Origin of the sequence: Aliihoeflea sp. 40Bstr573 (genome assembly GCF_024105655.1) — a bacterium.
Taxonomy (GTDB): domain Bacteria; phylum Pseudomonadota; class Alphaproteobacteria; order Rhizobiales; family Rhizobiaceae; genus Aliihoeflea.
The window spans coordinates 1-55,803 of sequence record NZ_JAAAMH010000009.1; the positions used below are offsets into that span (position 1 = coordinate 1).

The window sequence follows — 55,803 nt, forward strand, 5'->3', positions numbered from 1 at the left end:
GAGGTCTTCATCCCAGCCTTCGCCGCGCGGACGGCCCTGCAAACCCAACCAGCGATGCCGCCCGCGCTGGCAACAAGACCGTCAATGCACTAACATTCCAGCCGGACCCGTCAGTGGGGGCTGATCATGCTCGTACTGTGCCTGTGGGACGGAACCAGTCTTCGAATTCCCGACCAGCGGAATGGCGAGGATGGGAATGATGAGCATCATCGCGCTCATGATCATCAACGTGTCCGACCAGCCATAGGCGTCGATCAGGCCTTGGCTGAGAGGCGCGAAAATGAACATGCCTGCCGACCCGGCCGCCGTGCCGATACCGAAGACGATCGACCGCTTTTCTGGCGGCGTGTTGCGCCCGAACGAGGCGAGCACGATCGAGAACGAGCTTGCCGCGACCCCGAGGCCGACAAGGACGCCGCCGGAGATATGCAGCATGGTCGGCGTGTCGGCGGTCGCCATCAGCGCGAGGCCGGCTGCGTAGAGGAGGCCGCCGAAGGAAAGAACGCGCCATGTGCCGTAGCGGTCGGCAATTGCGCCGAAGATCGGCTGGCCAAGGCCCCACAGAAGGTTCTGGATCGCCATGGCGAGACCGAACGTCGTACGGTCCCAGCCCTTTTCCGCCAGCATCGGCAACTGGAAGAAGCCCATGGCCGAGCGGGGCCCGAAAGCCATGCCGGCAATGATGCAGCCGCAGATGATCAAAAGCCACGGCACGGGGCGCGTGGCTGGGCGGGCGGCGGAAATGGTTGTCATGGTGCGGGTCTCGATTGGTGATCGAGACTAGCCGAGCGACTGTTCAAACGGAAACGAATTGAAACGATGGATCGTTCAATTTCGCTTATTCGTCATCTTTGCGGAAGCGGCCAGCCCGGCGTGCTCGGCTGCCCGGCAATCGGCACCTCGCCCGGCAGCGGCGGGCGCGTCGGATCGAAGTAGACCTGCCGCTCGCGACGAAATTCGCGCAGCGGAATGTTGGTCTGCGTCTGGATGCCCGGGCCGGTCTGCGCAATCGGCGGCGCGACCGTCACGCGTGGACGGTTGTAGGGGATCTGGCGCGAGCGCGCACCGGCGTCTGGCACCTCGATGTTCATGCCGGCCTGAAGCCTGTTTGGCCGCAGCCCCGGATTGGCCTGCATTAGCGTCTCGACATTGACGCCGCACGCTGCGGCAATCGCCGACAGCGTGTCGCCGCGCGATATCGTCACCTGACCGGGACAGGCGAGGGCCGACGAATTCGCAAGTACCGGCATTGAGACGATCGCGGCGAGGGCGAGCTTGGAAAGCGTCATGCTTGCAACTTAGGGCGCGCGTCCGCGATTTGCACCCGTCCTCCAGCTATTGTGATGGTGCCGCCCGCAGTAGACGCGGTGCGACTGGGATCGTCAGCCCCTTCGCCTCGAAAGCGGCCTTGGCCTTTTGCGTCATGTCGATCTTGGTTTCCCAGAAATCCGCAGTCGCAGTCCAGTAGTGCAGCGTGACGCCGACGGCCGCGTCGCCGAGCGTGGCGACGAAGGTTTCCGGCGCCGGCTCTTCGAGTATGCGCCCGTCTTCTGCGGCAAGATCGAGGAGCACCTGGCGCGCGGTCGCGACGTCGTCGCCATAGGCGATGGTCAGCGCCAGTTCCGTGCGTCGAAGCGGATTGCGCGTCGCATTGGTCACGGGCACGTTCCAAAGGAGACTGTTGGGCGCGAAGATATAGAGCCCGTCCGCGCCGCGCAGTTCGGTCGCGAAAAGTCCGATTTCCTCGATCGTGCCGGATATGGTCGGCGTGGTTATGAATTCGCCCACGCGGAAAGGCCGCAGCACGAGGAGCATGATGCCGGCGGCGATGTTCTGAAGCGTCCCCTGCAGGGCAAGGCCGACGGCGAGGCCGGCGGCGCCGAGCGCGGCGATGATGCTCGTGGTCTGGACGCCGAACTGCGCCAAAGCCGTCACCGCGACGAGGATCAGGATCGTGTAGCGCACGACCTTGGAGAGAAACCGGCGCAGGGTCTCGTCGACGCCCTTGATCCTCCCCAAGGCGGAATAAAGCCAGCGCTCGAAGATGCCCGCCGCGATATATCCGATGAAGAGGAGGACGATCGCGCCAACGAAAGACAGTGAATAGGCGCCGATCAGCGCGCCGGCCTCGCGCAGCGCCATTTCGCTCATGGTCACCGCGTCCGTCGCCCGAGTTTCCAGTTCGTTCATTGGTGATTCCATCCCGTCTGCCAGGGCATATTAAGCCCTTTGCTCGCGCGAAAACCAAGCCGTGCAAGCCGCTGGACAGACGTCCCAATTCGGCCATAATCGGAGCGCGAAAGCGAAAATTCGCCGACCTCGGAAAGGTGTCGGCGGGCCGGAATTGGGAGGAGCAATGCCGGCGCCGGACTTTCCCGAGGAAGTCAGCCGCAATGGCATCCGCACCCACCGCATCAGGCATCACGCTGCGCGCCGCCCGCATCGGCGACGAGGACGCACTGGCCGCCCTCGAGGCCCGTGTGTTCACCCATGACCGGATTTCGCGCCGCTCCTTCCACAAGCTGATCGAGCGTTCGACCGCCGAGACGACCGTCGCGATCAAGGACGGCGTGATCGTCGGTTATTGCATGGTGTTGTTCCGAAAGGGCAGCGGCGTCGCGCGGCTCTATTCCATCGCGGCCGACGAGCACATGCAGGGAACTGGCCTCGGGCGCACGCTGCTCGCTGCCGCGGAGCATGCCGCCTACGAGCACGGCCGCATGCTCCTGCGGCTTGAGGTGCGCGAGGACAATCCGCGCGCCATCGCGCTTTACGAGAAGAACCACTACCGCCGAATCGGCATCGAGGACGGCTATTACGAGGACGGTGTTGCGGCGATCCGCATGGAAAAGCTGCTTCATGGCGAGGTGCGCTCGACCAAGGTGCCGTTCTACGCGCAGACCTCTGATTTCACCTGCGGCCCCTGCTGCCTGATGATGGCGATGGCGCATTTCGACCCTGACTACGTACCCGAACCTGTCAAGGAAATCCGTCTTTGGCGCGAGGCGACGACGATCTTCATGATGTCGGGACCCGGCGGCTGCGAACCCTTTGGCCTTGCTGTTTCGGCGCATGAGCATGGCCTGCGCTCCGAGATCTTCGTCTCGCATGAAGGCCCACTCTTCCTTCAATCCGTGCGCGACAAGGAAAAGCGCCGCGTGATGCTGCTCGCGCAGATCGATTTTCGCGCACGCATCGCCGAATACGGCGTGACCGTCCACGATCGGGCGTTCGTGCTCGACGATATTCGCACCGCCTTGAAACAAGGGCGCCTCGTGATGGTTCTGATCTCGGGCTTCCTGATGTTCGGCAAGAAGGTGCCGCATTGGGTTCTGGCCATCGACGATGATGGCGACCACATATTCATCCACGATCCATGGGTCGAGGAAGAGCACGGCGAGACGGCCTCCGACGCGGCGAACGTGCCGGTGCCATATGAGATGTTCATGCGAATGGCGCAGTTCGGCCATCCCCCCTTGCGGGCCGCCGTCATGCTCGGAGACAGACGAAAAAAATGACCTGGGTCATCCTGACCGGCCGCAAGAGCGACCTCGACCAGTTCGAAACCCCTCACAAGATCATCACCAACCGAGACTACCTCACCCACCCCTCCCTGTTTCGCACGCAACGCCCGAAGATCATCAATCTGTCGGGCTCCTACGCCTATCAGAGCCGCGGCTACTATGCCTCGCTCCTGGCTGGATCGCGCGGTCACCGGATAATTCCGTCGGTCGAGACCATGATCGACCTGTCGGAAAAGAAGCTCTACGAGGCCTCGCTGCCCGAGCTCGAGCAGACGCTCAACCGCTGCCGCAAGGAACTCGGCGGAGCGTTTCCAAGTCGGATCGGCGTGTTCTTCGGCATAGGACCGTCGAAGGCCTGGGACCGCTTCGCGCGGCTTCTCTTCGACTGGTTCCGCGCGCCCGCATTGGAGGTGACGATCCGCGACAATGGCGAATGGGCCTCGATTGGCCGCATCGGCTTCCTGCCGCTGGCCCGCATGAAGGAAGACGAGAAGACGCGTTTTCTCGACGCGCTTGACACCTACACCGCGCGCGAGTGGCGCGACACCAAGCTGCGCACGCCCTCGCGCTATTCCTTCGCGACGCTGGTGGACCCCAAGGAGGAATTGCCGCCATCTTCCATTGCCTCGCTCAAATACTGGTCGCGCATCGCCGCCAAGATGGGCGTCGAGGTCGAGCCGATCAGCAAGCGCGACCTGCCGAAACTGGCCAATTACGACGCGCTGTTCATTCGAGAGACGACCACGATTTCAAACCACACCTACCGCTTCGCGCGCCGCGCACAGCAAGAGGGCATGCCTGTCATCGACGACCCGCTGTCGATGATCCGCTGCACCAACAAGGTCTACCTCAACGAGTTGATGGAGGCGCATGACGTGCCGGTGCCGCCGACGGTAACGATCGCAGGCACGGCTGATTTGCAACACGCAGCCGACATGCTCGGCTTTCCGCTGGTCTTGAAGATCCCCGACAGCGCGTTTTCACGCGGCGTGAAGAAGGCGAATGATTTTGAGGCGCTGAAATCCCTTGCCGCCAAATGGCTGGAAGATTCCGATCTCCTGGTCGCGCAGAAATATTCGCCGACGGATTATGACTGGCGCATCGGGGTCCTCGGCGGGCAGCCGCTCTTTGCCGTGCAGTATCTCATGGCCAACAAGCACTGGCAGATCGTCAATCACGACCGACGCGGCAAGCCCGATGAGGGCGGCTTTCGCGCCTTCACGCTGGCGCAGGCGCCGGCTCATGTGGTCGAGACGGCGGTCCGCGCCGCTCGCTGCGTCGGCGACGGGCTCTATGGCGTCGACCTCAAGGAGATGCCGAGCGGCGAGATCTATGTCATCGAGGTCAACGACAACCCCAATCTCGAACACGGCGTCGAAGATGCCGGCGAGAAGGACGAAGTCTGGGTGCGGCTGACGAAGTGGTTCTTGAACAGGCTTGAAATGCAGGGGCGCTAGTCGACAGCCGCCTCGATCTCTGCAAAGCGCGCCAGAAACGCGTTCTGCACCAGCAATGCGGCCTGCGGTTCCAGCGCGAGTTCGCCAGCTGTGACTCCGGTGGGCCGACCGAAGAATTTCACCGCCTCGGCCATGCCGAATCCGGCAAGCCGCGTCGCCTCGTGATAGGCGGCGATCTGGTCGGCGCGCTTGATGGCCTTCTTGATTGCCGCAGGAAGTGCTGGGGGGAGTCCGAACCGCAGATGGATTGCCACCTGCAGGCGATGCTCGACGACGCGATAGCTGTCGCCGATCTGCCGCTTGAAGGGCGAGATCATGTCGCCGATCACATATTCGGGCGCGTCGTGCAGCAGGGCCGCAAGATGCCAGCGTGGCTCGAACTCGGGTTCGATGGAGCGCAGGATCGTCTCGACGACCAGCGAGTGCTGCGCGACGGAGAAAGCGTGCGCTCCATGCGTCTGGCCATTCCAGCGCGCGACGCGCGCCAGCCCGTGCGCAATGTCGCTGATCTCGATGTCGAGCGGTGAAGGGTCGAGAAGGTCGAGCCTGCGCCCCGACAGCATACGCTGCCATGCGCGCGCGGGGGCGCCCGGACGGTCCGGCATCAGTCGGTCGCGCTCGTCTCGGGAAGCGTGTAGCGCGCCCAGCCCGGAATGCTCAGCGTTACCCGCGCATCGCCCGCGACAATATCCTGGCCGGCGTCGAGCGCATCCTTGACGCGGTCGATCCGCACGATGGCGATGCCGCTGCCGTCTGCGCCTGAGCCGAGCGTACCGATCGGGCGTCCACTGACCGTGATTTCCGTCCCGGGGTCAGGCAGCGCATCGTCGCTTCTGGCGATCATGACCCGCCGCCGCGCGGTCCCGCGGTGCTGCATACGCGAAACGACCTCCTGCCCGACGAAGCAGCCCTTTTTCAGCCCGACACCGCCGTTTTGGTCGTAGAGAATATCGTGGGGAAAGGCGTCCGAAAGCGCAAAGTCAGTTCCGCTTTCGGCGATGCCGCTGTCGACACGCAACCTGGTCCATGCCGCGTGGTCGGCGGTGGCCGCCGGCAAGGCTTCATAGTGCCGCCAGACCGGATCGGAAAAGCGCAGGTCGCGGACGCTTGAATCAGATTGCGAAGCACCAGATTCATCGCCCCATGAAACAGCGACAAGCTCTTGTTCCTGCTTGGCGATCGTGACCTTGGCTCGCAGCTTGTAGATGGTGAGCCGCTTGACGAGATCATCCGCGACATCCGCCCGGCATTCGAGGCGGAATCCCTCTCCCGAGCGGGAGATCAGGAAGTCGAACAGAATCTTGCCCTGCGGCGTCAACAGCGCGCCGGGTCGCGCATCGCCGCGCGCCAGCGAAGCGAGATCGGGCGTGATCAGGTTCTGCAAAAAGTGCTCGGCCTCCGGCCCGTCCACGGTGACGAAAGCGCGCGAGGTGAGATGAACGGTCGGCATGGTGCGACTCGGCGGTCTGTTGCGATGACGCCGCTTAGGTAGGCGCAAGCGCCGGCCGGGGCAAGCCGGCGACCTCACTCACCGCCGACGAAAAACTCCCACTCGCCGTCCGGCGAGATGCCGACACGAAAGAAGATATAGGTGCCGTAGGCTTTCATCTCCTCGTAGTCGCCGGCGGTGACGAGCTTGAAGAGCTCGACGCGCTGCGGCGGCGTCAAGTCGTCGATCGGGATCGCCAGGAAGTACGGCCAGGCATAGATCTCGTTGTCGGTTCCGATGTCCAGATGAACAAACCCGGCGGCGAGCACCTCATAGAGGATTGCAAGGATTTCGTGGCCTTGGTCGTCACCCGAAAGGCTTTTCAGGTGCTCGATCGGGTCACCTTCGACCGCGGACAGCGATAGCTGCGTCGCGTTCGCGCCGGTGGAAAGGAACGCGCGCAGCGCCTCGACGTCTCCCGCCTTGCAGGCCGCCATGATCAATTCGCGTATGCGCCGAACCGGTTCGGGCAGCAGCATGACGTCGTAGAGGACGCGGGGAGCCGCTTCAGGCGCGGACGCGCCCGGCATGGCGGGTCGTATCGGGTCGGGCAGGGGCACTTCAAGCGACGGCATCTCGGGCTGGGGCAGTTCCATCGCCGGCTCGTCTTCTGCCGGTGTCTCGACTTGCGCTTCCTGCAACTCACTGAAGGCATGCGCCGGCGTGGCCAGGAGCAGCGCGGCTAAGCACAGAGCGGGCAGGGTGGGCACGGTGATCATCATGGCCGGAACGCTATCACGCGCATGCAGGATTCGCCCGTGGCAAAATGGTCAGTGCAGCTTCTTGTCGCCGTCGAATGCGCCGGAGAGCGCCAGCTTGCGCATCTTTTCGAGCAGCAGTACGGCGGAATCCTCGCCAGCCGTCTTCACAAGTTCGCGCAGCGCCGTCGATAGCGCCGCCTCGGCGATGATTTCCGGCTCGATCCCCGCAGACAGGCCTTCGGCCCACGCCTCGCAATGGCTCTCGACGGCCGTCAGCCGCTTTTCCTCGCGGATGATCGCGTCGATATCGTTGAGGCTGTAGTTCATCGGCTAACCCCCGGCGCCGAGTTCATCGGCATTTGGTACTTGTCGTTGAGGACTGGTTAAGCCTTTCTACCACAGCAGAAATGTCACGCATCGAGACTTTGATTAAAAAGTTAATCAAATACTAATTGCCAAAGCGCGCGGCTGTGTCGCGAGTAAGCTTTTCGCCTTCTTCCATGTAGCGGGAAATGGCTTCGATCGCCGAAGGGGTGCAGCGCGTGTAGTTGGCTGCGAAGGCCTGGTAACCGGTATTGAAGCTGGCGATGAATTTGGCGCGGCGCGCCTCGTCCGGCTGCTCGGCCTCCAACAGCCGCTCCATATGGCCGAGCCATTCGTCGCTCGCCTCGTCGCACAGATTGCGCAGGAAATGCAGCGATCCCAACACTTCGGACAGCCGCACGAGATTGGCTTCGAAGGGCGAATCCGCCGCGCGCGCGCCAGCGCCCGGCGTCATTACGAGGCCAGCAATGAGCAGGATGCGGAAGAGAAGGGGCATGCGCAGGCGCGATCCGTCAGGTAAAGGTCTTCGTTTAGAACATCGCGCCGAAAAGTGGTATCCAGCGCGCGGTATATTCTGCAGCCGATCTATTCATCTGTCTTCGGGCCGGATTGTGACGTGGCGACTTCGCGCGCGAATTCCAGGGTGGACGCGGTGATGTCGAGCCGTTCCATCTCGCCGATCGTGTACCAGCCAAGGCTCTCTGCATCGTCGCCGGCGACCGCATCGCCAGCCGCTTCATGCGCGCGGAAGACGTCGAGCTCATAGACCATGTCTTCGCCCTCGATTTCGATGCGCCGCAGGAGCACGAGTTTGCCGGCCATGAGCCCCGTTTCTTCCATCAGTTCGCGCCGGGCCGCATCCTCCGCGCTCTCGCCCGCCTCGCAGCGCCCGCCTGGAAAGGCATACAGACCGCGCGCCGCGCCGCGGCCGCGCCTGACGAGCAGGAAGCGGCCGTCCTTGAACAACGCCACGGAGGCGGCAGCGATGCGCTTCATCGGATAGGCTCTCCCGTCCGTCCGTCCACTCCACTACATAGGGGCCATGTGTGGACGTTTCGTATTGACCCAGACGGCGGCGCAGATCGAGGCGCTGTTCGCGATCATGCCGCTCGAGGGCGGCCTGGCACCTCGCTACAACATCGCGCCAACGCAGCCGATCCTGATGATCGCCGCCGGCTATCGCCGCGAGCCGGGCTCGAACCTGCCCGACCGCCGCGCCGAACTGGTGCGTTGGGGTTTGCTGCCGTCCTGGGTTAAGGACGTCAAGGCGTTTCCGCTGCTGATCAATGCCCGTTCTGAAACGGCCCCCGAGAAGAACGCATTCCGTGCCGCGCTACGCCACCGGCGCTCGCTGGTGCCGGCATCGGGCTTTTACGAGTGGAGAAGAGACGGAAAGGGCCGGCCGCAGCCTTATTTCCTGAAGCCGCGCCATGGCGGTGCATTGGCCTTTGCCGGGCTGATGGAGACCTACATCGACCCGAACGGCAGCGAAATGGATACGGGTGCGATCCTGACGACCTCGGCAAACGAGACGCTGGCACCGATTCACGACCGGATGCCGGTCGTCATTCATGAGCAGGATTTTGCCGAATGGCTCGATTGCGTCGGCAACGAGCCACGTGACGTCGCGCATCTGATGCGCCCGGCCGAGCCGGATCTGTTCGAGGCGATCCCGGTGTCGGATCGCGTCAACAAGGTCGCCAATGACGACCCGGATCTCATCCACCCGGCGCTGGTCGCGCCGGAGCCTGTTGCCGCGAAAAAGCCGAAGCCGAAGACGGATCAGCTCAGCCTGTTCTGAGTTCGTCAGGCGGACTTCTTCATCGTCTGCTGCGACTTCGGCTCCGCCGTGCGCTTGCGCGGGGCGGCGAGGACGGCCGCCAGGATCGCCGCCGGCCCGATGTTGCGGTAGTGCTGGGTCAGCGACATGTATTCGGCGCGTTGACGTTCGGTCTTGGTGGCGAGGACGGGCATTTCCTGATCTCCTGTTTGCAATGTTCGGCGGGTACCGGTCCGAACTGGGGATCGAATAAGACCAAAGCTTGGCCGCAGGGATGGCCGATGCGGACAATTCAGTTCAATTTGCACCGGCATGCTTAACGCATTCTTTAAGCGGCATTTTCGCCACGCAAACGGCCATTTGGCGGCCCTATTTCCGCCCTTGACGCGCCTTGATGGCAGCGCGATAAAGCAGCCATGAAAACGCAGCTCGCCATTACCGGCATTTGCATTATCGGCTAGCAGCCTGCTGGTCCGGACGTTTTCGCCCTTCCGATCGTGAACGAGAAAACCTCCCGGCCAGCCGGTGGAGGGCTAGTTTCGTGGGAAGGTTGACGCATGACTGAAGCGCCGCAACTGCGCTTGACCAATACGCTGACGAAGACGAAGGAAGTCTTCCGGCCGATCGATCCGCAGAATGTGCGGATGTATGTCTGCGGCCCGACGGTCTACGACTTCGCTCATATCGGCAATGCGCGGCCGGTCATCGTGTTCGACGTGCTGTTTCGGCTGCTGCGCTATCTGTATGGGGGCGAGCACGTCACCTATGTCCGCAACATCACCGACGTCGACGACAAGATCAACGAGCGCGCGCTGCGCGACTTTCCCGACCTGCCGCTGAACGAGGCGATCCGCAAGGTCACCGAGACGACCGCCAACCAGTTCCATGAAGACGTCGCAGCGCTTGGCTGCCTGCAGCCGACGCACGAGCCGCGCGCGACCGAATTCGTGCTTCCGCGCGAGGACGGCAAGGCCGACATGGTCAGCTTGATTCAATCTCTCATCGACCGCGGCCATGCCTATGCGGCGCAAGGGGAAATCCTCTTCGACACGGTCTCGATGGCGGATTATGGCAAGCTCGCCGGCCGCAACCTCGAAGACCAGCGGGCCGGCGCGCGCGTCGCCGTCGATGCGCACAAGAAGCACCCCGGCGATTTCGTGCTCTGGAAGGCGTCGAGCAACGCCGAGCCAGGCTGGGACGCGACCTTCACCATCAACGGCAAACCGCTCCCGATCCGTGGCCGTCCGGGCTGGCACATCGAATGCTCGGCCATGTCGGCCGCCTATCTCGGCGAGGTCTTCGACATTCACGGCGGCGGCCTCGACCTGATCTTCCCCCACCACGAAAACGAGATCGCCCAGTCCCGCTGCGCCCACGGCACGGATGTCATGGCGAACTACTGGCTTCACAACGGCTTCGTCCAGGTCGAGGGGCGCAAGATGTCGAAGTCCGAGGGCAACTTCGTCACGATCCATGACCTGCTGCACACGGAAAAATTCGGCGGCCGCAAATGGCCGGGCGAAGTGCTGAGGCTGGCGATGCTGATGACGCACTACCGCGAGCCGATCGATTTCAGCGTGCGCAGGCTGGAGGAGGCGGAAAGCACGCTGCGCAAGTGGCTGCGCGTTGTAGACCAGGCGGCCGGTGATGGCGACATCGCCCAGCCAGTGCTCGACGCCCTCGCTGACGACTTGGCGACGAGCGAAGCGTTTCATGCTCTGTCGCAACTGGCGGGTGCGGGCACTGATGAGGCTGCTGCGTCGCTGAAGGCGACGATCGCCTTTTTGGGCTTCGAGCCGGAGACAGTCGACGTGGATGAAGATGCCGTGAAGCGCTTCGTCGCAGACCGCCTCGCTTTCATCCGCGACAAGAACTGGAACGAAGCCGATCGCATCCGCGACGAGCTTCTGGCGCAGGGCATTCAGTTGAAAGACGGCAAGGACCCCGCCACCGGCGAACGCGTGACGACCTGGGAGGTGAAGAGGTGAGCCTTCCCAACAAGCCTGTCTATACCGGTGGTTGCCAGTGCGGCGCCGTGCGGTTTCGCGTCAATGGGGCGCTGACCTCGGTTTCGATCTGCCACTGCCGCATGTGCCAGAAGGCATTCGGAGCGTTCTACGCGCCGCTCGCTACAGCTCCGGAAGGTGGTCTCGAATGGACGCGCGGCGAGCCGAAGCGCTACCGCTCGTCGAGCCACGTGCTGCGCGGCTTTTGCGGCGAATGCGGCACGCCGTTGACCTATGAGGCGCCGGACGGCGTCGCGCTCGCCATCGGTGCATTCGACGATCCGGCTTCGGTCGCGCCGACAAGGCAATGGGGAATCGAGGCGAAGCTGCCTTATGTGGATGCGTTGCCGGCGCTGCCCGCCTCGCCGACGGAAGCGGATGGCGATGCGACTTTCCTCGCCGACCTCGTTTCCTGCCAGCATCCCGACCACGACACCGAATCCTGGCCGCCAAAGGAGCGGACATGACCCGCGAGCGCATCTACCTCTTCGACACCACGCTTCGAGACGGCCAGCAAACGCCGGGCGTCGATTTCTCGGTCGAGGACAAGATTGCGATTGCCAGCATGCTCGACTCGTTCGGCATCGACTATGTCGAAGGTGGCTACCCCGGCGCGAACCCGACCGACACGGCGCTTTTTCAAGAAAAGCGAACCTCGAAATCGACCTTCGTCGCCTTCGGCATGACCAAGCGGGCAGGGGTCTCGGCGTCGAACGATCCCGGCCTCGCCGAGCTTCTTCAGGCCAAGGCGGACGCGATCTGCTTCGTCGCCAAGAGTTGGGATTATCACGTCCGCGTCGCCCTCGGCTGCACCAACGAGGAAAATCTCGACGCGATCCGCGCGTCCGTCGAGGCCGCAAAGGCGGCGGGCCGCGAGCCGATGGTGGATTGCGAGCATTTCTTCGACGGCTACAAGGCCAATCCCGATTATGCGCTGGCCTGTGCGAAGGCCGCCTACGCATCCGGCGCGCGCTGGGTGGTGCTGTGCGACACGAATGGCGGCACGCAGCCGGGCGAGGTGCGCGAGATCGTCGCTGCCGTCATCGCATCCGGCATCCCCGGCGATCACCTTGGCATTCATGCCCATGACGACACCGGCCAGGCCGTCGCCAATTCGCTTGCCGCGGTCAAGGCGGGCGTGCGGCAGATACAGGGTACGCTGAACGGCATCGGCGAGCGCTGCGGCAACGCCAATCTTGTGACGATTATCCCGACGCTGGTGCTGAAGCCGGCTTTCGCTGATCGCTTCGAGACGGCGATCTCGCCCGAGCGGCTCGAGGGCCTTGCTCGGCTGTCGCGCGCGTTCGACGAACTCCTCAACCGCGCGCCGAACATGCAGGCCCCCTATGTCGGCGTCTCGGCCTTCGCCACCAAGGCCGGAATCCACGCTTCCGCGATCCTGAAAGAGCCGCAGACCTATGAGCACGTGCCGCCGGAAACGGTCGGCAACATTCGCAAGGTCATGGTGTCGGACCAGGGCGGCAAGTCGAACTTCATCGCCGAACTGAAGCGGCGCGGCATCGCAGTCGACAAGGCCGATCCGCGGCTCGACACGCTGATCTCGCTCGTCAAGGAGCGCGAGGCGGAAGGCTACGCCTATGAGGGCGCCGATGCGAGTTTCGAGCTTCTGGCGCGTCGTACGCTCGGCCGCGTGCCCGAATTCTTCAAGGTCGACAGCTTCCGCTGCATGGTCGAGCGCCGTTTCGACGCCAACGGCCAACTGAAGACCATTTCCGAGGCGATCGTGAAGCTGAGGGTCGAGGGCGAGGAGAAGATGTCGGTTGCCGAGGGGCACGGCCCGGTCAACGCGCTGGATCTGGCGCTGCGCAAGGACCTCGGCAAGTTCCAGGCCGAAATCGAGGATCTCGAGCTTGTCGATTACAAGGTGCGCATCCTCAATGGCGGCACCGAGGCGATCACGCGCGTCCTGATCGAATCCCACGATGCGACCGGCGCGCGCTGGTGGACGGTGGGCGTTTCCGACAACATCATCGACGCCTCGTTTCAGGCTCTGCTGGATTCCATCGTGTACAAGCTCGTCAAGGCTGGCGAGACGAAGGGCGAAGCCACGGCGGCGTGATTGCACCATCAATCGGATGCGATTGGTGCATCAATGATTTGCGATGGTCGCGCCGGTCGCACCGTGCGACACCGCCTGCCAACACCATCCCGGAAGATTGCCGCCTGCCATGAACGAGAGCCAGATCGAACGCCCCGAGCCCCTGCGCGGCTTCGCCTTTGCGGGGGCGGCCTATCTTTTCTGGGGCTTCATGCCGCTCTTGATGAAGGCACTCGACCACGTGCCGGCGGCAGAGATCGTCGCCCACCGCGTCATCTGGTCCTTGCCGGTCGCGGCGATCATCCTCGTCGCCATGGGCCGCACCGGGGATATCGCCCCGGCGTTGCGCTCGCCGCGCACCCTGGTCATGGCGACGCTGACGGCGGCGCTCATCTCGCTCAACTGGGGCATCTACATCTGGGCGATCGCGGTCGACCGTACGGTCGAGACCGCGCTCGGATACTACATCAATCCGCTGGTGACGGTGCTGATGGGCGCCGTGCTGCTCGGCGAGCGGCTGTCGCGCGCACAGGTCGTCGCCGTCGGCCTCGCGGCAATTGCGGTTGCGATCCTGACCTGGGATGCGGGCGGCTTGCCATGGGTCTCGCTGGTGCTGGCCTTCACCTTTGCGGGCTATGGTTTTCTGCGCAAGACACTGCCGATCGGTCCGAGCCAGGGCTTCTTCCTCGAAGTCCTGATCCTCACGCCACCTGCAATCTTGTGGCTCGGCTATCTTGCGGTGACCGGCCCCACCGCCTTCGGCTTCGACATGCCGCTCACCATGGCGCTTCTGATCTTGTGCGGGCCTGCGACGGCGATCCCGCTCATCCTTTATGCCTTCGGCGCGAAGCTTTTGAAAATCTCGTCGATCGGCATCATGCAGTACATCGCACCGACGATCATCGCGACCATTGCCGTTTTCGTCTTCGGCGAGCCCTTCGGCGCGGCCCGTCTCGTCGCCTTCGGCTTCATCTGGGCGGCGCTCGCCATCTATACATGGTCGATGTTCTCGCAGCGCAAGCTCGGCGCGGCCGAGGCGGTGGCGGCTACATCCGCTCGATGATCGCCTGATCGCCTTCCGCGTCCGCGGTCGCGCGCGCCGCGTCCAGGATCGACGGCACGATCTTCGACGGCTCGTCCACCACCAGCGGGCGCACCATGTGCTGCGAGTGGATGAAGCCCTCGGCCTTCATATGGTCGATCAGCGCCAGCATCGGGTTCCAGAAGCCGCCGACATTGCCGAACACCATCGGCTTCTGGTGCCGGCCGAGCTGCGCCCAGGTCATGATCTCGACGATTTCCTCGACAGTCCCGATGCCGCCCGGCAGCGCGACGAACGCGTCGGAGCGCTCGAACATCGCATGCTTGCGCTCGTGCATGTCCTCGGTCAGAATCACCTCGTCGAGATGGTCGAGCCCAGTCTCGTCGCCGGCTTCCTTGCGGATCAGGAAGCGCGGAATGATGCCTGTGACGTGGCCGCCGGCATCGACGGCACCATTGGCGACGGCGCCCATGATGCCTTTGAGCCCGCCGCCATAGACGAGCGTGAGCCCGGCCTCGGCGATGGCGTTCCCGAGCGCGCGCCCGGCTTCGAGATAAACCGGGCTGTTGCCCGGCGAGGAACCGCAATAGACGCAGATGGATCGAATCGTGCTCATGATGCGCAATGGGTAGGCGTGTGGTCGGCGAGGTCAAGGCTAACCGACGGCCTTTTTCTTGTAGCGCCGCCGGAAACCGGATAAACCGGGCTTTGCCGGCTTTGGGACCGGTTTCGGGAAGGCACGAATGGTCGCGAACTGGCTGAAAATCTTGTTGTTCGTCGCAGGCGGATCGACCGCTGCTGTGGCCACGGCCTACTACACCGGCATCTATGATCCTTGGGCGGCCGAGGATAGCGCGACGCCGATCGCCGCGTCCGAGCCGGCCAGGCCGGAATCCGTCGCGCCCGACGCCGAGACCGAATCGCGGGACGAACCGGAGACTGCCGGCGATGAAACGGCCGGCACAGACAATGCATCGGCAACGGACGCAGCCGACGCGGGCGAATCCGCTTCAGAAATAGCCACGGTAACCGAACCCGAAACGGGCGAGGGGCGAGACGACGATCTTGTCGTGCCATCCTTCGACATCGTTCGCGTCGAGCCCGATGGCTCGATGGTGATCGCGGGCAGCGCCGAACCGAATTCGCAAATTGAGGTCGTTGCCGGCGCGGACGTGATCGCGCGCGCCGATGTGGGTGCGGCTGGCGATTTCGCCGCCGTGCTCGACGATGCGCTGCGTCCCGGAGACTACCAGATCGTGCTGCGCTCGACCGGGCCAGGCGAGGGGTTGGTGACGACGTCGCAGGAAACGGCCATTGTCTCCGTTCCCGAAGATCGCAACGGCGATGTCCTCGCCCTGGTCGAGGAGCCCGGCGCCCCGTCGCGGCTCATTACCGTTCCGGAGACGCAAGCCGAAGGTGCGGTCGAGCCCGAGGCAGATTCGGCCGAAGTTGCGGCCGTCGATGAGACGCAGGACGCGTCGACTGCCTCAGGCGAGCCATCGCAGGAAGAATCTGCAGAGGGCGCGGCGACTTCGGGCGGCGAAGACGAAGTGCCATCGCAGCCGTCGGACAGCGTGGCAGACGAAGAGCCTGCAGTGGGCGAGGCCGAGCTTGCTGCCCGTTCCCAGCTCGAAACCGCACCGACTCAGGACCGGCCGGCCAGCCCACGAAGCGCGCTTGCCGTCGAGGCGATGGAGATCGAAGGTGGCACGGTTTTTGTCGCCGGCCGCGGTGCCGCCGGTTCGACCGTGCGCGTCTATGCAAATGAAATTCTGCTCGGCGAGGCGCGTGTTTCGGACGGCGGGCGCTTCCTGATCGAGACGCAGACCGAACTGCCGGTCGGCGACTACATCGTCCGCGCCGATGTCATCGGTCCGGGTGGCGAAGTAACAGCGCGCGCGGCCGTGCCGTTCCAGCGCGAACCGGGCGAGGCGGTCGCCGCCGTCGCGCCCGCGGAGACGACACCGCCTTCGGAACCCGAGCCCGCTGCGCGGGAAGCCGCCGCCAGTGAAGACGTCGCCGCGGCAGCGTCGGGCTCGCAGTCCGAAGCAGCCTCGCAAGGGGCAGTCGTTTCCGGTGGGCCGGCAGCGACCGGCGAAGACCCGAACCTGGAGACGCCGTCCATGGCAGGCACCCCGGCAGCTTCTCCCGCCCTGGCGGCCTCCGAAGCGGATACTGACGTTGCTGCCGCCACGCCCGCGATCGAGGAAACGATGGCTGCGCCCCTCGAGGCGGCAGACGGAGCGGTCATCATCCGGCGCGGCGATACGCTCTGGCGCATTTCCCGGCGCGTCTATGGGCGCGGCGTGCGCTACTCCACCATCTATCTCGCCAACCAGGAGCAGATCCGCGATCCGGACATGATCTGGCCAGGACAGGTATTCTCGGTCCCGGATGAGACAGAGCAGGGCGAGAAGGCGGATATGAGTACGGTTTCCGACCAGGTCGTTCCCCCAAAGGCCACGCAGTAAACTACAAGGCCGCCATTGAGGCGGCCTTGTCTTTTCCAAGTTCATCGTATATCGACGATGAACGATGATTATCGATCAAACCTGCGATGCCGACGAGATGGCGATGCGCCTTGCCGCACTCGCTCATCCGGCGCGCTTGCACATACTCAAGCACCTGTCTTCCCGGCCGGCTTGCTGTTGCAAGGAGGTGGTCGACAGTCTCCACCTCGCGCAGTCCACCGTTTCCCAGCACCTGAAGATTCTGGTAGAGGCGGGGCTCGTCACGTATCGGCCAGAGCGCCCCCGCTCGCGCTACGAAGTGGATCGCGAGGCGCTGGCAGGTCTGTCGCGCGGCGTGGCTGGCCTGATCGACCTTTGCTGCGCGAACCATGCCGCAGCCACACATTCTTCGCAGGACAATCGAATTGGCATCTAAGACCGTATCGGCCGACAGTGGCTCCGTCTTTGCGACGTTGGTCAATTTGTGGCCCTATATGTGGCCCGACGACCGGCCGGACCTGAAGATGCGCGTCGTCTGGGCAACCGTCTTTCTCGTCGTCGCCAAGCTGATCCTCGTCCTCGTCCCCTACTTCTTCAAGTGGGCGACCGATGCATTGAATGGCCAGTTTTCCGCTCCGGACATGATTCCCGCCATTCTCGTCGCGCCGGTCATGCTGGTGCTCGCCTATAATGCCGTGCGCATCGTGCAACTCGGTTTCAACCAGTTGCGCGACGCCCTTTTCGCAAAAGTCGGCCAGCACGCGGTGCGGCAGCTTGCCTACAAGACATTCGTGCACATGCACGAACTCTCGCTGCGCTTCCATCTGGAGCGTCGCACGGGCGGCCTGTCGCGGATCATCGAGCGTGGAACCAAGGGCATCGAATCGATCGTCCGCTTCACCATCCTCAACACAGTGCCGACAGTTCTCGAATTCGCTTTGACGGCGATCATCTTCGCCTTCGCCTATGGCTGGATTTACGTTGCCATCATCGCCGTCACGGTGTGGCTCTACACCTGGTTCACCGTGAAGGCGTCGGACTGGCGCATCCAGATCCGCCGCGAGATGAACGACAGCGATACCGACGCCAACACCAAGGCAATCGACTCGCTCCTGAACTTCGAGACCGTCAAATATTTCGGCAACGAGAAGATGGAGGCGAGCCGGTTCGACAGGTCGATGGCGCGCTATGAGGATGCGGCGACAAAGACGTGGACGTCGCTCGGCTGGCTGAACTTCGGCCAGGGCGTCATCTTCGGCGTCGGTATGGCACTGGTCATGGGGCTCTCGGCCTGGGAAGTCGCGCGTGGCACGCAGACGATCGGCGACTTCGTCTTCATTAACGCAATGCTGATGCAGCTTTCCGTGCCACTGAACTTCATCGGCTTCATCTACCGCGAGATACGCCAGGGCCTGACCGACATCGAGAACATGTTCGACCTGCTCGACGTGCCGCAGGAGGTCACCGACAAGCCCGGCGCCGAGGCGCTCGTCATCAGCGATGCGGCCGTGCGCTTCGAAGACGTGCATTTCGCCTATGATCCGGCCCGGCCGATCCTGAAGGGCGTCTCGTTCGAGGTGCCGGCGGGCAAGACGGTGGCGATCGTCGGCCCGTCGGGCGCGGGCAAGTCCACCGTCTCGCGGCTCCTGTACCGCTTCTACGACATCGGCTCGGGCGCAATCACCATCGACGGGCAGGACGTGCGCGACGTCACGCAGGAGAGCTTGCGCGCCGCCATCGGCATGGTCCCGCAGGACACGGTGCTCTTCAACGACACCATCGCCTACAATATCCGCTACGGCCGCGTCTCCGCTGGGGAGGATGAAGTCCGCCGCGCCGCCGAACTCGCCCAGATCGGCCCATTCATCGAGCGCCTGCCGGACGGCTACAAGGCGATGGTCGGCGAGCGCGGGCTGAAGCTTTCCGGTGGCGAAAAGCAGCGCGTGGCGATCGCGCGCACCATCCTCAAGGCCCCCCCGATCCTGATCCTCGACGAAGCGACGTCGGCGCTCGACACGCAGACCGAGCAGGAAATCCAGGCCGCTCTGGATCTGGTATCAAAAGGCCGCACCACCATTGTCATCGCGCACCGCCTGTCGACCGTAATCGGCGCCGACGAGATCATCGTCCTGAAGGACGGCATGATCGCCGAGCGCGGACGTCACGCCGACCTCCTTCGCGCTGACGGGCTCTATTCGGCGATGTGGGCGCGTCAGCGCGAAGCGACCGAGGCGGAGGAGAAATTGCGCAAGGCGCGTGAGGAGGACGAGTTTGGCGTCGTCGTCCGCCGACGCACGCCCGAGATTGCCGAGGAACAGCCGGCGGGGTGATGCGTTGCGGGTTGGGGGATGTTCGTCTAATCAGGACGCACTTCCCATACGGACCAGAGCAGCGATTTCATGAGCCTCGTCGACACGATCAAGAACACCTTCGTCCCGATCAATCGGGAAGGCTATCCGTTTATCGCGATCTTCGCGGGTATCACGCTCCTGCTGGGTATCTTTTCGACGACGCTGTTCTGGCTCGGGCTGATCCTCACCGCCTGGTGCACCTACTTCTTCCGCGATCCCGAGCGTGTCACCCCTGTCGACGACAAGCTGGTCGTCAGTCCGGCCGATGGCATGGTTTCGGCTGTGGGGCCGGCTGTTCCGCCGCGTGAACTCGGCCTCGGTGTCGAGGAGATGACGCGCATCTCTGTCTTCATGAATGTCTTCAACTGCCACGTGAACCGCGCGCCGGTGCGTGGGCGCATATCGAAGATCGAGTATCGAGCCGGCAAGTTCGTTAATGCCGAACTCGACAAGGCAAGCAGCGAGAACGAACGCAACGGGCTCGTCATCGAAAGCCCGAACGGGCAGGTGGGCGTTGTGCAGGTCGCCGGCCTCGTCGCGCGCCGCATCGTCTGCTGGGCCGAAGCGGACAGCGACATCGGCATCGGCGAGCGCATCGGCATCATCCGCTTCGGATCGCGCCTCGACGTCTACCTGCCGCGCAAGGCCGTGACGCGCGTCCATGTCGGCCAGACGGCGGTCGCGGGTGAAACCATCATTGCCGAATTCGATGCCTCGTTCACCCCGCCCCTGGTGCGCGTCTCGTGAAGGGCCCCTTCGCGCCCTATGATCCGAACGGACGCCGCCGCAGCCCGCGCCTGCGAGAGATCCCGCTTCGCCTGATCCTGCCGAACCTCGTCACTGTCCTGGCAATCTGCGCCGGCTTGTCCGGAATCAGGCTTGCCTTCGAGGGCCGGTTCGAGATCGCTGTGGCGATGGTCCTGATCGCCGCCTTTCTCGACGCGCTCGACGGCCGACTGGCGCGCATGCTCAAGGCGAGTTCGTCCTTCGGTGCGCAGATGGACTCGCTGGCCGACATCATGAATTTCGGCGTGGCGCCTGCGCTGGTACTGTATGCCTTTGCGCTCGATGGCGCCGGCGCGGTCGGATGGACGGCCGCGCTCGTCTTTGCCATTGCCTGCTGTCTCAGGCTCGCGCGCTTCAACGTCATGCTCGATGATCCTGATCGCCCTGCCTGGCAGAACGATTATTTCGTCGGCGTGCCGGCGCCCGCTGGCGCGCTTCTCGTGCTGATGCCGGTCTATCTCGGCCTCATCGGCGTGCCGGTGAACCAGACCTTCAGCTTCGTGGCCGCGGCGTTTACGGTCGCGGTCGCGCTGCTTCTGGTCAGCCAATTGCCGGTCTACTCGGGCAAGTCGAGCGGCATGCGCGTGCGCCGCGATCTGGTTCTGCCGCTGATGCTGGCGATCGTCGGCTACGTCGCCCTTCTGTTCAGCTATACCTGGACCACTCTGGCGCTGACGGCGGCGGCCTACTTCGCGATGCTGCCCTTCAGCGTGCGCGCCTTTACCCGGCGTGCCGAACGGGCTGACCGCGAGGCGCAGGCCCAGACGAATGTAACCGACGATTCAGGCGGCGCTGTTTAATCCGAGCTCTGCTTCGCAGATTCCGATCAGCCGCGCATGGTCGATCCGGCCATTAGGACTCGTCGGCATGGAGCGGATCGGGATCACGGCCGCAGGCAGCGCAGCGGAATCGAAGCCGAGCCGCTTCCACTGCCGCGCAAGCACGGCACGGTCCGCATCGGCTTCGGTCGTAACGAGCACAATTCGATCGTCGCTGCCCGCAGTCTTCAAGGCGACGGCGGCGTGGACGCTTTCCGGCCAGATCGCTTCCGCAGCTTCCTCGACGAGCGCGAGCGGGACGGTTGTGCCGCCAACCGCGGCAAGACGGCCGGACCGGCCGAGGACGGTCATATAGCCCTCCCGATCGACCGAGACGACGTCGCCCGTATCGAACCACCCGTCACCGGCGATCGGCTCGTCGGCGCCGAGGTATCGAATCGCGATGTTCGGCCCCGAAATCTGCAGCCTGCCACCTTGCTCGAACCCCTCAATAGGATCGAGGCGCATCCGCATCCCTGGTAGCAGACGCCCAACGGTGCCAGCGCGGCCATGCGTGATGGAGTTTACGGCGACGACCGGGGAAGCTTCGGTCAACCCGTAGCCCTCCATGATCGTCTTCCCGAACCGATCTGACCAAAGTTGGCGCGTCGAAGCGCGCAGCCGCTCGCCCCCCGAGACGATCAGGCGCAGGCTCTCGAAGTCAGAGGTCTGCGCCGCCTTGCCATAGGCCGACAGAAGCGCATCGGTGGCGAAGAGGATGGTCGGCTGCCGGGTTGCTGCAATTTGCGGAATCTGGCGGATGTGGAGCGGCGACGGGTAGGCGAGGGCGCGCACACCCTTCATCAGCGGCAGGATCAGGCCGACCGTCAGGCCGAGCGCCGTATGGAGCGGCAGCACGGAGAGGATCGTGTCGCTGCGCGAGAGAACCAGCCGCGCCTCGATCTGAGCGGCGTTGGCGATCAGGTTGGCGTGGCTGAGAACGACGCCGCGCTGCCCGTCCGGCGTCTGCTTGAAGAGGACGACGGCGGCATCGTCAGCCTGCCGGGGCAAGCGCCGCGCGCGCCAGGTGAACCAGCTGGCCATTCGCTCGGTCGCAGTCAACGAGGCTTCAAGGTCCTCGACATAGATCACGCGCCCGCCGGCGGCGGCTATCACCTCGATCTCGCCAGCAAGCCGGGCTTTCTCGACATGGGCGCGCGAGGTGACGACGAAACGGATCGTTCCGTCACGCACGAGGTCGAGCGGGCCGACGCCGGTCCCCATCATGGCGACGACGCGCCCGGCGGACTGAAGGGCGAGAAACGCCGCCATGCTTCTTGCGGCATTGGGCAGGAGAAGGCCGACAATATCGCCGCTGGTGCCGATCTCGACGAACTTGCCCGAGAGCATCCGCGCCTTGGCGAAGAGCGCGCGATAGGTGAGCTTCTCGCCGGCAACGTTTTCGGCGATCACCCGACCGGGACCATAAAGGAGGGCAGCGCTCCGCACGGCGTGGAAGATCGTCTTCGGCCGACCCTGGCTGAAGAAGCGCGCTTCGGCGACGCGGTCGAACAGCGCATTTGACGTCGTCACGCCGACCGGTCCGGCGTCCTCCACCAATTGGCCGATGGTGCGCGCGGGCAGCGCCATGATCCTGAGCTTCGGCAGAAGTTGACGGGGCGTCTTGGCTGCAGGCTCATAGGCGCCGGGCAGGTGGCTCGAGCCGCGAATGTAGACGGGCACTACCTTGGCGTCGGCCGAAACCGCGATCTTGGCGACCGCGCGATAGAGCCGGAAGCTCTTCACGTCGGGTTCGGCGTCGAATGGAAAATAGACGGCCAGACGGCCATTCGCCTTAAGGCGTCGGGTCAGGCGGCGATTGACGAAGACGTGCTGCGCCTTGAAGGCGATGGTGCGCGCAAGCTCGCGCCACGGCTCCAGCCACATGGCGCGCGAAGATGGCTCGTCAAGAATGTGCAGCGTGTCGCTCGGCAGGACGGACAGCATGAGCGCCGGATCGAGGCGCGACTGGTGCGAGATCGCGTAGATGACGGGACCAGGCGCCTGCGCCGCGCGCAGCGACGAATCGTCAATGCGGAACGCGAGTTTCAACGGCGCATAGAGCAGCGCCTGATGCATGGAAATGCCATGACGCTGCGCCAGCCAGAGCGCGAAGGCTCCCCATAGCGCCAGAAAACCGGCGATGATCAAAACGGTCTGGAGCATTGCCGCACCTCCAACCTCTCGAGGCCAAGCGGCTCTTTTTGGCCGTTGGCGCGGAGGGTAGACGAATGACGCCGCAGGTCAATCCAGATGCCGATGCGATGGTCCCACTGGCGGGATGACGAACCGGCAGCTAGCATTGGCGCTCTCTGGGGAGATAATCATGGAATTGACGGAACTGAAGGCTCTGCAGGCACCACTCAAGGCCCGCTACAAGGACGATGCCAAGGCTGCGATCGTCACGCTCAAGGCAAAGGGCACGCTCGACGATCAGTCGATTTCGTGCAAGGTCGAAACGGGCAGGGCGCTTGCGATGGCCGGTCTTCATCCGGCGACAGGCGGCTCGGGCGCCGAACTGTGCTCCGGCGACATGCTGCTCGAGGCGTTGGTCGCCTGTGCCGGCGTCACCTTGAAGGCGGTCGCGACGGCGCTCGAATTCCGCCTCGGCAATGCGCGCGTCGAGGCGGAGGGCGATCTCGATTTTCGAGGGACGCTCGGCGTGACAAAGGATGCGCCCGTGGGCTTCCAGTCGATCCGGCTCAAATTCCATCTCGACACGGACGAACCTCAGGAGCGCATCGACACACTCCTGAAGCTGACTGAGCGCTATTGCGTCGTCTTCCAGACCATCAACACGAAACCCGCACTGACGGTCACTGCGGATTAGTCGAGAAAGCGGTTCTCGCGAACAGAGAAGAGCCGTCCCGTTTCGCTGATCGTCGGGGAAATAGTCGCCGCGATCCGCGCGGCGGTCTCGGATGGGTGCGGAATGGTCTTGGGATCTTCGCCGGGCATGGCAAGCGCGCGGTGCGCCGTGCGCGTCGGGCCGGGATCCACGAGATTGACGCGCAGCGCAGAATTCTGCGTCTCCAGCGCCCAGCTTCGCACCATTGCCTCGACGGCCGCCTTCGACGCCGCGAACGGGCCCCAATAGGCGCGCGGATGCGCGGCGACGTCGGACGTCATGACGATGGCACGTCCCGCATCCGACTTTCTCAGGAGCGGGTCGACCGAGCGGATCAATCGCCACGTCCCGGTGACGTTCGTCGCCATTACCTTGTCGAACACCTTTGCCTCGACATGGCCGATCGGCGCGATGATGCCGAGAATGCCGGCATTGGCGACGAGGATGTCGAGCTTGCCCCAGCGCTCGAAGATCGCGCCGCCGAGCCGGTCGATGCCGGGCATGTCGATCAGATCGAGGGGGACGAGCGTCGCCTGTCCGCCGGCCGCCTGTATCTCGTCGTCGAGTTCTTCCAGTCCACCCACCGTGCGGGCGACGGCTATCACGTGCGCGCCGGCCGCCGCCAGTTCCTTGGCGACATGGTAGCCGATGCCGCGCGAAGCGCCGGTCACAAGCGCGACGCGCCCTTGAAGGTCGAGCTTTTCCGTCATCTTATCCGTCTGTTATTGCCCGTTGTTCGCAAGCAGGGAAAGCGTGCGAACATTGTCGACGCCATCGAGATCGGTCAGGCGCGTCGGGTATTGCGTGGTAAAGCAGGCATCGCAGAATTGCGGCTGCTCGTTGTCGCGTGCGGGCTCGCCCACCGCGCGGTAAAGTCCGTCGATCGAGAGGAAACCGAGCGAATCGACGCGGATGAACTCCGCCATCTCCTCAACCGACATGCGGCTGGCGAGAAGCTTGGCCGTTTCGGGCGTGTCGACGCCGTAAAAGCACGACGCGCGCGTCGGCGGCGAGGCGATGCGCATATGCACTTCCCGCGCGCCCGCATCGCGTACCATCTGCACGATCTTCTGGCTGGTCGTGCCGCGCACGATCGAATCATCGACCAGCACCACGCGCTTGCCCTCGATCATGCGGCGATTGGCATTGTGCTTGAGCTTGACGCCCATGTGCCGGATCGAATCGGACGGCTGAATGAAGGTGCGGCCGACATAGTGGTTGCGGATGATGCCGAGTTCGAAGGGAAGTTTCGCCTCCTGCGCGAAGCCGATCGCCGCCGGCGTGCCCGAATCGGGCACCGGCACGACGATGTCGGCCTCGACGGGGCTTTCGCGCGCAAGTTCCACGCCGATCTGCTTGCGCACGTCATAGACGTTGCGCCCTTCGACCGACGAATCCGGCCGGGCGAAATAGACATACTCGAACACGCAAAAGCGCGGCTTCACCTGTTCGAAGGGAAAGAAGCTTTCCAGACCTTTGGTGGTCACGACGACCATTTCGCCGGGCTTCAAATCGCGCACGAAACGCGCGCCCATGATATCGAGGGCGCAGGTCTCCGAGGCGAAGATGTAGGCACCGTCGAGATCGCCGAGCACGAGCGGACGGATGCCGAGCGGGTCGCGGCAGCCGATCATCTTCTTCGACGTCAGCGCAACGAGAGAGAATGCGCCCTCGAGTTGGCGCACGGCATCGATGAAGCGCGAATTCGTGTCGCGTTCCTTCGACGTCGCGATCAGATGCAGGATCGTCTCGGTGTCGGAGGTCGACGAGAAGATCGAGCCTTCCTTCTGCAGCCGGCGCTGCACCGTCATCGCGTTGGTGATGTTGCCGTTATGCGCGACAGCGAGACCGCCGTCGGCCAGTTCCGCGAAAAACGGCTGAACGTTGCGCAGGCCCGAGCCGCCGGTGGTGGCGTAGCGCGTATGGCCGATGGCGCGCGAGCCCTGCAATCGGTCCATGACCGACTTGTCGGTGAAACTGTCGCCGATCAGGCCGATATGACGTTCGACGTGGAACTGCGAGCCGTCATAGGAAACGATGCCGGCCGCCTCCTGCCCGCGGTGCTGGAGCGCGTGCAGTCCGAGCGTGACGATCGCTGCGGCATCCTGCCGGCCGAAAATACCGAAGACGCCGCATTCGTCATGAAAGCGGTCGTCACCCCCGGAGGAGAACGGGGTATCGTCTGCGTCTGCCATGGCATCTTGCCTTTCAGAACGAAGGGAAGCGGCGCCCGAGGGCGCCGCGTGATCATCTAGTTGCCGGCCGGCGGCGGTGTCTCGTCCTCGCTCGTGCCGAGCCGGTCGATGAGCGAGTTCTCGGGATCGTCCGGCAGGACGCCCTCGAGCCAGGTGCCGATGCCTTCGAGCAGCGGCCGCGACTTTGCCTCCGCGACCCATCCCGGCTGGTTGGAACCGACCAGCCACGAGAAGAACAGGAAGGCGACGGCGACGACCAGGATACCCCGCGCCGCGCCATAGACGAAGCCGAGTGTGCGATCGAGCGCGCCCACCCGGGAATCAATGATGAAATCCGCAAGCTTCATGGTGATCACGGTGACGATGATGAGCGCGATGAAGAAGACGATGGCCGCCGCCGCGAAAAGCGCAAGCTGCGCGCTGTCGATATAGGGCGTGACGTAAGGGACGAGGATCGGGTGGAAATAGAACGCCGCCGCTGCCGCCGCGACCCAGGACGCGATCGACAGGACTTCGCGCGAGAAGCCGCGAACCATGGCGAGCATCGCCGAAACGAGGGTGAAGCCGACGAGAATTCCGTCCAGCAGCGTAATCGGCATTGAAGCTCCGTTCACCTGCCGGCGGCTCTGCCAGCCGGCTCGTTCCAGTTCCTAGTCGTCGTCCTCCCGCGCCCTGCGGCCGGACGGGCCGGCGATGCGCACGACGAGATCGGCAAGCTCGGATAGCTGCGTCGACCGCGCGCCCGTACCCTTGCCTGGCTCCTCGCTCGTTTGCGGCATGACGGCCTGAGCAAAGCCCAGCTTTTCGGCTTCCTTGAGGCGCTGCTGCGCATGCGCGACAGGCCGGATTGCGCCCGAAAGGCTGATTTCGCCGAAATAGACGCAATCGGCAGGCAGGGCAAGTCCAGTGAGGGAGGAAACCAGTGCCGCCGCGACTGCCAGGTCGGCCGCTGGCTCCGAGATGCGATAGCCGCCGGCGACGTTGAGATAGACGTCATGCGTCGCGAACTTGACGCCGCAATGCGCTTCGAGCACGGCGAGGATCATCGACAGGCGCGAATTGTCCCACCCCACTACGGCTCTGCGCGGCGTGCCGAGCGGCGAGGGCGCCACCAGCGCCTGGATTTCCACCAGCACCGGCCGTGTGCCCTCGATGCCGGCGAAGACGGCGGCGCCCGGCGCCTTGGTCGAGCGCTCGCCAAGGAAGAGCTCGGAGGGGTTGGAGACTTCCCGCAGCCCTTTGTCGGACATCTCGAAGACGCCGATCTCGTCGGTCGGGCCAAAGCGGTTCTTCACGGTGCGCAGGATGCGGTAGTGGTGCCCGCCTTCGCCTTCGAAATAGAGAACGCCGTCGACCATGTGTTCGACGACGCGCGGTCCCGCTATCTGACCGTCCTTGGTGACATGGCCGACGAGGACGATCGCGCAGCCGGTCGACTTGGCATAGCGGATCATCGCCTGTGCCGATGCGCGCACCTGCGTCACCGTGCCGGGCGCCGAATCGGCGAGGTCGGTCCACAGCGTCTGTATCGAATCGAGAATGACGAGGTCCGGCCGCTTTCCTTCGGAAATAGTCGCGAGAATGTCCTCGACATTGGTTTCGGCCGCGAGTTCCACGCTGGTGTCGGCAGCGTACAACCGCTGCGCGCGCAGCCGGATCTGTGCCACCGCCTCCTCGCCTGAAACGTAGACGACCCGATGTCCGCGACGTGCCAGTGCAGCGGCTGCCTGCGTCAAGAGCGTGGACTTACCAATGCCCGGATCACCGCCGACGAGCAGCGCCGAGCCGCGCACGAACCCGCCGCCGGTCGCGCGATCGAGCTCGGCGATGCCCGTCGAGATGCGCGGCGCCTCCTCGATCTCGCCCGAAAGCGTCGTGAGAGCAACGATCCGGCCCTTGCGCGAAGAGCGCAGCGATCCCGGACCCGCGCCGATGCCGGAATTTGAGCCTTCCTCGACAAGCGTGTTCCACTCTCCGCACGCATCGCACTTGCCGGCCCATCGCGTGTGAACAGTGCCGCAATTCTGGCAGATGAACTGGGTGCGGGATTTAGCCATGTGCACGCATCCCGTGAACGGTCCGCCGCAAATACCGCCCCCCAAGCGAAGTCAGCAGCTCATAAGCAATCGTTCCTGAAGTCTCGGCCGCCTCATCGATGGAAATGTTCGGCCCGAAAAGCTCTATCCAGTCACCATGGCCGACAGCTCCGGGACCAAGATCGGTAACGTCGAACAGCGTCAGATCCATTGTCACCCGTCCGAGAATCGGCACGCGGCGACCGGCGACGAAGCCCTGCCCGCCTTGAGGCCGCGCTTCGCGCAGCGGTACGCCCGAGCCGGAGATTGCGCGATGCAGCCCGTCCGCATAGCCGATAGAGGCAATCGCGATGGTCGTGTCCCGCTTCAGCGTCACCGTGCCGCCATAACTGACGGTTTCGCCCGCCTTTGCCTCGCGCACCTGCACAATCCGCGCCTCGACGGTGGCGACGGGCCGCATCGGGTTCGCGAGGCCTGCCTGGGGCGCGCCCCCATAGAGCGCGATGCCCGGCCGAACGATATCGAATGCATAGTCGTTCGGCAGGAACGTGCCTGCGGAGTTCGCCAGGCTTGAGGCGACGCCTTTGAAAAGCCGTTCAATCGACTGAAATGATTCGAGCTGTCGCCGGTTCGCCGGCGAGGCGGCATCGTCGGCGCAGGCGAGATGGCTCATGACGAGGCGTGGCGTCAGCGCGCGCGTCAGCTTGTTCTCGTGGAAGAACCGCGTGACCTCGTTGCCGGTAAGCCCAAGCCTGTTCATGCCGGTGTCGACATGGAGTGCGCAGGGCCGCGGCCCATCCGATGCGTCCCAGCCATAGGCCTCCCAGAGCGAAATGTCGGCCTCGTCATTGAGAACCGGCATTAGGCGCGCCTCGCGGTAGGCCTGCGCCGCGTGCGGCTCGAACAGCCCTGCGAGCACATAGATGTCTGCTTCCGGCAGGAGCTTGCGCAGAGCCATGCCTTCCTGAGGCAGCGCGACGAAGAAAACGCGGCAACCCTCGGCCCAGAGCACCGGCGCGACAACGTCGATGCCGAGCCCGTAGGCGTTGGCCTTGACGACGCCCGCAACACGCGCAGGCCGCGCCTTGGCTGCCAGAAGCCTGTAATTCGCCGCCAGCGCCTCGACGTCGATCGACAGGCGCCCGCCGCAGATGCGCGGATCGATTTCCGCCGGGTTAGCTGAAAGAAACGCCAATTACTCGAACCGCTCGGGCAGATGATGCTCCTCGGCCAGATCGGCAAAGCGCGTGAATTCGCCCACGAAGGAAAGCGAGACGGTGCCGGTCGGCCCGTGACGCTGCTTGGCGATGATCACTTCGGCCTTGCCGCGCACCTCGTTCAGTTTCGTCTCCCACTCCTGATGCTCGAGCGTGTTTCGCTCGGGCTCCTTGTTCTTCAGGTAGTATTCGTCGCGATAGACGAACAGCACCACGTCCGCATCCTGCTCGATCGAGCCCGATTCGCGAAGGTCGGAAAGCTGCGGCCGCTTGTCGTCGCGGCTTTCGACCTGACGCGAAAGCTGGGAGAGCGCGATGATCGGGACGTTGAGTTCCTTGGCGAGCGATTTCAGGCCGGTCGTGATCTCGGTGATTTCCTGCACGCGGTTTTGCGCCGAGGCCTTCGAAGAGCCCTGCATGAGCTGGACGTAGTCGATGACGAGCACGTCGAGCCCCCGCTGGCGCTTGAGCCGCCGGGCGCGGGCGGAAAGCTGCGCGATCGAGATGCCGCCGGTCGCGTCGATGAAGAGCGGGATTTTCTGCAGCGTTTGCGTGCAGCCGACCAGTTTCTCGAAATCGGCCTCGGTCAGGTCGCCGCGCCGGATTTTGGAGGAAGGTACCTCGGCCTGCTCGGAGATGATACGGGTTGCAAGCTGCTCGGCCGACATTTCGAGCGAGAAGAAACCGATCACGCCGCCGTTCTTCGCCTTGAACGAGCCGTCCGCCTGCGGCTCGGGCTCATAGGCATGCGCGATGTTGAAGGCGATGTTGGTGGCAAGCGATGTCTTGCCCATGCCGGGACGGCCGGCAAGGATGATCAGGTCGGAAGGCTGCAGGCCGCCCATCTTGGCATCGAGGTCGCGCAGGCCCGACGAGACGCCGGAAAGGTGGCCGTCGCGCTGGTAGGCGGCGGCGGCCATGTCGATCGCGGTCTTCACCGCGTCCGAGAAGCTTTCGAACCCGCCATCGTAGCGGCCGGTCTCGGCCAGCTCAAAGAGGCGGCGCTCCGCATCCTCGATCTGCGCAGCCGGCGACATGTCGACCGGCGCGTCATAAGCAATGTTGACCATGTCCTCGCCGACGGTGATCAGCGCTCGGCGTGTGGCAAGATCATAGATCGCGCGGCCATAGTCGGCGGCGTTGATGACGTTGACGGCCTCGGCGGCCAGACGCGCGAGATAGTGCGAGACGGTCATCTCGCCCACCTTCTCCTCGGCCGGCAGGAAGGTCTTGAGGGTCACCGGATTGGCCATCTTGCCCATCCGGATCAGTTCGCCCGCGACCTCGAAGATCTTGCGGTGCAGCGGCTCGTGGAAATGCTGCGCCTTCAGGAAGTCCGAGACGCGGTAGAACGCGTCATTGTTGACGAGAATCGCGCCGAGCAGCGCCTGTTCGGCCTCGATGTTGTTCGGGGCCTCGCGATAGAGCGGAGTCTCGACGGGAGCGAGTTTGCGGGCGGCTTCGGCCATTCCATGTCCATCTGTCGGATGCGCCGGACGGGACGAGAAACGTGAATCGCGGCTGGATGATGAGTGTCTAGCGCGACTGCTCGAACGGACCAACGGCGAATCGCAAGATCAACATTACTTCACAGGCGTAACGGGAAAAAACGCGATCGCCGGTTGACATGTGCAAGCCGGCAACAGGCCGTTCAACGTTTAGGCTTTGCGGCGCTTGCGCTGCCTGGGAGGGGCTGGCTCATGAGCGAGATTCCGCTCGGTCTCGACCATGTAGTCGCGGGTCAGCGGCAGGATGTCGTTGCGCTTTGCGATCTGGATCTGGAACACCATCAGATCCTGCCAGCGAAACGCGCCCTCGGAGGCGGCGAGGTAGAATTCCCACATCCGGCAGAAGCGCTCGTCGTAGAGCGCTCTGGCGCGTTCCCGATTGGCGGCGAACCGCTCGCGCCAGTGCCGGATGGTCTCGGCATAGTGGAGCCGTAGGATTTCGACGTCGGTCACCATCAGCCCAGAGCGCTCGATCGAGGGCAGTACCTCCGAAAGGGCGGGAATATAGCCGCCCGGGAATATGTGCTTGCGGATGAACGGCGCCGTCGCGGCCGGCGGACCGGAGCGGCCGATCGCATGCAGCACCATGACGCCGTCGGGCTTCAAGAGCTTTGCGCAGGTGTCGAAGAAGGCCCGGTAGTGGTTGACGCCGACATGCTCGAACATTCCTACCGAGACAATCCGATCGAAGCGCTCCTGAAGATTGCGATAGTCGCGGATTTCAAAATGGACATGGCGCTCGAGCCCGAGACGATGCGCGCGGTCGGTCGCGACCTTGTGCTGCTCGTCCGACAGGGTGACGCCGAGAACGTCCGCGTCGAATTGCTGCGCGAGATAGATGCCTAGCCCACCCCAGCCAGAGCCGATGTCGAGAACGTTGAGGCCGGGCCGCATGCCGAGCTTGGCCGCAAGGTGCCGCTTCTTGGCAAGCTGCGCCTCGTCCAGCGTCATGTCCGGCCGCTCGAAATAGGCGCAGGAATACTGCATATCCGCGTCAAGGAAGAGCCGGTAGAGTTCGCCGGACAGGTCGTAGTGATGCCTGACATTGGCGCGCGAGCGCGATGCCGGGTTCCACTGATGGATGCGCTTGGCAAGCCTGCGTCCCGTTTCCGCGGCCTTCAGCGTTGCGAGCTTCGCATAGGCGATGTCGAGATTGGCGTAGGAGAAGCGCACGAAATCGAGGAGGTCGCCTTCGAGGAAGTCGAGGTCTCCGGCCATATAGGCTTCGGGCACACCCAGCGACGGGTTGAGCGAGATGGCGCGTTCCGCAAGACGCGTGCGGATTGCAATGTGAAGCGGCGTACCCGAGCCGTCACCGAACCGGTACTGCTCGCCACGCGAATCCGTCACGAGCAGGTTTCCGGTTCTGACGAGCCGGCGGCCGAGACGATTCAGCAACCAAAACATCGCAGGACCAAGAGGTTCGACACGATCCGTCTAACCTAAGGGAAGAAGATCGCGATTTGAAGACTGTCGATCGGTCCACAAATGCAAAACGCCCGAACCAGAGGTCCGGGCGTTCCTGGACATTAGCGATGATGTCGCGAACTTAGCGCTCCTCGCCCTCGTCGCCGCCAACTTCTTCGCCTTCCTCACCCTCGTCGCCGAACTCGGCGTCCGGATCGAAGAAAGCGTCGGGACGGGCGTTCTCGTTGATGTCGTCGCCATAGATGGCTTCGGCCGAATCGAGCGTCTCGCCGCGTGCCTGACGCTCGGCTTCATCGGCGGAGCGCGCGATGTTGAGCGTAATCGTCACTTCGACTTCCGGGTGGAGCGCGATGGCGACGTTGGTCAGGCCGATGGTCTTGATCGGCTGGTTCAGTTCGACCTGGTTGCGGCCGACCGAGAACCCTTCCTCGGTCACGATGTCGGAGATGTCGCGCGTGGAGACCGAGCCGTAGAGCTGTCCGGTTTCACCAGCCGAACGGACGACCACGAAGGTCTTGCCGTCGAGCTCGTCGGCGATCTTCTGGGCTTCGTTCTTGCGCTCGAGATTGCGAGCTTCGAGCTGGGCGCGCTGGCCCTCGAACTTCTTCTTGTTGGTTTCATTGGCGCGCAGCGCCTTGCCCTGCGGCAAAAGGAAGTTGCGGGCGAACCCGTCCTTGACCTTCACGGTCTCGCCCATCTGGCCGAGCTTCGAAATACGTTCAAGCAGAATGACTTGCATGTCGCTGTTCCTTTTTTCTCACCGGTTGTCCGGCGGGCAGGAACAGGAAAGAAGAAGCACAAAGCGGCGGCATCTTCAGGCGCTGTCCTGCCGGTTGGCAGTTAGGAGCGGTGCGCTCCAACTCGGAATTCTCGTCTCGCCGGCATGCCGATCACGCCGGGAGGGAAGGGGCGGTAACCCGCCCCTTCGAAGGTCTTACTTCACCACGTAGGGCAGCAGGCCCAAGAAGCGGGCGCGCTTGATCGCCTTGGCGAGTTCGCGCTGCTTCTTCTGGCTGACGGCCGTGATGCGGGACGGAACGATCTTGCCGCGCTCGGAAATGTAGCGCTGCAAGAGCTTGACGTCCTTGTAGTCGATCTTCGGCGCGTTGGCGCCGGAGAACGGGCAGGTCTTGCGGCGGCGGTGGAACGGCCGGCGGGTGGGGATCTGGTTGATGTCGACCATTATGCGCCAGCTCCTTCAGCCTGGGTTTCGCGCGGACGGCGCGGGCCGCGATCGTCGCGATCGCCACGGGGACCACGATCGTCGCGGTCGCCACGCGGGCCACGGTCGCGATCACCGCCGAAGCGGTCGCCGCGCGGGCCACGATCGCCGCGATCACCACGGTCGTCGCGCTTCTGCATCATTGCGGACGGGCCTTCCTCGTGCGCATCGACCTTGACCGTCATGAAGCGCAAGATGTCTTCCGACAGGCCCATCTGGCGTTCCATCTCCTGGATGGCGGCCGCGGGCGCGGTGATGTCCATCAAGGTATAGTAAGCCTTGCGGTTCTTGTTGATGCGGTAGGTGAGGGACTTGAGGCCCCAGTTCTCGACCCGGCCAACCGAACCTTCATGCGCTTCGATGACACCCTTGTACTGTTCGACGAGGGCATCGACCTGCTGCGCGGAGAGGTCCTGGCGGGCAAGAAACACGTGTTCGTAAAGTGCCATGTTCTTTGCCTTTCTTCGTTTCTCTGCACGGCGCCAGCGGCAAAAGCCTCATCAACTTCTCTCACCCGCGAGGCGGGAAGAAAGGCTGTGGTCGAGACGGTCGAGAGCGGAGACACGGGAGGCCGAAGGCACCTGGCCTTCATTCATGTGCAGATCTGTGGAGAAACGCTCATGGCCCTCCGTTCAGCCCCCAGCTAGGACCGGCAGAGTGCGGCTCATATACACCATCCGCGCCGCGATGCAATCCTCGGGCTCCGCCTGGAGGCCATCTGCCGCCAGCCTTGACTTTCCGGCTCCGCCTGCGCAACACGCTTTGCCACGAGAGCGGACAGGACGACCAGAGGAGACGCGCTGTGGCGATTGCATTTACCTTTCCGGGACAGGGCAGCCAGTCGGTCGGCATGGGCAAGGATCTTGCGGATGCCTTTCCCGAGGCGCGCGCGGTCTTCGACGAGGTCGACGCGGCGCTCGGCGAGAAGCTGTCCGCCATCATGTGGGAAGGGCCGGAGGAGAAGCTGACGCTGACCGCCAACGCGCAGCCTGCGCTCATGGCCGTCTCGATGGCCGCGATCCGCGCCATGGAAGCGCGCGGTTTCGACTTGAACTCGAAGGTCTCCTACGTTGCCGGCCATTCGCTCGGTGAGTATTCGGCGCTGTGCGCGGCGGGCATGTTCTCGGTCGCTGACACCGCCCGCCTTCTGCGCACGCGCGGCAACGCCATGCAGGCGGCCGTGCCGGTCGGCGAGGGCGCAATGGCCGCGATCATCGGACTGGAGCAGGATGTCGTGCAAGCGGCCTGTGAGGAAGCTTCTTCGAAAGGCGTCTGCCAGATCGCGAACGACAATGGCGGCGGCCAGCTCGTCATTTCCGGTTCGAAGGATGCGGTCACCGAGGCCGCGCGCATCGCCACCGAAAAGGGAGCCAAGCGCGCACTGATGCTTCCCGTCTCCGCGCCCTTTCATTCGGCGCTGATGTCCCCCGCGGCCGACGCCATGCGCGTCGCGCTCGGCGCGGTCGAAAAGAAGGCGCCCGTCGTGCCGGTCATCTCCAACGTCACTGTCTCGCCGCTCACCGATCCCGATGCGATCGTCGACAGCCTTGTTCAGCAGGTCACCGGCCAAGTGCGTTGGCGCGAGACGATCGAGTGGTTCGCTGCAAACGACGTGACGACGCTTTATGAAGTTGGGACTGGCAAGGTCCTTTCGGGGCTCGCCCGCCGCATCAACCGCGACCTGACGCCGGTGTCGATCACGACGCCGCAGGATGTCGAGACCGCGCTCGCCAATCTGGCCTGATTCATCCGAAAGGAACCCAAATGTTCGATTTGACTGGAAAGAAGGCGCTCGTCACGGGTGCGACCGGCGGCATCGGCGAAGCGGTCGCTCGCGCGTTGCACAAGGCCGGCGCGACCGTCGGCATTCACGGTACGCGCGTCGAGAAGCTTGAGGGGCTGGCGGCCGAGTTCGGCGAACGCGTCAAGATTTTCCCCGCCAACCTGTCGGACCGCGAAGCCGTCAAGGAGCTGGGAAAGAAGGCCGAGACGGAGCTCGAAGGCGTCGATATTCTCGTCAACAATGCCGGCATCACGCGTGACGGTCTCTTCGTGCGCATGTCGGACGATGACTGGGATTCCGTCCTCGACGTCAATCTCGGCGCCGTCTTCCGCCTGACCCGCGAACTGACGCATCCGATGATGCGCCGCCGTTCCGGACGCATCATCAACATCACCTCCGTCGTCGCCGTCACGGGCAATCCGGGCCAGGCGAACTATTGCGCCTCCAAAGCGGGCTTGATCGGCTTTTCCAAGTCGCTCGCGCAGGAGATCGCGACGCGCAACGTCACCGTCAACTGCGTTGCGCCCGGTTTCATCGAATCGGCCATGACCGACAAGCTGAACGACAAGCAGCGCGAGGCAATCATGGGCGCGATCCCGATGAAGAAGATGGGCAAGGGCGACGACATCGCGGCTGCCGTCATCTACCTTGCATCGGACGCTGGCGGCTACGTCACCGGGCAGACGCTGCACGTCAATGGCGGAATGGCAATGATCTGATCGTTCGCGCGCGAAACGACGCAACGGGGATCTTTTCAGTCGAAAAGCGTGCGCTTTCGCCTTGGAACCCGTCGAGAAGTCGTGTAATCGGGCCGCAACCGCCGCGAAATAGCGCGGTTTGAGAGGGACTTCTTCGCAGGTTTCGGAGCCATCTTTTGAGCTTGCCTAGCCGCAGTCGGACGGCTAACGAAGACCAAACACCTTTTACCCAACAACAAACTCGAGGGTTTTTCGAAATGAGCGATACCGCAGAACGGGTCAAGAAGATCGTCGTCGAGCACCTGGGCGTCGAAGCCGACAAGGTCACGGAAGGCGCGAGCTTCATCGACGATCTGGGCGCAGACAGCCTGGACACGGTCGAACTCGTCATGGCCTTCGAGGAAGAGTTCGGCGTCGAGATTCCGGACGATGCCGCCGAGACGATCCTGACGGTCGGAGACGCCGTCAAGTTCATCGAGAAGGCCACCGCCTGATCCGATCGGCCGCGCAACCGCTAGCTTTGATGTCTGGGGAGGACCGGCAATGAGACGCGTCGTCGTCACGGGCCTAGGCCTTCTGTCGCCATTCGGCGTCGGTGTTGAACATGGCTGGAAGGAACTCCTTTCCGGCAAAAGCGCTGCGCGGCCCATCGACCAATTCGAGACGAGCGATCTTCCCTGCAAGATCGCTATGCCGATCCCGCGCGACATGTCGCAGGAAGGCGCCTTCGATCCTGATGCGTTCATGGAACCGAAGGAACAGCGCAAGGTCGGCGACTTCATTTTGTACGGCGTCGCCGCAGCCGAGCTGGCGCTAGCCGATTCCGGCTGGAAGCCGACCAGCGCCGACGACCAGAACGCCACGGGCGTCATGATCGGTTCGGGCATCGGCGGCATCGAAGGCATCGCGGAAAACGCGCTGATCCTGCAAGAGCGCGGCCCGCGCCGCATCTCGCCATTTTTCATTCCTGGCAACATCATCAACCTGGTTTCCGGCCAGGTTTCGATCCGACATGGTCTCAAGGGGCCGAATCACGCGGTCGTCACCGCCTGTTCGACCGGCGCGCACGCCATCGGCGACGCGGCCCGGCTGATCGCCTTCGGCGACGCGGATGTGATGCTCGCCGGCGGCGCGGAATCGCCGATCACGCGGCTTTCCATCGCCGGTTTCTCAGCCTGCAAGGCCCTCTCCACCGATTTCAACGACACGCCGCAGAAGGCCTCGCGACCCTACGACAAGGACCGTGACGGCTTCGTCATGGGCGAGGGCGCCGGCGTCGTGGTTCTGGAAGAGCTCGAGCATGCCAAGGCGCGCGGCGCCAAGATCTATGCCGAAATCGTCGGCTACGGCCTGTCGGGCGACGCCTATCACATCACTGCGCCGTCAGAAGACGGCGACGGCGCTTTCCGCTGCATGACCATGGCGCTCAAGCGCGCCGGCCTGAAGCCGTCCGACGTCGACTACATCAACGCGCACGGCACCTCGACCATGGCCGACACGATTGAACTCGGCGCGGTAGAGCGTCTTGTGGGCGACGCAGCTTCGAAGATCTCGATGTCATCGACAAAGTCGTCGATCGGCCACCTGCTCGGCGCGGCCGGCGCGGCCGAGGCGATCTTCTCGATCCTCGCCATTCGCGACAATATCGCGCCCGCGACGCTGAACCTCGACAATCCGTCCAAGGAGACGGCGATCGACCTCGTTCCGCACAAGCCGCGTGAGCGGGAGATCAATGTCGCCCTGTCGAACTCGTTCGGCTTCGGTGGCACCAACGCATCGCTCGTTTTCCAGCGCTATAGCGGCTGATCCTCCCGTAGCCGTTCCGACCGCGCAAAGATTTTGCCATATTGGGCGCTACCTTGCGTGGCGATTCCATTGCATTTCGAAAGCTTGAGGCCAGATGACCACTGATCCTGCAGGCGGGCCACAGCAGTCCCAGCCGCCCATGCAAGCGCGCCCGATCGTCCCGAAATCGGGCAGCGAAGCGTTGCGCCCTCAGGCTGGCACGCCACCACCGGTCCGCCGCTCGCGCCGTTCGCGCAGTCAGTTCGTCATTTTCATGAATTTCGTCATGTCCTGCATCGTGTTCGCCACTCTGGCGGCTGGCGCGGCGGTCTACTATGGCAAGGTGCAGTTCGAGGGCGAGGGTCCGTCGACGACGACGCAGACTGTGCTCATCCGCCCCAACACAGGCACGTCCGAGATTGCCGCGACACTGGAGCGCCAAGGGCTGATCAGCGACGCCCGGCTGTTCCGCCTCGGCCTTCGCGCCTATGGCAGCGACGCCAATCTGCGCGCCGGCGAATATGAAGTCAAAGCAGGCGCTTCCATGTATGAGATCATGGAACTTCTCAAGAGCGGCCGCTCGGTTCTCCACGCACTGACGATCCCGGAAGGCTTCACAGTCCACCAGGCTTTGGCCCGCATCGCGGCGATGGAGGAACTTGAAGGCGAAATGCCCTCCGATCTGCCGCCGGAAGGCTCGCTCGCGGCGGATACGATCCGCTTCACCCGCGGAATGGACCGGCAGGAACTGATCGAACGCCTGACCGCCGACCAGCAGCGGATGATCGAGGAAATCTGGGCGCGCCGCGACGACGATCTGCCGATCGATACGATCGAGGAGTTCGTGACGCTGGCGTCGATCGTCGAGAAGGAGACCGGCCGCGCCGACGAGCGCCCGCACGTTGCCTCCGTCTTCATTAACCGGCTCAATCGGGGCATGCGCCTCCAGTCGGACCCGACCTTCCTCTATGGACTGTTCGGCGGCGAGGGGAAGCCATCCGACCGGCCGATCTACCGGTCCGACATCGAAAGCGATACGCCCTACAACACCTATCGCATCGCTGGCCTTCCGCCCGCGCCGATTGCCATCCCCGGCCGCGCGTCGCTTGAGGCGGTCGCCAACCCGTCTCAGACCGATGATCTCTATTTCGTGGCTGATGGGAGCGGCGGGCATGCGTTTGCCGAGACCCTCGAAGAGCACAATCGCAACGTCGCCCGCTGGCGCCAGATCGAACGCGAGCGACAGGCCGCGGGCGCTGCTCCGAGCGAGGAGGATGCGGTTCTGGCCGACGAGGTCCTCGAGGACGAATAGCCGGTTGCAAGCGGGGGCAGCATGACGATCGAGAGCATGACGGGCTTTGCCCGGGCATCGGGACAGGCCGGCGACGACCAGATCGTCTGGGAGCTCAAATCGGTCAACGGTAAGGGGCTGGACGCGCGCTTGCGCCTTCCGCCGGGCCATGAGGGCGTCGAGCAGCCGGCGCGCCAGGCCCTGCAAAAGACCTTCCAGCGCGGCAACATCTACGCCAACCTCTCCGTAGCCCGTGCGTCCGGCGCGGCGACTGCCGTCACCGTCAACGAAACGCTACTCGTCGAACTGGCGACGCTGGCACAGCGTCTAGAACAGGATTTCGGCCTTGCGCCCGCGCGTGCCGACGGCCTGCTCGGCTTGCGCGGCGTGATCGAGATCCAGGACAGCATCCTCGACGACGAAGAGCGCACCGCCCGCGAAGCCGCCATTCTTTCCGTCCTCGTCAGGGCTCTTGCCGGCCTGACCGAGGCGCGGCGGGCGGAAGGCCAGGCGCTTAAGGCCATCATGCTCGAGCAGATCGACCGGATCGAAAGTCTGACGGAACGGGCCGCCGCCGATCCATCGCGCGATCCCGCCGCGATCCGCGCGCGCCTTGGCGATCAGGTTCGGCTGCTGCTCGAGACCGGCGCGCCGCTGGACGAGGCGCGGCTGAACGCCGAGGCTGCCTTTCTTGCGACCAAGGCCGACATTCGCGAGGAAATCGACCGGCTGCGCACCCATATCGCGTCCGCGCGCGCGCTTCTGGCCGGCGGCGGCACGGTCGGGCGGCGGCTCGACTTTCTTTCGCAGGAATTTAACCGGGAATCGAATACGTTGTGCTCCAAATCGAACGCGGCGGCCATCACCGCGATCGGGCTGGAACTGAAGGCGGTCATCGACCAGTTCCGCGAACAGGTCCAGAATCTGGAGTAGGAATGCAAACTGAACTTCCCTCCGCGGCGATCCGCCGGCGCGGTCTCATGCTTGTTATTTCCTCGCCCTCGGGCGCAGGCAAGTCGACGATCGCGCGTACTCTCCTGGAAAGCGATCCAGCCTTTCAGCTTTCGGTCAGCGTCACCACGCGTCCGCGGCGCCCCAGCGAGATCGACGGCGTCCACTATCATTTCCGCACCAAGCGCGAGTTCGAGCTCCTGCGCGACAATGATGCGCTGCTCGAATGGGCCGAGGTGCACGGCAACTTCTACGCCACGCCCCGCGAACCGGCCGAAGAGGCCATGGCGAAAGGCCGCGACATGCTGTTCGACATCGACTGGCAGGGCGCGCAGCAGCTTCGCGACAAGATGCGCGGCGACATCGTCTCCATCTTCATCCTGCCGCCATCGATGCGCGAGCTCGCTTCACGCCTGACGCGACGCGCCGAGGACAATGCCGACGTGATCGAGGCGCGGCTTAAGAACGCGCGCGTCGAGATCGAGCACTGGCGGGAGTATGATTACGTCGTCGTCAATGACGACCTCGATCGCGCCTTCCATGCCGTGGAGGCGATCGTGAAGGCCGAGCGCTTGCGCCGCGACAGACGTCCCGGCCTGTTCGACTTCGTCAGCGGCCTGCTCGACGAGAAAATCTGAACATTCAGTCGCAATTGACCTGCCAGGAGACGCCGAAGCGGTCGTTCACCCAGGCGAAGCATTTCGAAAAGCCGTAATCACCGGCCGGCATCAGTTCCGCGCCGCCGTCCTTCAGCCGGTCCGCCAGCACCGTCACCTCGTCTTCCGTCCCGCACTGGACGAAGAAGGAGAAGGACGGCGTAAAGTCGAAGTCATGCCGCACGAAGCTGTCGGTCGCATGCACGGTTTGGCCGGCAATGGTGAATTCTGCGCGGTGGATCGTGTCTTCCGGCCCCGGCGCGCCGGGGCCGTAGCGATCGAGCCGCTCGACGGTCATGTCGGGAAAGATTTCGCGGTAGAATTCCAGCGCGGCAATGCCAGTCCCGTCCTGAAACATCAGGAATGGATGAATGGTCTTCACGGCCATGAGAACCTCCTTCCGGAAATGCTCAGATCGCCTGCGCGATCCGCACGAACTCAGCGACCGAAAGCGTCTCGGCGCGCCGCGTCGGCTCGATTGCGACGCGTTCGAGAAGCGTCTCCCCGCCGAGCGGCTTCAGGCTTTGCCGAAGCATCTTGCGGCGCTGACCGAAGGCGAATTCCGTAACCCTGGACAGCTTCGCCGCCTCGACCGGCAAGGGCACCGCACGCGGCACCAGGTGCACGACGGCCGACGTTACCTTGGGCGGCGGCGTGAAGGCCTGCGGCGGCAGGTCGAAGAGGATGTCAGCATGTGTGCGCCAGCCCGCGAGCACGGCAAGCCGGCCATAGGCGTCGTCGTCCGGCGTCGCGACGATGCGTTGGGCGACTTCCTTCTGGAACATCAGCGTCAACGAATTCCAGTAGGGCGGCCACGGCTCGACCGAGAGCCAGCGGATCAGCAGCTCTGTGCCGATATTGTAAGGCAGATTGGCGACGATCCGCACGTCGTCGGCGTCCTTGGCAAGCGCGGCGAAATCGGTTGTCAGCGCGTCTCCCGGGATAACGGTGAGGCGGCCTGGATAGTGTGCGGAGACTTCCTCCAGTGCCGCCATACAGCGCTCGTCGCGCTCGATGGCGATAACTTGCCTGGCGCCGTTGAGGAGCAGCGCGCGTGTCAGTCCCCCGGGCCCGGGGCCGACTTCGATGACCGTCGCGCCGGTCAGATCGCCGGCGCCGCGCGCGACTTTGGACGTGATGTTCAGGTCGAGAAGGAAATTCTGCCCGAGCGACTTCTTGGCGCGCAATTCGTGCCGCGCGATTACGTCGCGCAGCGGCGGCAGGCCATCGATGCTCATGCCGGGAGGCTCATGCGGTCGGCCATACGGATCGCGGCGATGAGGCTGTCGGGCCGCGCAATGCCCTTGGCCGCGATGTCGAAGGCGGTGCCGTGGTCGGGCGAAGTACGGACAAAAGGCAGGCCGAGCGTGACATTGACAGTCTCGTCGAAGGAAAGCGCCTTTGCCGGGATCAGCGCTTGGTCATGATACATGCAGATGGCCGCGTCATAGCTTTGCCGCGCACGGGCATGGAACATGGTGTCGGCGGGCAGGGGGCCGTACGCGTCTATGCCCTCTTCGTTGAGAGCTTCGATTGCGGGTCCGATCGTTTCGATTTCCTCGCGGCCCATGGCGCCGCCTTCGCCCGCATGTGGATTGAGACCTGTCACCGCAAGGCGCGGTCGCCCGATGCCGAAACGCGAAGCAAGGTCGGCAGCGACGATCCGGCATGTCGAGACGATCAGTTCGCGCGTGAGGGCCGCAGGAACGTCTGCGAGTGCGATGTGGATCGTTACCGGCACGGCGCGAAGCTCGGGTCCTGCTAGCATCATCACCGGTTGCATCGGGCGGCCGTAGCGTGCCGCGGCGAGGTGGCCGAGATACTCGGTGTGACCGGGGAAGCGGAAGCCGGCCTCGTAAAGCGGCTTCTTCGAAATCGGGGCCGTGACGATCGCCCGCGCATCGCCGTTGGAGACCAGCTCGGCGGCCCGCTCGATGGCTTCGATGACGCCAGCGGCGTTCTCGCGCAAGGGCGAGCCTGGGCGGTCCACGAAGCTGTTCGCAAGGGGGATCACGGGAAGCGCAGTGGCGAAGGTCTTGGCGTCGCCGATGCCCTCGATGGTGGGAACGTCGATGCCAAGCAGGCGGGATCGATCGCGAATGAGCTGCGGGTCGGCGAGGACCGCGAAGGGCGTGATCTGCGCTTCGCCGCGTGAAGCCCACGCCTTGAGGATGAGCTCCGGGCCAATTCCCGAGGGATCGCCGCAGGTGATGACAAGGGGTGCCGGCACGACGACCTTTCAGCGCCGCAAAGCGCCAGTGCTCTTCCTATCGCTGGACGATCTGGGCGCGTTCGCGCAGCTCGGCCGTGTACTTCTTGCTGAGCGCGTCGGAATCTTCGCTGTTGCCAAGGTTTTCGGCCTCGAACACCGCCTGCGCGACCGTGTCATCGGAGACTTCACGCGCGCTGCAGATTCCGATGAACTCGACGCCGCGGTCGGTCTCGCGCACCACGGTAGCGTTGCCCGCAGAGATCGACTTGATCGGGTCGGCCCATTCGGGCGGCAGCTGCGGTTCGAGCACGCGGCCGAGATCGCGCACCGTCACGTCCATCAGACCCTTGGCGAACTCACGAGTGGAATCACAGCCCTGGAAGCGTGCGCGCATGGCCTCGGCCTCGCGCTTGCGCGTTGCAAGACGTGCGCCGCGTTCGGCGGCCGGCACCACGAAGATCACCTGCTGCAGCATGTATTCGGTCGCGACGGGCTTTTCGCCGCCCTGTTGCAGCATACGCTGCACCGCGTCCTGCTCGCTGACGCGGCTGCCCTGATCGTGCCGGGCGCGGGCGCCCAGCGCCTGGCTCCAGCCCATCTGCGAGCGGATGAATTCAAGGAAATGCTGCTTCGTCACGCCGGTCTGCGACATGACCTGATCCATCTGTGCGGTCGACATGTTGTTCGAACTCGCAAAGCGCTGATAGGCCTGCGCGACGTCTTCCTCGGAGATGTTGATGTTGAGGCGCCGGATCTCGTTGCGGCGCAGCGTCTGCTCGATCAGTTCCTGGGCAGCCGCCTGCTGACCGCCGCCGCGGCGCTGCAGCTGCAAGAAAGCGGCGCGGCGCTGGATATCGTAGCTGGTGATCGGGGTGTTGTCGACGATGTAGCGCACTTCGCTCGCCTGCGCGAATGCCGCGTTGGGCAGAGCCGCAAAGCCGAGGGCGATGGCGAGGGCGATGCTGGCCGAAAGCAGCAATGTCTTCATTCGTCTAGCCTCCTGTCGGGGCGCAAGCCGCACTTGCGAATGGCAAGCCCCTGAAGTGCATCTTGGGCAAAACGATGTCAACGGCCCGTGGAGAGAACTGCGCGGCGTCAGAACGTGGTCGTGCCGTTGCTGGTCGAGCGGCCGAAATCACCCAGCGTCCGCAGCGAGATCGTCACGCCGAAGTCACGCGAGAGGACTTCGTTGTTGATGTTGCCGCGCGTTTCGGAAGCCGTGAAGTTGATGCCGAAGCAATCGTCGTCATAGGCGAAGCCAATGCCGCGTTGGACCATGTTGCTGGTGTTAAGGTCGAACGTCGCGTTTCCGAAGACGCGCCAGTATTCGTGGACCTGCGCCGACCCGCCGACCCGGATCTCCTGTCTCGTTCCCGTTGGATTCTCCGGTGTCGGGCTGAACCCATAGTTCGGCTGCGCGTCGATGAAGGAATATTGTGTCGAAATCGAAATGGCGGGTGTCGAATAGCTTGCTGCGAGATCGGTGCGCCGCATTTCGAGATCGTCCTTGTCGAGTCGCGCACCTGCGGCTAGCGACACGCCGACCGGCGTGCTGAGACCCAGCATGCCGACATAGTCCGAAACGTCGTCTTCGAGGCCGGAATGGGCGCCGGCATAGACGAGGTCCGGCGAGGCGTAGGGGTTGGTGCCGGCCAAGTGGTAGGACTGGCCGATGATTGCGTTCGCGCCCCAGCCGCCGCCGAAATCGCCGGTGTAGCGGATGCCCAGATTGGCGCGCGTGCCGCCCTCGATCCGGTCATAGCCGGAGAACTTGTCGCGCTCGAAGAGGTTCGTCGCATCGAACACGAGGCTTTGCGCGTCCTCGTTCGGAATGCCGAGCGTGTCGCCGTAGGGCTCATCCGGCCGCGCGAAGACCTGACCCATCGGCTCGAAGACATGCGTGGAACTCGAGGTCGAGAACAGGATGGGCCAACGCGTTTCGAGCCCTGCCGTGACCATCGAGCGGTAATAAGCCGAGCGGATGTCGGTGGAGACGCTCTGGTTGAGGTTGTTGCCATAGAAGTTTGCGACGTTTGCGACACCTTCGGCAGCCTGATCGCCGAAGTGGACGCCGATTGCGTCCTGGCGGGCGTGCAGCGATGGCGTGATCAGCAAACCGCCGCCGGTGATGAACGTCCGCTTCCATTCGGCTTCGGCCGTCAGACGTCCCGAGCCGCCATCGAGCCCGCGCCCAGTCGGCGATATCAGGTTTCCATCGTGATCGAACGATTGTCCAAGACGCCCACGGCCGTCGAAGCGGTCGCGCCACAACGCCTGGCTGTTGACGTCAATCGTCAGTTCTCCACCCGCGATCGGCGCATCGGGCGTCAGACTGTAATCGAACGAAGGTAGGACGAAGGGCTGAAGGGGGGATGCGGCGCCGGCGTTGGAGTCGAGAACGGCTTCCTGCTTCGTAAAGTGATAGGCGCGCAGATCGAAGAAATTGCGGCCGTCGAGCCCGGTCAGGTAGACCTGCGAGCGCTGATCGTAGGCGTTTGCCTGCTCGATATTGTAGGTATAGCCGAAATTCTTGTCGGTCTGGGCCAGGACGTCCCAGCCGAAGCTCCAGCGCGGATTGATCGTGAAGGCGCCGCGCGTGGCGATAAGCGCGCGACCGGTCTCCTGCGCATCGACGGTGTCGACCCCAAAAGCATCGGGGTCCCGTTGCGAGATCCCGGCAATCCTCAGATTGTACTGCCCATTGTCGAAGCGCTGGCGCCACTCGGCCTGGGCGAGAAAGCCCTGCTGCGTATATCCGCCGGCCGTCACCGTCAGGTCGTATGTCGGCGAGAGCGCAAAATAGTAAGGCACGTTCACGAACGTACCGATGTTCTCGGAACTCCCGAAGGAAGGGAACAGGAAGCCGCTCTTGCGCTTCACCGTGGGGTCGGCGATCTCGAATGCGGGAACCCATGCGAGCGGCACGCCGAGCAACTCGAACCGCGCGCGCTCGAAGCGGATGGTCTTCGTCTCGCCGTTCCAGATGATCTTCTGCGCCTTGATGTTCCAAACCGGCGGCTTGTCGGGATTTTCCTCGCAAGGTTCGCAAGCCGTGTAGACGCCGCGGTCGAACTCCGTCACAGCGCCGCCGCGCCGCTCCGCGCTGTCCGCGCCGAAATAGACGCGGTCAGGCGTCTCGACGCGCAGCGTGCGCACGAACGCGTCCGCGAAATCGTCGGTGACATCGATCTCGTCAGCCTGGAAGCGCGTGCCGTCCGGATCGATGATTTCGACGCCGCCGCTCGCGATCAGGCGTGAGGTCGCCCGGTCATAGGTGACGCGCTGAGCGACGAGGCGATTGCCGTCATAGTCGATCTGGACAGAGCCGACCGCGGTGATGCGGTTGCGGTCATTGTCGTAGACCAGCGTGTCCGCCTCGAGCAGCATGTCCGCATTGGGATCGGTCTGCGCGGACAGGTCGACGGACTGCGCATTGCCGGGATGCGTCGGGAAGATCAAGGCCGTTGCGGCGATCACGCCGACGAGTGCCGTGGCGCCCAGAAGGCGCTCGGCTCGAACCGCTCTGCTCAGGCCGGAAAGCACGCCCCTCACTAACCGTCCTCTCTGTACAACAAGAATGTCACCCCGAAGAAGCCCGCGACGATCACCGGAAACCAGGCGGCAGCGACAGGCGGCACGAATCCGGCGCTCCCGAACGCCTTCACCAAAACCGTCACGACATAAAGCAGAAAGCCCGCTAGGACGCCACCCAGAATCATGGTCGACGACTCCCCCATTCGGGCAAAACGCATCGACACTGTTGCAGCGATGAGCGTCATCGCGACGAGCAGCGCAGGCATCGCCAGTATCGAGTGCATGTGCATCGCGAAATTGTTCGCCGGCAGCCCGAACGAGCGTGCCGCTGCAATCTTGCGCGGCAGTTCGAAGATCGGAATCGTCTCCGGGCTGGCAAGCCGTTCCAGCACGAATTCGGGCGTCAGGTTCGTCGGTATGGAAACGGTTGCCATCAGTTCCGGCGGATTGCCGCGCGTGGTGCGCCGCGCATTGTCGAGCTGCCATTCGCCCTCTCTGAGAAAGGCGCGTTCGGCGTCGAACCGCGCGATTGCCTCGCTGTCTGGACCCACCGTGATGAATGTGGGGTTAACGAGCTGGAGCCCTTCGTCGAGCACGCCGGCGGCGCCGATATAGGTTTCGGTATCGCCGACGCGCTGCTTGATCCACGGCGCTTCTCCGCCGGCTGCAGGGGTGCTGTTGCCACCTCGTATGTCGGCTTCGAGGAACTGGGTGCGCTCATAGCCGAAGGAAGCCACGGGATTGAGCACGAGCACCGCGAGGAGGCCGAAGATCAGCGATCCGAGGCAGATCGGCAACAGGAATTGCCACGCCGAGATGCCGGCGGCCCGCGCCACGACGAGTTCGTACTTGCGGTTGAGCGAGATCAGCGTCGCGATGCCCGAGACGAGCGCGATGAACGGCACCGCCTGCTGCATGATGAAGGGTGTCTGGAGGGCGGCAAATGTCACGCCCCACCACAGCGAATAGTCGGGCAGGTCGCCCACCCGACGGGAGACTTCCGTGAAATTGACGATGAAGATCAGGCCGAAGACGCCGGTGAAGAACCAGAAGGTGATCACCAGATAGCGCCGCATGAAGTAGCTGCCGAGCGTGCGTCCGATCATGGTTCGCCCTCCGCACCAGATCGCCTGCGCAGGACCGGCTTCAGCGCGCGCTGCGCCCAGAAATCCTGAATGCGCTCGGTCCAGCGTGTCGGAATCTCGAGCCGCTTGTTGGCCGCGATCACCCAGACGCAGACGAGGATCGAGATCAGCGGGACCGCGTACATCGCCGGCACGAAGGCCAGGTTGTCGCCGGCCGCATTGCCGGCGATGAACCCCTCCCAGCGAATGAACAGGGCGATCAGCATGGTCGTGATGAGCGGGTGGATGCGCGATTCGCGAAACGACCGGGAATCACCCGCCACGGCAAGGCCGACGAGTGCGAAGACGAGCGGATACGTCCAGTCTGTCAGCCGCCGGTGCAGTTCGGCCGTGAAAGCGTCGGGCTTTTGCTTGTAGACCGGATCGGCGGGGTCGGGATCGAGAAGGAAGCCCAGCGTCCGATCCTTTGGCAGGTAGCTGATCGTCGTCGTCGCCGGCGCGAATTCGGCGAGGTCGAAAGCATAGGATTGGTATCGGATGACCGAGACGTTGCCTGCTGCGTTGCGGCGATGAACGACGCCGTCCTGCATGACGAGCACGTGCTCGCCATTGAGTTCGATCGTAGCGCCCGTCTCGGCATAGTAGATCAACTCGGTTCCTTCCTCGCGCGTGTCGGCAACGAAAATGCCTGCAAAGCGGCCGTCAGGCAGGCGCTCGCTGATCTGTATGACCAACCCGTCATCGATCGTCTGGAAGGTTCCTTCCGATACGACCGACGTGAGCAGGTCCGCGCGCGCCTCGGAGACGAGAATCCGCAGTCGCTCGCGCGCAAACGGCTCGACGCCGTTCTCGATCGCGAAGGAGGCGATGGACGCGGCGACGGCAATGAACAGGATCGGCCGAAGGATAGTGGTCTTCGGGCTGCCCGCCGCGGTGATCACGATCAGTTCCGAATCGGTGTTCATCGTGGCAAGCGTCTGCGCGACAGCGATGCCGACCGCGAAGGGGATTACGATCGGGATCACTGCGGGCAGGACGAGAGCTGCGATCTCGAAAAAGGTCGCGGCGGACTGGCCGCTGCTGGTCACGACATTGATGCGGGTCAGCACCTGTGTCGTCCACACGATGGCAAGAACCCAGAACAGCGTTACCGCGAAAATCGCGAAGGTACGCCGCATGATGTAGGTTTCGAGCACTCTCATGCGGGTTGATTGATCCGTTCTTTGGGGCAAGTGTAGGGCGATGGATGATGCCGTTGCGTCGCCGCGAGCGCTTGGCCTGATCGTGGAACATACAATCCGCCATCTTGGCAAACAAATGCCAAACACGCATGGTTAACGTTTGATTGACTGTCTCTTTTGGCGCTGGTCAGCCGTCTGTCCTTGAAATGCGGTGCCCGATTCTCTACCGCAAAAGCAACCATTCTCCATTCCGTTTTCTGCCATGAAAGATATCCAATGTCCCAGCGCCCCGTGATCAGCTTCGCCAAGCCGTCTGCCCAGTCCGAGGGGGTCGTGGTGCTCTTGGGCGGCGAGGAAACCGGATTGGCACCGTCGGCGGCGAGCCATGACCCCCAGGGCATCCTGTCGCGCGCCATCGAGGTTGCATCGTTCAAGGGCAAGCTCGGTTCTTCGGCAGATGTTCTCGCCCCGCACGGCACCACGCTCGACCGGCTGGTCGTGCTCGGCATCGGCAAGCCGTCGGCGCTCGACGAGCAGGTCTGGCTCAAGATCGGCGGGGGGGTGCAAGCCGCCGGCCGCAAGGCGAAGAAGGTGACCGTCATTCTCGACGTCGCCGGCATGGAGGCGAGCGCGGTGGAAGCCGCCCAGCTCGCCATGGGCATCCTCCTGCGCGCCTACAGTTTCGACAAGTACAAGACTCGCAAGGATGAGGCCGAGGCCGAGGGCGAGAAGGAAACCGCCTTTGTCATCGCCTGCGCCGATCCGCAAGCGGCCAAGAAAAAGTTCGCCGAGCTCGAAGGAATCGCCGGTGGCGTGCTTCTGGCCCGCGACCTCGTCAACGAGCCGGCCAACATTCTGGGCCCGGTCGAATTCGCCGCCAGGGCGAAGGAACTCGAGAGCCTCGGCGTCGAAGTTGAAATTCTCGATGACGCCGACATGGAAAAACTCGGCATGGGGGCGCTGCTCGGCGTCGCACAGGGTTCGGAACGCCCCGCGCGTCTCGTGATCATGAAGTGGAATGGCGGCAAGGCCAAGGACAAGCCAGTGGCGTTCGTCGGCAAGGGCGTGGTGTTCGATTCGGGCGGCATTTCCATCAAGCCGGCGGCCGGCATGGAGGACATGAAGGGCGACATGGGCGGAGCGGCAGCCGTTACCGGCCTCATGCATGCGCTCGCCGCCCGCAAGGCCAAGGTCAACGTCGTCGGCATTATCGGCCTCGTCGAGAACATGCTCGACGGCAAGGCGCAGCGCCCCGGCGACATCGTCACGTCCATGTCCGGCCAGACCATCGAGGTGCTGAACACCGACGCCGAAGGGCGCCTCGTGCTGGCCGACGCGCTCTGGTACTGCAACGACCGCTTCGAGCCGCGCTTCATGATCAATCTGGCGACGCTGACAGGCGCGATCCTGATCGCACTCGGCCAGCATCACGCAGGTCTCTTCTCCAACAACGACGACCTCGCCGGCCGTCTCTTCGCGGCCGGCCAGGCGACGGGCGAGAAGGTCTGGCGCATGCCGATGGGGCCCGATTACGACAAGCTGATCGATTCGAAGAACGCCGACATGAAGAATATCGGCGGCCGCCATGCCGGCGCGATCACCGCGGCGCAGTTCCTCCAGCGCTTCGTCAAGGATACGCCTTGGGCGCATCTCGACGTCGCGGGCACGGCCATGGGATCGCCCACCAACGAGATCAGCCAGACCTGGGCATCGGGCTATGGCGTACGGCTGCTCGACCGCCTCGTTCGCGACCACTACGAAGGCTGAAGCGCGCTTGACGGAAGTCCTGTTTTATCACCTGACCGAATCGACGCTGGAGGAAGCACTGCCTGCGCTTCTTGAGAAATCGGTCGAGCGGGGGTGGAACGCCGTTGTCCAGACGGGAAGCGCGGAGCGTCGTGACGCGCTTGACGCGGCCTTGTGGACGTTTCGCGACGAATCCTTTCTGGCGCATGCGGTCGACACCGAACCCCACGCGCCGGAGAACCCGGTCCTGCTCACCGTCACGACGGGCAACGCGAATGGCGCGCAGATCCGCTTCATGGTCGACGGCGCCGAGGCGCCCGACCTTACGGCCTATGAGAGAGCGGTCTTCATGTTCGACGGCCACGACGACGATCAGCTTCGCAAGGCGCGAGAGAGCTGGAAACGACTGAGGCAAGAAAGTCACACTGTCACCTATTGGCAGCAAACAGCGGACAGGCGCTGGGAACGCAAGGCTTGAGCAAGAGTTCTGGCGTCATGAATAGAAGTCTATCCGCTCTCGCTCTTCTCACCGCTATCGTTGGCCTTGCAGGCTGCGGCAGCGAAGCGCCGATTGCACAGACGGCCGAGGCGGCCGCTCCGGTCGTGGAAACGCAGCCGGGCGTGGGCCACATCTATGGCCGCTGGGCGCGTGACTCCGCCTTCTGCTCGGCCGATGGCACGAGCCGTGTCATCACGATCGGCGAACAGAAGCTGGAATCGCGCAACTACGCCTGCAGCATGACCACTCCTGAAGTGAACGGGGAAGGGTGGCTCGTGACGCTCGAATGCACCGGATCGAATGGTGCGGAGGACGTCACCGAACGCGTGCGTTTCGTCCCAGACGAAGAAAAGCTCGAACTCAACTATATCGACCGCACCGAACGCAATGACGAGCGGCTGGTCCGCTGCCCCTGACTTGACGCGTCAGATATCACCGAAATCGCCGCCGCGTCCCTTGCCGGACGCGAACCGGGCTGCGCCGGAAGCGCCTTCCGCGCGGAAGGTGCCGGCGCTCTTCCATTCGCCAGCAAGAGCGCGTGGCACGGACTGGGACCACTGGTTGATGACCGACCGCCGGTCGGCCCTCATGCAGCCCTGCGGAAACCGCGTCAGTGTATCGGCGAGTTCGAGCGCTGCATCGAGCGCGCCGCCATCCGGGCTGAGCCGCGTCGCAAGGCCGATGGCAAGGCACTCCTCGGCCTCGACCTTTCGGCCGGTCAGGATCAGGTCCATCGCGCGGCCGTGACCGACGATGCGCGGCAGACGAACCGTGCCGCCGTCGATGAGAGGAACGCCCCAGCGCCGGCAGTAGACGCCCATATAAGCGGACATTTCCATGACGCGCAGGTCGCACCACAGCGCCAGCTCCATGCCACCCGCCACTGCCGGGCCGCATATTGCGGCGATGACGGGCTTGGACAGGTCAAGCCGCGTCGGCCCCATCGGCCCCTTGCGTGGCCGGTCGTTCACGCCGTCGGAATCTGCGTCGAGCGCATGTTCTGCGAACCAGACGTCATCGACGCCTCCCGCCGCGTGCTTCAGGTCGAATCCCGCGCAGAATGCGCCGGGCACGCCATTCAGGATCGCGACGCTCTGACTGTCGTCGGCATCGAATTCAGTGAAGGCGGCGAACAGCGCCTCGGCCATCTGCGGATTGACGGCATTGCGCGCTTCGGGCCGGTCGATCGTGACGATGGTGACTGCGCCCCGTCGCTCGGTCCGGATGGTCATGCCGCCGTTCCGTCTTCATATTCGCTCGACAAGGTGAGCCACATTTCCTCGTGCCGGTCGAGCGCGGCGACATGGTCTGAGCGCTCCTTGGCCAGTTTTGCCGCCTTGCCCGGATCGCGCTCGTAAAGTGTCGGCACCGCGAGTTCGGCGTCAAGCGCCTCGATCCGCTTGCGCGTGCGCTCGATCAGCCCTTCCGTCGCCTTGATCTGCTTGGCAAGCGGCTCGAGCGCGGCGCGCCGTTGCGCGGCCTCGCGCCGCTTGTCGGCCTTCGACGCCTTGTCCGTTTCGCGCTTCTCGCGTCGGTCGGACGAGCCGCCCGTGACCACCTGGCGGTAATCGGCCATGTCGCCGTCGAAGGGGCCGACCCGGCCGTCCTTGACGAGCCACAGCCGATCCGCCGACGCCTCGATCAGGTGCCGGTCGTGGCTGATGACCATCACCGCGCCGGAATAGTCGTTCAGTGCGTGGATCAGCGCCTCGCGACTGTCGATGTCGAGATGGTTGGTGGGCTCGTCGAGGATGAGAAGGTTCGGGCCGTCGAAGGCGGCGATGCCCATCAGGAGCCGCGCTTTCTCGCCGCCGGACAAGTCCTTTGCGGGCGTCAGCATCTTCTCCGTCACCAGCCCCATCTGGGCGACCCGCGCCCGCACCTTGGCTTCGGGCGCATCCGGCATCAGCCGGCGCACATGTTCGATCGCGTTTTCCTCCGGCCGCAGATCGTCGAGCTGGTGCTGGGCGAAGATGGCGACCTTGAGGCCCGGCGCGATCGTCATCGTGCCCGATTCGAGCTGCAGGCGGCCCGAGAGCAGCTTGGCGAAGGTGGACTTGCCGTTGCCGTTCGCCCCCAGGAGGGCGATGCGGTCGTCGTCGTCGATCCGAAGCGACATGCGCGACAGAACGGGCTTTCCCGGCTTGTAGCCGACCGAACCGCCCGAGATCGCGATGATCGGTGCTGCGACGGTTTTTTCCGGTTCGGGGAAGGTAAAGGGCCGCACGCTCTCGCCCATGAAGCTGTCGATCGGCTTCAGCTTCTCCAGCGCCTTCAGGCGCGACTGCGCCTGCCGGGCCTTCGAGGCCTTGTAGCGGAAGCGCTCGACGAAGGCCTCCATGTGCTTGCGGTGGGCTTCCTGCTTGACGCGCGACTTTTCCTGCAACTCGGCCTGCTCGGCATACTGCCGCGCGAACTGGTCGTAGCCGCCGCGCCAGTAGGTCAGCTTCTTGTTCTCCAGATGCACGATCGAGGAGACTGCCCGGTTGAGCAGGTCGCGGTCGTGGCTGATCAGCAGGACGGTGTGCGGATAGCGCGACAGGTAGTTCTCGAGCCAGAGCGTGCCTTCGAGATCGAGATAGTTCGTCGGTTCGTCGAGGAGCAGCAGATCCGGTTCGGCGAAAAGCACCGAGGCGAGCGCGACGCGCATGCGCCACCCACCGGAAAAGGACGAGGCCGGCCGCTTCTGCGCGGCCTCGTCGAAGCCGAGGCCGGCCAGAATGGTCGCCGCGCGCGCTTCGGCCGAATGCGCGTCGATATCGGCAAGCCTCGTCTGGATTTCCGCGATCCGGTGCGGATCGTGCGCCATCTCTGCCTCGCGCAACAGCGCTGCACGTTCCTTGTCGGCCTTCAGCACGATCTCGATCAGCGCTTCTTCCGTTCCCGGCGCTTCCTGCGCCACATGGCCGATGCGCGTGTTCTTCGGCAGGTTGATCGACCCGCCTTCGGTGGGCAATTCGCCGGTAATCGCCTTGAAAAGCGTCGTCTTGCCGGTGCCGTTTCGGCCCACGAGTCCGGCCTTGGCGCCTGCGGGAAGGGAGAGCGTCGCGTGGTCGATCAAAAGCCGACCGGCGATGCGCAGCGAGATGTCGTCGAGAACCAGCATGATGGTGAGGTGTTTGGACTGCCATTGCATCGCGCGCAAGAGGGCGCCGCAAGCGAGCTAGATCATAGCAACCAAGGACGCCGTGGTCACGAATATGTTATGCTTGAGTGTCGTCAATACGAACGACAAGTCAAAGAGGGGTAAATTGCAATGCCACAGGTTTCGCAGCTCTTCTTCAAGGTGGCGATTCTGTTTCTTCTGATCGGCATCGGCATGGGACTGCAGATGTCGATTTCGGGCAATCACAATGTCATCGGCGCTCATGCGCATACCAACCTGCTCGGTTGGGTGACGAGCGCTCTGTTCGGCACCTATTACGCGCTCAACAAGGAGAAGGCGGCACAGCGGCTCGCCATGATCCAGTTTGGCGTCTACACGCTCGGCGTCGCGATCATGGTGCCGTCGCTCTACTTGTTGCTACAGGGCAATGCGGTAGCGGAGCCGTTTGTCGCTATATCGTCGCTGATCGCCTTCCTCGGCGTGGCGATCTTCGCTTTCATTGTTTTCGCCCTGGCGCGCGAGCGGCAAATGCCTCGCGGCCCGCTTGCGGTGAGTTGACAAACGAGGAGCGCCAGCACGCGCCGGCGCTCCTTTTGTCGGAGTCTGGTACTGGGTGCGCCGCAGAGGCGTGTCCGGCAGGCTAGCGCGTTGCTGTCTGAACCATGTTGCACAGATCGACCAGCGCCCGGTCGTAGACACCGGGCGAGGCCAGGACGTCAACGCAGCGGCGGCTGAGCCGCGCGATCTCCGCTGCGTTCATGCTGCCGAGTCCTGGAGAGACGCTCCCGGTTTCGGTGTCGTCGGTGCCGGGGCCAGTGCCAGGTCCCGCGCCGCCGCCATTGCCGCCCGGATCGCCCGGACCGCCCGGTCCTCCCGGCCCGCCGGGTCCACCGCCGGTGCTCCCGCCACCGATGCCGATGCCCCCAGCCCGACATCCACGCCGCCGGGTCCGCCGACATTCGCGCCAGCGCCGGCATTGACGCCTGAACCACCGCCGACGCTGGCGCCAACGCCAGCGTTGACTCCGCTGGAGCCGCCAATGCCGACACCCGCGCCTGCGTCGACGCCCGAACCGCCGCCGACGCTGGCGCCGACACCGGCACCAATGCCATCCGAACCGCCAACGCTGGCACCTGCGCCCGCATCGACGCCCGAGCCTCCGCCGATCCCGGCGCCTGCGCCAACGCCGACGCCATCCGCGCCGCCAACGGACGCCCCGGCACCGACACCCACGCCGTCACCGCCCACCGACGCGCCAACGCCCGCATCGACGCCGCCTATGCCCACACCGACGCCGGCGCCGACCTGCGCATGCGCGGCGCTCCCGAAGACGAGGGCGCTGCTGGCCGCAAGTGCCAAGGTGATCTGTCTGAATTCGAACTGCATTTGTCGTCTCCTCTTCCCGTTGTTTCGATCGGCGGGAACCGACCATGGAAATCATACGGATAACTCAGAGGAAGGTTGCAACATTCACAGTAAAATCAGATATCAAATATAGTATGTTACTTAGATATACTATACCAATATGGAAAATTTTGAATAACGATCAATAGTGTGCCAGTCAAAATGCCCGTTATACGGGCATTGAGCTCTCGCTATGCGGGTATTGCATGCAGCCTCAGCTTGCTCATGCAAAATTTCGACCGCCTTCCGAGCGCTGGAAATAGATGAGGTCGAGCGAGGGAGCCTTGCCCGTCAGCCGGGTAAGGGCCGCATGCGCCTGTCCGCGATGGTGCGTCTGGTGGTTGAAGAAATGCGCGAGTGCTGGTGCAAGGCGTTGCGAGATGGTGCGCATGTCGGTTGCGGTAATGTACGAGAAGCGCCCGGCGAGATCGTCGTCGGTCAGGTCGGCGACGTAGCGCACGATGCGCTCGTCATCAGTTTCGCGCGCGTCCCAAAGCGGGCCGATCTCGCGAAAGAGAATGGTGTCGAGCCGCTTGGTCGCCGCGCCTTCGCCGGTGAAGCGCTTCATCCAGATGCGGTCGGCGACCAGCACATGGTTGAGCGTGCCGCCGAGCGAGGTGAAGGCGAGGCC

The 55,803-nt window shown here is 64.0% G+C and carries 56 protein-coding genes and 1 pseudogene (1 of these 57 only partly in view); 24 read left to right on the plus strand and 33 right to left on the minus strand.

Annotated features, from left to right (window positions below):
• Positions 1-81: 81 nt before the first annotated feature.
• From GTK01_RS12425 to GTK01_RS12435, 3 genes are all read right to left on the minus strand, one after another.
• Positions 82-753: an MFS transporter gene (locus GTK01_RS12425; RefSeq protein ID WP_371924343.1), complete on the minus strand. Its 672-nt coding sequence runs from the start codon at positions 751-753 to the stop codon at positions 82-84.
• Positions 754-845: 92 nt separating this feature from the next.
• Positions 846-1,289, minus strand: coding sequence for a LysM domain-containing protein (locus GTK01_RS12430; RefSeq protein ID WP_252926212.1), 444 nt, complete (start codon positions 1,287-1,289; stop codon positions 846-848).
• A gap of 46 nt (positions 1,290-1,335) precedes the next feature.
• The gene (locus tag GTK01_RS12435; RefSeq protein WP_256483847.1) at positions 1,336-2,190 is read right to left on the minus strand and encodes a mechanosensitive ion channel family protein; all 855 of its coding nucleotides are present in this window, start codon (positions 2,188-2,190) and stop codon (positions 1,336-1,338) included.
• Positions 2,191-2,393: 203 nt separating this feature from the next.
• Between GTK01_RS12435 and GTK01_RS12440 the strand changes: the two genes are divergently transcribed.
• Together GTK01_RS12440 and GTK01_RS12445 are read left to right on the plus strand one after the other, a co-directional pair.
• Positions 2,394-3,518, plus strand: a complete 1,125-nt coding sequence (locus GTK01_RS12440) for a GNAT family N-acetyltransferase/peptidase C39 family protein (RefSeq protein ID WP_252926213.1) — start codon at positions 2,394-2,396, stop codon at positions 3,516-3,518.
• A complete protein-coding gene (locus GTK01_RS12445; RefSeq protein WP_252926214.1) occupies positions 3,515-4,981 on the plus strand; it encodes a RimK family protein in 1,467 nt (488 codons plus the stop codon). The genes GTK01_RS12440 and GTK01_RS12445 overlap by 4 nt, the downstream gene beginning before the upstream one ends.
• On the opposite strand, the gene GTK01_RS12450 is transcribed toward GTK01_RS12445, so the two are convergent.
• From GTK01_RS12450 to GTK01_RS12475, 6 genes are all read right to left on the minus strand, one after another.
• Complete coding sequence (locus GTK01_RS12450) at positions 4,978-5,589, minus strand: HD family hydrolase (protein ID WP_252926383.1); 612 nt, start codon at positions 5,587-5,589, stop codon at positions 4,978-4,980. The genes GTK01_RS12445 and GTK01_RS12450 overlap by 4 nt on opposite strands.
• The gene (locus GTK01_RS12455) at positions 5,586-6,431 is read right to left on the minus strand and encodes a folate-binding protein YgfZ (protein WP_252926215.1); all 846 of its coding nucleotides are present in this window, start codon (positions 6,429-6,431) and stop codon (positions 5,586-5,588) included. Before GTK01_RS12455 ends, GTK01_RS12450 begins: the two co-directional genes overlap by 4 nt.
• 74 nt (positions 6,432-6,505) lie before the next feature.
• Entirely contained in the window at positions 6,506-7,192 is a 687-nt protein-coding gene (locus GTK01_RS12460) for a hypothetical protein (protein ID WP_252926216.1), read from the minus strand.
• A 48-nt stretch (positions 7,193-7,240) separates the two neighbouring features.
• Positions 7,241-7,498 (minus strand): hypothetical protein, encoded by a 258-nt coding sequence (locus GTK01_RS12465; RefSeq protein ID WP_252926217.1) that lies wholly within the window; start codon positions 7,496-7,498, stop codon positions 7,241-7,243.
• A 121-nt stretch (positions 7,499-7,619) separates the two neighbouring features.
• Positions 7,620-7,991, minus strand: a complete 372-nt coding sequence (locus GTK01_RS12470) for a TIGR02301 family protein (protein WP_252926218.1) — start codon at positions 7,989-7,991, stop codon at positions 7,620-7,622.
• An 89-nt stretch (positions 7,992-8,080) separates the two neighbouring features.
• Positions 8,081-8,491 carry an NUDIX hydrolase gene (locus tag GTK01_RS12475; RefSeq protein ID WP_252926219.1) on the minus strand — a complete coding sequence of 137 codons (411 nt, stop codon included), beginning with the start codon at positions 8,489-8,491 and terminating at the stop codon, positions 8,081-8,083.
• A 46-nt stretch (positions 8,492-8,537) separates the two neighbouring features.
• Here GTK01_RS12475 and GTK01_RS12480 point away from each other — a divergent pair, with 46 nt between their 5' ends.
• A complete protein-coding gene (locus tag GTK01_RS12480) occupies positions 8,538-9,296 on the plus strand; it encodes an SOS response-associated peptidase (protein ID WP_252926220.1) in 759 nt (252 codons plus the stop codon).
• A 5-nt stretch (positions 9,297-9,301) separates the two neighbouring features.
• Here GTK01_RS12480 and GTK01_RS12485 read toward each other — a convergent pair whose 3' ends face one another.
• Positions 9,302-9,469, minus strand: a complete 168-nt coding sequence (locus GTK01_RS12485; protein ID WP_252926221.1) for a transcriptional regulator — start codon at positions 9,467-9,469, stop codon at positions 9,302-9,304.
• 363 nt (positions 9,470-9,832) lie between these two features.
• Between GTK01_RS12485 and cysS the strand changes: the two genes are divergently transcribed.
• From cysS to rarD, 4 genes are all read left to right on the plus strand, one after another.
• Positions 9,833-11,263, plus strand: a complete 1,431-nt coding sequence (gene cysS, locus GTK01_RS12490) for a cysteine--tRNA ligase (RefSeq protein WP_252926222.1) — start codon at positions 9,833-9,835, stop codon at positions 11,261-11,263.
• The gene (locus tag GTK01_RS12495; protein ID WP_252926223.1) at positions 11,260-11,748 is read left to right on the plus strand and encodes a GFA family protein; all 489 of its coding nucleotides are present in this window, start codon (positions 11,260-11,262) and stop codon (positions 11,746-11,748) included. The genes cysS and GTK01_RS12495 overlap by 4 nt, the downstream gene beginning before the upstream one ends.
• Positions 11,745-13,361 carry a citramalate synthase gene (gene cimA, locus GTK01_RS12500; RefSeq protein ID WP_252926224.1) on the plus strand — a complete coding sequence of 539 codons (1,617 nt, stop codon included), beginning with the start codon at positions 11,745-11,747 and terminating at the stop codon, positions 13,359-13,361. The genes GTK01_RS12495 and cimA overlap by 4 nt, the downstream gene beginning before the upstream one ends.
• Positions 13,362-13,470: 109 nt before the next feature.
• Positions 13,471-14,403, plus strand: coding sequence for an EamA family transporter RarD (gene rarD, locus GTK01_RS12505; protein ID WP_252926225.1), 933 nt, complete (start codon positions 13,471-13,473; stop codon positions 14,401-14,403).
• On the opposite strand, the gene GTK01_RS12510 is transcribed toward rarD, so the two are convergent.
• Positions 14,387-14,998, minus strand: coding sequence for a TIGR00730 family Rossman fold protein (locus tag GTK01_RS12510; protein ID WP_252926226.1), 612 nt, complete (start codon positions 14,996-14,998; stop codon positions 14,387-14,389). The genes rarD and GTK01_RS12510 overlap by 17 nt on opposite strands.
• Before the next feature lie 127 nt (positions 14,999-15,125).
• On the opposite strand from GTK01_RS12510, the gene GTK01_RS12515 reads away from it, so the two are divergent.
• The 5 genes and pseudogenes from GTK01_RS12515 to GTK01_RS12535 all read left to right on the plus strand — a co-directional run bounded on the left by GTK01_RS12515 (position 15,126) and on the right by GTK01_RS12535 (position 20,769).
• Positions 15,126-16,853 carry a LysM peptidoglycan-binding domain-containing protein gene (locus tag GTK01_RS12515; protein ID WP_252926227.1) on the plus strand — a complete coding sequence of 576 codons (1,728 nt, stop codon included), beginning with the start codon at positions 15,126-15,128 and terminating at the stop codon, positions 16,851-16,853.
• A gap of 64 nt (positions 16,854-16,917) precedes the next feature.
• Positions 16,918-17,268: a helix-turn-helix transcriptional regulator gene (locus GTK01_RS12520; protein WP_252926228.1), complete on the plus strand. Its 351-nt coding sequence runs from the start codon at positions 16,918-16,920 to the stop codon at positions 17,266-17,268.
• Positions 17,258-19,162 carry an ABC transporter ATP-binding protein/permease gene (locus GTK01_RS12525; RefSeq protein ID WP_371924344.1) on the plus strand — a complete coding sequence of 635 codons (1,905 nt, stop codon included), beginning with the start codon at positions 17,258-17,260 and terminating at the stop codon, positions 19,160-19,162. The genes GTK01_RS12520 and GTK01_RS12525 overlap by 11 nt, the downstream gene beginning before the upstream one ends.
• A 57-nt stretch (positions 19,163-19,219) precedes the next feature.
• Positions 19,220-19,930 (plus strand): annotated as a pseudogene (locus GTK01_RS12530) (phosphatidylserine decarboxylase); the annotation flags it as partial.
• Positions 19,927-20,769 carry a CDP-alcohol phosphatidyltransferase family protein gene (locus GTK01_RS12535; protein WP_252926231.1) on the plus strand — a complete coding sequence of 281 codons (843 nt, stop codon included), beginning with the start codon at positions 19,927-19,929 and terminating at the stop codon, positions 20,767-20,769. The pseudogene GTK01_RS12530 and the gene GTK01_RS12535, both read left to right, overlap by 4 nt.
• Here GTK01_RS12535 and GTK01_RS12540 read toward each other — a convergent pair.
• Positions 20,752-22,953 carry an AMP-binding protein gene (locus tag GTK01_RS12540; RefSeq protein ID WP_252926232.1) on the minus strand — a complete coding sequence of 734 codons (2,202 nt, stop codon included), beginning with the start codon at positions 22,951-22,953 and terminating at the stop codon, positions 20,752-20,754. The two genes, GTK01_RS12535 and GTK01_RS12540, sit on opposite strands and share 18 nt — an antisense overlap.
• Positions 22,954-23,113: 160 nt before the next feature.
• Between GTK01_RS12540 and GTK01_RS12545 the strand changes: the two genes are divergently transcribed.
• Positions 23,114-23,617: an OsmC family protein gene (locus GTK01_RS12545; RefSeq protein ID WP_252926233.1), complete on the plus strand. Its 504-nt coding sequence runs from the start codon at positions 23,114-23,116 to the stop codon at positions 23,615-23,617.
• Here GTK01_RS12545 and GTK01_RS12550 read toward each other — a convergent pair.
• The 10 genes from GTK01_RS12550 to rpsF all read right to left on the minus strand — a co-directional run bounded on the left by GTK01_RS12550 (position 23,614) and on the right by rpsF (position 33,690).
• On the minus strand, positions 23,614-24,345 hold the full coding sequence (locus GTK01_RS12550; protein ID WP_252926234.1) for an SDR family NAD(P)-dependent oxidoreductase: 732 nt from the start codon (positions 24,343-24,345) through the stop codon (positions 23,614-23,616). The genes GTK01_RS12545 and GTK01_RS12550 overlap by 4 nt on opposite strands.
• Positions 24,346-24,357: 12 nt before the next feature.
• Positions 24,358-25,830, minus strand: a complete 1,473-nt coding sequence (gene purF / locus GTK01_RS12555; RefSeq protein WP_252926235.1) for an amidophosphoribosyltransferase — start codon at positions 25,828-25,830, stop codon at positions 24,358-24,360.
• A 56-nt stretch (positions 25,831-25,886) separates the two neighbouring features.
• Positions 25,887-26,429, minus strand: a complete 543-nt coding sequence (locus GTK01_RS12560; protein WP_252926236.1) for a CvpA family protein — start codon at positions 26,427-26,429, stop codon at positions 25,887-25,889.
• Between the two features lie 51 nt (positions 26,430-26,480).
• Positions 26,481-27,887: a DNA repair protein RadA gene (radA, locus tag GTK01_RS12565; protein ID WP_252926237.1), complete on the minus strand. Its 1,407-nt coding sequence runs from the start codon at positions 27,885-27,887 to the stop codon at positions 26,481-26,483.
• Positions 27,880-29,061: an alanine racemase gene (gene alr / locus GTK01_RS12570; RefSeq protein WP_252926238.1), complete on the minus strand. Its 1,182-nt coding sequence runs from the start codon at positions 29,059-29,061 to the stop codon at positions 27,880-27,882. Before alr ends, radA begins: the two co-directional genes overlap by 8 nt.
• Positions 29,062-30,552 carry a replicative DNA helicase gene (locus GTK01_RS12575; RefSeq protein ID WP_252926239.1) on the minus strand — a complete coding sequence of 497 codons (1,491 nt, stop codon included), beginning with the start codon at positions 30,550-30,552 and terminating at the stop codon, positions 29,062-29,064.
• 189 nt (positions 30,553-30,741) lie between these two features.
• Entirely contained in the window at positions 30,742-31,998 is a 1,257-nt protein-coding gene (locus GTK01_RS12580; protein ID WP_252926240.1) for a cyclopropane-fatty-acyl-phospholipid synthase family protein, read from the minus strand.
• A 142-nt stretch (positions 31,999-32,140) separates the two neighbouring features.
• On the minus strand, positions 32,141-32,758 hold the full coding sequence (rplI, locus tag GTK01_RS12585; protein WP_252926241.1) for a 50S ribosomal protein L9: 618 nt from the start codon (positions 32,756-32,758) through the stop codon (positions 32,141-32,143).
• Positions 32,759-32,953: 195 nt separating this feature from the next.
• Entirely contained in the window at positions 32,954-33,202 is a 249-nt protein-coding gene (gene rpsR, locus GTK01_RS12590; RefSeq protein WP_002963610.1) for a 30S ribosomal protein S18, read from the minus strand.
• Entirely contained in the window at positions 33,202-33,690 is a 489-nt protein-coding gene (gene rpsF / locus GTK01_RS12595; RefSeq protein WP_252926242.1) for a 30S ribosomal protein S6, read from the minus strand. The genes rpsR and rpsF overlap by 1 nt, the downstream gene beginning before the upstream one ends.
• A 353-nt stretch (positions 33,691-34,043) precedes the next feature.
• On the opposite strand from rpsF, the gene fabD reads away from it, so the two are divergent.
• From fabD to gmk, 7 genes are all read left to right on the plus strand, one after another.
• Positions 34,044-34,985 (plus strand): ACP S-malonyltransferase, encoded by a 942-nt coding sequence (fabD, locus tag GTK01_RS12600; protein WP_252926243.1) that lies wholly within the window; start codon positions 34,044-34,046, stop codon positions 34,983-34,985.
• 20 nt (positions 34,986-35,005) lie between these two features.
• Positions 35,006-35,743: a 3-oxoacyl-[acyl-carrier-protein] reductase gene (fabG, locus tag GTK01_RS12605; RefSeq protein ID WP_252926244.1), complete on the plus strand. Its 738-nt coding sequence runs from the start codon at positions 35,006-35,008 to the stop codon at positions 35,741-35,743.
• Positions 35,744-35,979: 236 nt separating this feature from the next.
• Positions 35,980-36,216, plus strand: coding sequence for an acyl carrier protein (locus GTK01_RS12610; RefSeq protein WP_024586204.1), 237 nt, complete (start codon positions 35,980-35,982; stop codon positions 36,214-36,216).
• A gap of 49 nt (positions 36,217-36,265) precedes the next feature.
• The gene (fabF, locus tag GTK01_RS12615; protein WP_252926245.1) at positions 36,266-37,528 is read left to right on the plus strand and encodes a beta-ketoacyl-ACP synthase II; all 1,263 of its coding nucleotides are present in this window, start codon (positions 36,266-36,268) and stop codon (positions 37,526-37,528) included.
• A 94-nt stretch (positions 37,529-37,622) separates the two neighbouring features.
• Positions 37,623-38,819, plus strand: coding sequence for an endolytic transglycosylase MltG (gene mltG / locus GTK01_RS12620; RefSeq protein ID WP_252926246.1), 1,197 nt, complete (start codon positions 37,623-37,625; stop codon positions 38,817-38,819).
• Between the two features lie 21 nt (positions 38,820-38,840).
• Positions 38,841-39,731 (plus strand): YicC/YloC family endoribonuclease, encoded by an 891-nt coding sequence (locus GTK01_RS12625; protein ID WP_252926247.1) that lies wholly within the window; start codon positions 38,841-38,843, stop codon positions 39,729-39,731.
• 2 nt (positions 39,732-39,733) lie between these two features.
• Positions 39,734-40,387, plus strand: a complete 654-nt coding sequence (gene gmk, locus GTK01_RS12630; protein ID WP_252926248.1) for a guanylate kinase — start codon at positions 39,734-39,736, stop codon at positions 40,385-40,387.
• A 4-nt stretch (positions 40,388-40,391) separates the two neighbouring features.
• Here gmk and GTK01_RS12635 read toward each other — a convergent pair whose 3' ends face one another.
• The 7 genes from GTK01_RS12635 to lptF form a co-directional block, all read right to left on the minus strand.
• On the minus strand, positions 40,392-40,793 hold the full coding sequence (locus tag GTK01_RS12635; RefSeq protein WP_252926249.1) for a VOC family protein: 402 nt from the start codon (positions 40,791-40,793) through the stop codon (positions 40,392-40,394).
• Positions 40,794-40,815: 22 nt separating this feature from the next.
• Positions 40,816-41,643 (minus strand): 16S rRNA (adenine(1518)-N(6)/adenine(1519)-N(6))-dimethyltransferase RsmA, encoded by an 828-nt coding sequence (gene rsmA / locus GTK01_RS12640; protein WP_252926250.1) that lies wholly within the window; start codon positions 41,641-41,643, stop codon positions 40,816-40,818.
• Complete coding sequence (gene pdxA / locus GTK01_RS12645) at positions 41,640-42,635, minus strand: 4-hydroxythreonine-4-phosphate dehydrogenase PdxA (RefSeq protein WP_252926251.1); 996 nt, start codon at positions 42,633-42,635, stop codon at positions 41,640-41,642. Before pdxA ends, rsmA begins: the two co-directional genes overlap by 4 nt.
• Before the next feature lie 37 nt (positions 42,636-42,672).
• Positions 42,673-43,605 (minus strand): peptidylprolyl isomerase, encoded by a 933-nt coding sequence (locus GTK01_RS12650; RefSeq protein WP_252926252.1) that lies wholly within the window; start codon positions 43,603-43,605, stop codon positions 42,673-42,675.
• 107 nt (positions 43,606-43,712) lie between these two features.
• Positions 43,713-46,169 (minus strand): LPS assembly protein LptD, encoded by a 2,457-nt coding sequence (locus GTK01_RS12655; protein ID WP_252926253.1) that lies wholly within the window; start codon positions 46,167-46,169, stop codon positions 43,713-43,715.
• Entirely contained in the window at positions 46,169-47,257 is a 1,089-nt protein-coding gene (gene lptG, locus GTK01_RS12660; protein WP_252926254.1) for an LPS export ABC transporter permease LptG, read from the minus strand. Before lptG ends, GTK01_RS12655 begins: the two co-directional genes overlap by 1 nt.
• Positions 47,254-48,438, minus strand: coding sequence for an LPS export ABC transporter permease LptF (gene lptF / locus GTK01_RS12665; protein ID WP_252926255.1), 1,185 nt, complete (start codon positions 48,436-48,438; stop codon positions 47,254-47,256). Before lptF ends, lptG begins: the two co-directional genes overlap by 4 nt.
• A 255-nt stretch (positions 48,439-48,693) precedes the next feature.
• Between lptF and GTK01_RS12670 the strand changes: the two genes are divergently transcribed.
• Genes GTK01_RS12670 through GTK01_RS12680 form a run of 3 tightly spaced genes read left to right on the plus strand, consistent with a single transcriptional unit; the run spans position 48,694 to position 51,078 of the window.
• A complete protein-coding gene (locus tag GTK01_RS12670; protein ID WP_252926256.1) occupies positions 48,694-50,184 on the plus strand; it encodes a leucyl aminopeptidase in 1,491 nt (496 codons plus the stop codon).
• A gap of 7 nt (positions 50,185-50,191) precedes the next feature.
• Entirely contained in the window at positions 50,192-50,641 is a 450-nt protein-coding gene (locus GTK01_RS12675) for a DNA polymerase III subunit chi (protein WP_252926257.1), read from the plus strand.
• A gap of 17 nt (positions 50,642-50,658) precedes the next feature.
• Complete coding sequence (locus GTK01_RS12680) at positions 50,659-51,078, plus strand: lipoprotein (RefSeq protein ID WP_252926258.1); 420 nt, start codon at positions 50,659-50,661, stop codon at positions 51,076-51,078.
• Positions 51,079-51,087: 9 nt separating this feature from the next.
• Here GTK01_RS12680 and GTK01_RS12685 read toward each other — a convergent pair whose 3' ends face one another.
• Both GTK01_RS12685 and GTK01_RS12690 read right to left on the minus strand, forming a co-directional pair.
• A complete protein-coding gene (locus tag GTK01_RS12685) occupies positions 51,088-51,894 on the minus strand; it encodes a crotonase/enoyl-CoA hydratase family protein (RefSeq protein ID WP_252926259.1) in 807 nt (268 codons plus the stop codon).
• Positions 51,891-53,768, minus strand: coding sequence for an ABC-F family ATP-binding cassette domain-containing protein (locus GTK01_RS12690; RefSeq protein WP_252926385.1), 1,878 nt, complete (start codon positions 53,766-53,768; stop codon positions 51,891-51,893). The genes GTK01_RS12685 and GTK01_RS12690 overlap by 4 nt, the downstream gene beginning before the upstream one ends.
• A gap of 150 nt (positions 53,769-53,918) precedes the next feature.
• On the opposite strand from GTK01_RS12690, the gene GTK01_RS12695 reads away from it, so the two are divergent.
• Positions 53,919-54,326 carry a hypothetical protein gene (locus GTK01_RS12695; RefSeq protein WP_252926260.1) on the plus strand — a complete coding sequence of 136 codons (408 nt, stop codon included), beginning with the start codon at positions 53,919-53,921 and terminating at the stop codon, positions 54,324-54,326.
• A gap of 198 nt (positions 54,327-54,524) precedes the next feature.
• Here GTK01_RS12695 and GTK01_RS12700 read toward each other — a convergent pair whose 3' ends face one another.
• Both GTK01_RS12700 and GTK01_RS12705 read right to left on the minus strand, forming a co-directional pair.
• On the minus strand, positions 54,525-55,154 hold the full coding sequence (locus GTK01_RS12700; protein WP_252926261.1) for a hypothetical protein: 630 nt from the start codon (positions 55,152-55,154) through the stop codon (positions 54,525-54,527).
• Between the two features lie 241 nt (positions 55,155-55,395).
• Positions 55,396-55,803, minus strand: the 3' portion of a protein-coding gene (locus tag GTK01_RS12705; protein ID WP_252926262.1) for a DinB family protein. Its footprint extends 105 nt past the window's final position; 408 of the gene's 513 nt are visible here — the last part of the coding sequence; its start codon lies beyond the right edge, outside the window — the gene reads right to left on this strand; its stop codon occupies positions 55,396-55,398.

Excerpts from the sequence above, each read along its gene's own strand:
- GTK01_RS12425 (WP_371924343.1), bottom strand. The coding sequence starts at position 753 with ATGACAACCATTTCCGCCGCCCGCCCAGCCACGCGCCCCGTGCCGTGG.
- GTK01_RS12430 (WP_252926212.1), bottom strand. The coding sequence starts at position 1,289 with ATGACGCTTTCCAAGCTCGCCCTCGCCGCGATCGTCTCAATGCCGGTA.
- GTK01_RS12435 (WP_256483847.1), bottom strand. The coding sequence starts at position 2,190 with ATGAACGAACTGGAAACTCGGGCGACGGACGCGGTGACCATGAGCGAA.
- GTK01_RS12440 (WP_252926213.1), top strand. The coding sequence starts at position 2,394 with ATGGCATCCGCACCCACCGCATCAGGCATCACGCTGCGCGCCGCCCGC.
- GTK01_RS12445 (WP_252926214.1), top strand. The coding sequence starts at position 3,515 with ATGACCTGGGTCATCCTGACCGGCCGCAAGAGCGACCTCGACCAGTTC.
- GTK01_RS12455 (WP_252926215.1), bottom strand. The coding sequence starts at position 6,431 with ATGCCGACCGTTCATCTCACCTCGCGCGCTTTCGTCACCGTGGACGGG.
- GTK01_RS12460 (WP_252926216.1), bottom strand. The coding sequence starts at position 7,192 with ATGATGATCACCGTGCCCACCCTGCCCGCTCTGTGCTTAGCCGCGCTG.
- GTK01_RS12465 (WP_252926217.1), bottom strand. The coding sequence starts at position 7,498 with ATGAACTACAGCCTCAACGATATCGACGCGATCATCCGCGAGGAAAAG.
- GTK01_RS12470 (WP_252926218.1), bottom strand. The coding sequence starts at position 7,991 with ATGCCCCTTCTCTTCCGCATCCTGCTCATTGCTGGCCTCGTAATGACG.
- GTK01_RS12475 (WP_252926219.1), bottom strand. The coding sequence starts at position 8,491 with ATGAAGCGCATCGCTGCCGCCTCCGTGGCGTTGTTCAAGGACGGCCGC.
- GTK01_RS12480 (WP_252926220.1), top strand. The coding sequence starts at position 8,538 with ATGTGTGGACGTTTCGTATTGACCCAGACGGCGGCGCAGATCGAGGCG.
- GTK01_RS12485 (WP_252926221.1), bottom strand. The coding sequence starts at position 9,469 with ATGCCCGTCCTCGCCACCAAGACCGAACGTCAACGCGCCGAATACATG.
- cysS (WP_252926222.1), top strand. The coding sequence starts at position 9,833 with ATGACTGAAGCGCCGCAACTGCGCTTGACCAATACGCTGACGAAGACG.
- cimA (WP_252926224.1), top strand. The coding sequence starts at position 11,745 with ATGACCCGCGAGCGCATCTACCTCTTCGACACCACGCTTCGAGACGGC.
- rarD (WP_252926225.1), top strand. The coding sequence starts at position 13,471 with ATGAACGAGAGCCAGATCGAACGCCCCGAGCCCCTGCGCGGCTTCGCC.
- GTK01_RS12510 (WP_252926226.1), bottom strand. The coding sequence starts at position 14,998 with ATGAGCACGATTCGATCCATCTGCGTCTATTGCGGTTCCTCGCCGGGC.
- GTK01_RS12515 (WP_252926227.1), top strand. The coding sequence starts at position 15,126 with ATGGTCGCGAACTGGCTGAAAATCTTGTTGTTCGTCGCAGGCGGATCG.
- GTK01_RS12520 (WP_252926228.1), top strand. The coding sequence starts at position 16,918 with ATGATTATCGATCAAACCTGCGATGCCGACGAGATGGCGATGCGCCTT.
- GTK01_RS12540 (WP_252926232.1), bottom strand. The coding sequence starts at position 22,953 with ATGCTCCAGACCGTTTTGATCATCGCCGGTTTTCTGGCGCTATGGGGA.
- GTK01_RS12545 (WP_252926233.1), top strand. The coding sequence starts at position 23,114 with ATGGAATTGACGGAACTGAAGGCTCTGCAGGCACCACTCAAGGCCCGC.
- GTK01_RS12550 (WP_252926234.1), bottom strand. The coding sequence starts at position 24,345 with ATGACGGAAAAGCTCGACCTTCAAGGGCGCGTCGCGCTTGTGACCGGC.
- purF (WP_252926235.1), bottom strand. The coding sequence starts at position 25,830 with ATGGCAGACGCAGACGATACCCCGTTCTCCTCCGGGGGTGACGACCGC.
- GTK01_RS12560 (WP_252926236.1), bottom strand. The coding sequence starts at position 26,429 with ATGCCGATTACGCTGCTGGACGGAATTCTCGTCGGCTTCACCCTCGTT.
- radA (WP_252926237.1), bottom strand. The coding sequence starts at position 27,887 with ATGGCTAAATCCCGCACCCAGTTCATCTGCCAGAATTGCGGCACTGTT.
- GTK01_RS12575 (WP_252926239.1), bottom strand. The coding sequence starts at position 30,552 with ATGGCCGAAGCCGCCCGCAAACTCGCTCCCGTCGAGACTCCGCTCTAT.
- GTK01_RS12580 (WP_252926240.1), bottom strand. The coding sequence starts at position 31,998 with ATGTTTTGGTTGCTGAATCGTCTCGGCCGCCGGCTCGTCAGAACCGGA.
- rplI (WP_252926241.1), bottom strand. The coding sequence starts at position 32,758 with ATGCAAGTCATTCTGCTTGAACGTATTTCGAAGCTCGGCCAGATGGGC.
- rpsR (WP_002963610.1), bottom strand. The coding sequence starts at position 33,202 with ATGGTCGACATCAACCAGATCCCCACCCGCCGGCCGTTCCACCGCCGC.
- rpsF (WP_252926242.1), bottom strand. The coding sequence starts at position 33,690 with ATGGCACTTTACGAACACGTGTTTCTTGCCCGCCAGGACCTCTCCGCG.
- fabG (WP_252926244.1), top strand. The coding sequence starts at position 35,006 with ATGTTCGATTTGACTGGAAAGAAGGCGCTCGTCACGGGTGCGACCGGC.
- GTK01_RS12610 (WP_024586204.1), top strand. The coding sequence starts at position 35,980 with ATGAGCGATACCGCAGAACGGGTCAAGAAGATCGTCGTCGAGCACCTG.
- fabF (WP_252926245.1), top strand. The coding sequence starts at position 36,266 with ATGAGACGCGTCGTCGTCACGGGCCTAGGCCTTCTGTCGCCATTCGGC.
- mltG (WP_252926246.1), top strand. The coding sequence starts at position 37,623 with ATGACCACTGATCCTGCAGGCGGGCCACAGCAGTCCCAGCCGCCCATG.
- GTK01_RS12625 (WP_252926247.1), top strand. The coding sequence starts at position 38,841 with ATGACGATCGAGAGCATGACGGGCTTTGCCCGGGCATCGGGACAGGCC.
- gmk (WP_252926248.1), top strand. The coding sequence starts at position 39,734 with ATGCAAACTGAACTTCCCTCCGCGGCGATCCGCCGGCGCGGTCTCATG.
- GTK01_RS12635 (WP_252926249.1), bottom strand. The coding sequence starts at position 40,793 with ATGGCCGTGAAGACCATTCATCCATTCCTGATGTTTCAGGACGGGACT.
- rsmA (WP_252926250.1), bottom strand. The coding sequence starts at position 41,643 with ATGAGCATCGATGGCCTGCCGCCGCTGCGCGACGTAATCGCGCGGCAC.
- GTK01_RS12650 (WP_252926252.1), bottom strand. The coding sequence starts at position 43,605 with ATGAAGACATTGCTGCTTTCGGCCAGCATCGCCCTCGCCATCGCCCTC.
- lptG (WP_252926254.1), bottom strand. The coding sequence starts at position 47,257 with ATGATCGGACGCACGCTCGGCAGCTACTTCATGCGGCGCTATCTGGTG.
- lptF (WP_252926255.1), bottom strand. The coding sequence starts at position 48,438 with ATGAGAGTGCTCGAAACCTACATCATGCGGCGTACCTTCGCGATTTTC.
- GTK01_RS12670 (WP_252926256.1), top strand. The coding sequence starts at position 48,694 with ATGTCCCAGCGCCCCGTGATCAGCTTCGCCAAGCCGTCTGCCCAGTCC.
- GTK01_RS12680 (WP_252926258.1), top strand. The coding sequence starts at position 50,659 with ATGAATAGAAGTCTATCCGCTCTCGCTCTTCTCACCGCTATCGTTGGC.
- GTK01_RS12685 (WP_252926259.1), bottom strand. The coding sequence starts at position 51,894 with ATGACCATCCGGACCGAGCGACGGGGCGCAGTCACCATCGTCACGATC.
- GTK01_RS12690 (WP_252926385.1), bottom strand. The coding sequence starts at position 53,768 with ATGCTGGTTCTCGACGACATCTCGCTGCGCATCGCCGGTCGGCTTTTG.
- GTK01_RS12695 (WP_252926260.1), top strand. The coding sequence starts at position 53,919 with ATGCCACAGGTTTCGCAGCTCTTCTTCAAGGTGGCGATTCTGTTTCTT.
- GTK01_RS12700 (WP_252926261.1), bottom strand. The coding sequence starts at position 55,154 with ATGCAGTTCGAATTCAGACAGATCACCTTGGCACTTGCGGCCAGCAGC.